At 70.5% G+C, this 44,740-nt stretch carries 49 protein-coding genes and 1 tRNA gene; 3 read left to right on the top strand and 47 right to left on the bottom strand.

All coding sequences use genetic code 11. The features are described 5' to 3' along the window. The coding region (locus LG943_RS16075) for a flagellar basal body-associated FliL family protein (RefSeq protein ID WP_270073093.1) at positions 1-1,174 on the top strand (1,174 nt) is incomplete at its 5' end. A gap of 168 nt (positions 1,175-1,342) precedes the next feature. Here the strand turns inward: LG943_RS16075 and truA are convergent. The 46 genes from truA to LG943_RS15845 all read right to left on the bottom strand — a co-directional run bounded on the left by truA (position 1,343) and on the right by LG943_RS15845 (position 41,407). Continuing rightward, entirely contained in the window at positions 1,343-2,230 is an 888-nt protein-coding gene (truA, locus tag LG943_RS16070) for a tRNA pseudouridine(38-40) synthase TruA (protein WP_270073092.1), read from the bottom strand. A gap of 147 nt (positions 2,231-2,377) precedes the next feature. Continuing rightward, on the bottom strand, positions 2,378-2,953 hold the full coding sequence (rplQ, locus tag LG943_RS16065; protein ID WP_270073091.1) for a 50S ribosomal protein L17: 576 nt from the start codon (positions 2,951-2,953) through the stop codon (positions 2,378-2,380). A gap of 104 nt (positions 2,954-3,057) precedes the next feature. Further along, positions 3,058-4,077, bottom strand: coding sequence for a DNA-directed RNA polymerase subunit alpha (locus LG943_RS16060; protein ID WP_270073090.1), 1,020 nt, complete (start codon positions 4,075-4,077; stop codon positions 3,058-3,060). A gap of 139 nt (positions 4,078-4,216) precedes the next feature. Further along, positions 4,217-4,621, bottom strand: a complete 405-nt coding sequence (gene rpsK, locus LG943_RS16055) for a 30S ribosomal protein S11 (RefSeq protein WP_179767690.1) — start codon at positions 4,619-4,621, stop codon at positions 4,217-4,219. A 96-nt stretch (positions 4,622-4,717) separates the two neighbouring features. Continuing rightward, on the bottom strand, positions 4,718-5,098 hold the full coding sequence (gene rpsM / locus LG943_RS16050) for a 30S ribosomal protein S13 (RefSeq protein ID WP_270073089.1): 381 nt from the start codon (positions 5,096-5,098) through the stop codon (positions 4,718-4,720). A gap of 262 nt (positions 5,099-5,360) precedes the next feature. Further along, positions 5,361-5,474: a 50S ribosomal protein L36 gene (gene rpmJ, locus LG943_RS16045; RefSeq protein WP_017537997.1), complete on the bottom strand. Its 114-nt coding sequence runs from the start codon at positions 5,472-5,474 to the stop codon at positions 5,361-5,363. Positions 5,475-5,543: 69 nt separating this feature from the next. Then, positions 5,544-5,765 (bottom strand): translation initiation factor IF-1, encoded by a 222-nt coding sequence (gene infA, locus LG943_RS16040; protein WP_017593374.1) that lies wholly within the window; start codon positions 5,763-5,765, stop codon positions 5,544-5,546. Positions 5,766-6,064: 299 nt separating this feature from the next. Next, the gene (locus tag LG943_RS16035) at positions 6,065-6,520 is read right to left on the bottom strand and encodes a DUF1707 domain-containing protein (RefSeq protein WP_270073088.1); all 456 of its coding nucleotides are present in this window, start codon (positions 6,518-6,520) and stop codon (positions 6,065-6,067) included. Between the two features lie 185 nt (positions 6,521-6,705). Further along, the gene (map, locus tag LG943_RS16030) at positions 6,706-7,530 is read right to left on the bottom strand and encodes a type I methionyl aminopeptidase (protein ID WP_270073087.1); all 825 of its coding nucleotides are present in this window, start codon (positions 7,528-7,530) and stop codon (positions 6,706-6,708) included. Continuing rightward, positions 7,530-8,180, bottom strand: a complete 651-nt coding sequence (locus LG943_RS16025) for an adenylate kinase (RefSeq protein WP_270073086.1) — start codon at positions 8,178-8,180, stop codon at positions 7,530-7,532. The genes map and LG943_RS16025 overlap by 1 nt, the downstream gene beginning before the upstream one ends. Beyond that, positions 8,180-9,493, bottom strand: a complete 1,314-nt coding sequence (secY, locus tag LG943_RS16020) for a preprotein translocase subunit SecY (protein ID WP_270073085.1) — start codon at positions 9,491-9,493, stop codon at positions 8,180-8,182. The genes LG943_RS16025 and secY overlap by 1 nt, the downstream gene beginning before the upstream one ends. Positions 9,494-9,825: 332 nt before the next feature. Continuing rightward, the gene (gene rplO, locus LG943_RS16015; RefSeq protein ID WP_270073084.1) at positions 9,826-10,290 is read right to left on the bottom strand and encodes a 50S ribosomal protein L15; all 465 of its coding nucleotides are present in this window, start codon (positions 10,288-10,290) and stop codon (positions 9,826-9,828) included. Then, complete coding sequence (gene rpmD / locus LG943_RS16010; RefSeq protein ID WP_270073083.1) at positions 10,287-10,475, bottom strand: 50S ribosomal protein L30; 189 nt, start codon at positions 10,473-10,475, stop codon at positions 10,287-10,289. The genes rplO and rpmD overlap by 4 nt, the downstream gene beginning before the upstream one ends. Before the next feature lie 2 nt (positions 10,476-10,477). Beyond that, positions 10,478-11,080, bottom strand: coding sequence for a 30S ribosomal protein S5 (gene rpsE / locus LG943_RS16005; RefSeq protein WP_179767698.1), 603 nt, complete (start codon positions 11,078-11,080; stop codon positions 10,478-10,480). Between the two features lie 47 nt (positions 11,081-11,127). Further along, positions 11,128-11,514 (bottom strand): 50S ribosomal protein L18, encoded by a 387-nt coding sequence (rplR, locus tag LG943_RS16000; RefSeq protein ID WP_270073082.1) that lies wholly within the window; start codon positions 11,512-11,514, stop codon positions 11,128-11,130. 2 nt (positions 11,515-11,516) lie between these two features. Next, on the bottom strand, positions 11,517-12,053 hold the full coding sequence (gene rplF, locus LG943_RS15995) for a 50S ribosomal protein L6 (protein ID WP_270073081.1): 537 nt from the start codon (positions 12,051-12,053) through the stop codon (positions 11,517-11,519). Positions 12,054-12,069: 16 nt separating this feature from the next. Next, positions 12,070-12,468, bottom strand: a complete 399-nt coding sequence (rpsH, locus tag LG943_RS15990; protein WP_179767700.1) for a 30S ribosomal protein S8 — start codon at positions 12,466-12,468, stop codon at positions 12,070-12,072. 308 nt (positions 12,469-12,776) lie between these two features. Continuing rightward, positions 12,777-12,962: a type Z 30S ribosomal protein S14 gene (locus tag LG943_RS15985; RefSeq protein WP_270073080.1), complete on the bottom strand. Its 186-nt coding sequence runs from the start codon at positions 12,960-12,962 to the stop codon at positions 12,777-12,779. 9 nt (positions 12,963-12,971) lie between these two features. Next, positions 12,972-13,547 carry a 50S ribosomal protein L5 gene (rplE, locus tag LG943_RS15980; RefSeq protein ID WP_270073079.1) on the bottom strand — a complete coding sequence of 192 codons (576 nt, stop codon included), beginning with the start codon at positions 13,545-13,547 and terminating at the stop codon, positions 12,972-12,974. Then, the gene (gene rplX, locus LG943_RS15975; RefSeq protein ID WP_270073078.1) at positions 13,547-13,852 is read right to left on the bottom strand and encodes a 50S ribosomal protein L24; all 306 of its coding nucleotides are present in this window, start codon (positions 13,850-13,852) and stop codon (positions 13,547-13,549) included. The genes rplE and rplX overlap by 1 nt, the downstream gene beginning before the upstream one ends. Positions 13,853-13,855: 3 nt before the next feature. Continuing rightward, positions 13,856-14,224, bottom strand: coding sequence for a 50S ribosomal protein L14 (gene rplN / locus LG943_RS15970; RefSeq protein ID WP_017621547.1), 369 nt, complete (start codon positions 14,222-14,224; stop codon positions 13,856-13,858). A 101-nt stretch (positions 14,225-14,325) separates the two neighbouring features. Then, positions 14,326-14,601: a 30S ribosomal protein S17 gene (rpsQ, locus tag LG943_RS15965; protein WP_179767704.1), complete on the bottom strand. Its 276-nt coding sequence runs from the start codon at positions 14,599-14,601 to the stop codon at positions 14,326-14,328. After that, a complete protein-coding gene (gene rpmC, locus LG943_RS15960; RefSeq protein ID WP_270073077.1) occupies positions 14,598-14,852 on the bottom strand; it encodes a 50S ribosomal protein L29 in 255 nt (84 codons plus the stop codon). The genes rpsQ and rpmC overlap by 4 nt, the downstream gene beginning before the upstream one ends. Then, positions 14,852-15,268 carry a 50S ribosomal protein L16 gene (gene rplP / locus LG943_RS15955; RefSeq protein WP_270073076.1) on the bottom strand — a complete coding sequence of 139 codons (417 nt, stop codon included), beginning with the start codon at positions 15,266-15,268 and terminating at the stop codon, positions 14,852-14,854. The genes rpmC and rplP overlap by 1 nt, the downstream gene beginning before the upstream one ends. A gap of 2 nt (positions 15,269-15,270) precedes the next feature. Continuing rightward, positions 15,271-16,110 (bottom strand): 30S ribosomal protein S3, encoded by an 840-nt coding sequence (gene rpsC, locus LG943_RS15950; RefSeq protein WP_270073075.1) that lies wholly within the window; start codon positions 16,108-16,110, stop codon positions 15,271-15,273. Next, positions 16,110-16,493, bottom strand: coding sequence for a 50S ribosomal protein L22 (rplV, locus tag LG943_RS15945; RefSeq protein ID WP_270073074.1), 384 nt, complete (start codon positions 16,491-16,493; stop codon positions 16,110-16,112). The genes rpsC and rplV overlap by 1 nt, the downstream gene beginning before the upstream one ends. 74 nt (positions 16,494-16,567) lie before the next feature. Then, positions 16,568-16,846 carry a 30S ribosomal protein S19 gene (gene rpsS / locus LG943_RS15940; RefSeq protein ID WP_270073073.1) on the bottom strand — a complete coding sequence of 93 codons (279 nt, stop codon included), beginning with the start codon at positions 16,844-16,846 and terminating at the stop codon, positions 16,568-16,570. 12 nt (positions 16,847-16,858) lie between these two features. After that, positions 16,859-17,692: a 50S ribosomal protein L2 gene (gene rplB, locus LG943_RS15935; RefSeq protein WP_179767709.1), complete on the bottom strand. Its 834-nt coding sequence runs from the start codon at positions 17,690-17,692 to the stop codon at positions 16,859-16,861. A 76-nt stretch (positions 17,693-17,768) separates the two neighbouring features. After that, positions 17,769-18,059, bottom strand: a complete 291-nt coding sequence (gene rplW, locus LG943_RS15930) for a 50S ribosomal protein L23 (RefSeq protein ID WP_270073072.1) — start codon at positions 18,057-18,059, stop codon at positions 17,769-17,771. Next, positions 18,056-18,730: a 50S ribosomal protein L4 gene (gene rplD, locus LG943_RS15925; RefSeq protein WP_179767711.1), complete on the bottom strand. Its 675-nt coding sequence runs from the start codon at positions 18,728-18,730 to the stop codon at positions 18,056-18,058. The genes rplW and rplD overlap by 4 nt, the downstream gene beginning before the upstream one ends. A 2-nt stretch (positions 18,731-18,732) precedes the next feature. Beyond that, a complete protein-coding gene (gene rplC, locus LG943_RS15920) occupies positions 18,733-19,383 on the bottom strand; it encodes a 50S ribosomal protein L3 (RefSeq protein WP_270073071.1) in 651 nt (216 codons plus the stop codon). Between the two features lie 13 nt (positions 19,384-19,396). Then, positions 19,397-19,705 (bottom strand): 30S ribosomal protein S10, encoded by a 309-nt coding sequence (rpsJ, locus tag LG943_RS15915; RefSeq protein ID WP_017621536.1) that lies wholly within the window; start codon positions 19,703-19,705, stop codon positions 19,397-19,399. Between the two features lie 251 nt (positions 19,706-19,956). Beyond that, positions 19,957-21,150: an elongation factor Tu gene (gene tuf, locus LG943_RS15910; RefSeq protein ID WP_270073070.1), complete on the bottom strand. Its 1,194-nt coding sequence runs from the start codon at positions 21,148-21,150 to the stop codon at positions 19,957-19,959. Between the two features lie 52 nt (positions 21,151-21,202). Beyond that, a complete protein-coding gene (fusA, locus tag LG943_RS15905) occupies positions 21,203-23,317 on the bottom strand; it encodes an elongation factor G (RefSeq protein WP_270073069.1) in 2,115 nt (704 codons plus the stop codon). 46 nt (positions 23,318-23,363) lie between these two features. Beyond that, on the bottom strand, positions 23,364-23,834 hold the full coding sequence (rpsG, locus tag LG943_RS15900; RefSeq protein ID WP_270073068.1) for a 30S ribosomal protein S7: 471 nt from the start codon (positions 23,832-23,834) through the stop codon (positions 23,364-23,366). Positions 23,835-23,836: 2 nt separating this feature from the next. Further along, positions 23,837-24,208, bottom strand: coding sequence for a 30S ribosomal protein S12 (gene rpsL / locus LG943_RS15895; protein WP_017538026.1), 372 nt, complete (start codon positions 24,206-24,208; stop codon positions 23,837-23,839). Positions 24,209-24,771: 563 nt separating this feature from the next. Then, on the bottom strand, positions 24,772-28,767 hold the full coding sequence (locus LG943_RS15890; protein ID WP_270073067.1) for a hypothetical protein: 3,996 nt from the start codon (positions 28,765-28,767) through the stop codon (positions 24,772-24,774). A 184-nt stretch (positions 28,768-28,951) separates the two neighbouring features. After that, a complete protein-coding gene (locus LG943_RS15885; RefSeq protein WP_270073066.1) occupies positions 28,952-32,827 on the bottom strand; it encodes a DNA-directed RNA polymerase subunit beta' in 3,876 nt (1,291 codons plus the stop codon). A gap of 34 nt (positions 32,828-32,861) precedes the next feature. Continuing rightward, the gene (gene rpoB, locus LG943_RS15880) at positions 32,862-36,329 is read right to left on the bottom strand and encodes a DNA-directed RNA polymerase subunit beta (protein WP_270073065.1); all 3,468 of its coding nucleotides are present in this window, start codon (positions 36,327-36,329) and stop codon (positions 32,862-32,864) included. 810 nt (positions 36,330-37,139) lie between these two features. After that, positions 37,140-37,532, bottom strand: a complete 393-nt coding sequence (gene rplL / locus LG943_RS15875; RefSeq protein ID WP_270073064.1) for a 50S ribosomal protein L7/L12 — start codon at positions 37,530-37,532, stop codon at positions 37,140-37,142. Positions 37,533-37,631: 99 nt separating this feature from the next. Continuing rightward, a complete protein-coding gene (gene rplJ, locus LG943_RS15870; protein ID WP_270073063.1) occupies positions 37,632-38,156 on the bottom strand; it encodes a 50S ribosomal protein L10 in 525 nt (174 codons plus the stop codon). 384 nt (positions 38,157-38,540) lie between these two features. Continuing rightward, on the bottom strand, positions 38,541-39,242 hold the full coding sequence (gene rplA / locus LG943_RS15865) for a 50S ribosomal protein L1 (RefSeq protein ID WP_270073062.1): 702 nt from the start codon (positions 39,240-39,242) through the stop codon (positions 38,541-38,543). Positions 39,243-39,336: 94 nt separating this feature from the next. Beyond that, complete coding sequence (gene rplK, locus LG943_RS15860; RefSeq protein ID WP_270073061.1) at positions 39,337-39,765, bottom strand: 50S ribosomal protein L11; 429 nt, start codon at positions 39,763-39,765, stop codon at positions 39,337-39,339. Between the two features lie 272 nt (positions 39,766-40,037). Next, the gene (gene nusG, locus LG943_RS15855) at positions 40,038-40,865 is read right to left on the bottom strand and encodes a transcription termination/antitermination protein NusG (protein WP_270073060.1); all 828 of its coding nucleotides are present in this window, start codon (positions 40,863-40,865) and stop codon (positions 40,038-40,040) included. Between the two features lie 120 nt (positions 40,866-40,985). Beyond that, on the bottom strand, positions 40,986-41,252 hold the full coding sequence (gene secE / locus LG943_RS15850) for a preprotein translocase subunit SecE (protein WP_179767724.1): 267 nt from the start codon (positions 41,250-41,252) through the stop codon (positions 40,986-40,988). 82 nt (positions 41,253-41,334) lie between these two features. Next, a tRNA-Trp gene (locus LG943_RS15845) sits at positions 41,335-41,407 on the bottom strand. Positions 41,408-41,614: 207 nt separating this feature from the next. On the opposite strand from LG943_RS15845, the gene LG943_RS15840 reads away from it, so the two are divergent. Further along, positions 41,615-42,823 (top strand): pyridoxal phosphate-dependent aminotransferase, encoded by a 1,209-nt coding sequence (locus LG943_RS15840; RefSeq protein WP_270073059.1) that lies wholly within the window; start codon positions 41,615-41,617, stop codon positions 42,821-42,823. A gap of 201 nt (positions 42,824-43,024) precedes the next feature. After that, positions 43,025-44,113 carry an adenosine deaminase gene (locus LG943_RS15835; protein ID WP_270073058.1) on the top strand — a complete coding sequence of 363 codons (1,089 nt, stop codon included), beginning with the start codon at positions 43,025-43,027 and terminating at the stop codon, positions 44,111-44,113. 28 nt (positions 44,114-44,141) lie between these two features. Here LG943_RS15835 and LG943_RS15830 read toward each other — a convergent pair whose 3' ends face one another. Beyond that, positions 44,142-44,732, bottom strand: a complete 591-nt coding sequence (locus LG943_RS15830) for a TMEM165/GDT1 family protein (protein WP_270073057.1) — start codon at positions 44,730-44,732, stop codon at positions 44,142-44,144. Positions 44,733-44,740: the final 8 nt, after the last annotated feature.

The raw sequence follows: 44,740 nt of genomic DNA, 5'->3' as shown, positions 1-44,740 counted from the left end.
CGGCCCCGCCGGCGTGCCGCCGCACGGCCCGCACCCGGGCGGGCCGGTCCCGGCCGCGCTGCCGGCGGGCCTGCCCGCCGCGCCCGGCCCCCAGGCCGGACCCGGGCCGCAGGCGCCGCCCCAGCCGCCGCCCGGCACCGCACCCGGCATGGGCGCCCCCGGCGGTCCCCGCACGCCCACCGGCGGCGCCGAGGGCATGGGCGCCGGCCCCTACGGCCAGCCCCACCCGCCGACCGGGCACCCGGGGCCGCCGCCCAACCCCAACCAGCCGCTCCAGGGCCGCGTCGTCGCGCCGGGCACCCCCACGCCCCCCGACGTGGAGGAGGCGCCCCTGTTCCCGGCGGACGCGGGCGCCCAGACGCAGCACATCGGCGCCGTCGCCGACGAGGACGCCACCCAGGCCATCAACCGGGTGGAGGACGACTTCGGCGGGCGCCCGATGTTCCGCGACGAGGCGCCCCCGCGCCGCAAGAGCGGCCCCAGCACCGCCGAGATCGACCTGTCGGCCATCGGCGACGACGATGACGACGACTACGGCGGCCGCTCCCGCCTGCCGCGCACGCTGCTGATGGCCGCCGGATTCCTGGTGCTGCTGCTCATCGCCGGCGGCGGCGCGTTCTTCCTGGCCACCGGCGGCCTCGGCGGCTCCGGCGGCCCGGCGGCCGAGGCCCCCGACACCCCGGCCACCCTGGAGACCGGGGACCTGTTCCCCAACTCCGTCGATGTCGCGGGCGAGCCCTACACGCTGAGCGTCACCGACGACACCGACGCGTGCGACACCGCCGCCCACGGCGACTACGGCGCGGTCCTCACCGACAACAACTGCCAGCAGGTCGTGCGGGCCACCTACGTCAACGAGGACCAGACCACGGCCGTCACGGTGGGCATCGCCGCGATGGGCAGCCCCGACGAGGCCCAGACCGCCCAGGACGCCCAGGACCTCGAAACCACCCAGTGGTTCGCCGGTCTCCAGGGCGAGGAGGGCAGCGGAGCCGAGCGCATGGACATCGCCGGCGGCCACGGGGCAGGCGCCCGCTGGGGCCCCTACCTGCTGTTCTCACTGGCGGCGGGCAGCGACGGCCGGGTGAACGACAGCCGCGCCGACCAGATGGCCGAGGTCAGCGAGGGCTTCCTGGAGATCCCGCTGGAGTCCCTGGGCGAGCAGAGCGGCTGAGCGGGCGCGGGCCGCCCCCTCGGCGGCGGCCCGCCGCGCACACACCCGTGCCCCGGCGCCGCATCGGCGCCGGGGCACGGGTGTGTCCGGGGACGGGTGCGCGGGGGCACCCGGGCACGCGGGCGCCGCCGTATGCGGGGCGCCCTGGGGCGCCCACTCCGGCGCGGATCAGACCTCCGGCGCCGAGGACAGGGTGCGGATGCGGCGGGTGGCCCTGGCCCGCGCCGCCAACTGCTCGGGCGGCGGATATGCGACCTCCTCCAGGGTGAGCCCGTGCGGCGGGATCACGTGCACCCCGGAGTCGCGCACCCCGGCCGCCAGCACCCGGCCCGGCCAGTCCGGCTCCCGGCGGCCCTCGCCCACCGCCAGCAGCGCACCCACCAGCGCCCGCACCATGTTGTGGCAGAACGCGTCGGCCTGGACGGTCGCGGTGTAGAGGTGGTCGCCCTCCACCGCCCAGTGCAGCCGCAGCAGCTCGCGCACGGTCGTGGCGCCCTCGCGCCGGCGGCAGTAGGCGGCGAAGTCGTGCTCGCCCGTCAGCGCGGCGGCGGCCTCGTTCATGCGGTCCACGTCCAGCGGCCGCCGGTTCCACAGCACGTCGCGCCGGCGCAGCGGGTCCACGCCGCCGGGAGCGTCGCTGACGCGGTAGGCGTAGCGGCGGAACAGCGGCGAGAACCGGGCGTCGAAGCCCTCCGGCGCGGGCGCCACCGACCGCACCCGCACGTCGGGCGGCAGCACGCCCGCCAGGCGGCGCAGCAGCCGGTCGCCCTCGGCCGCCCACACGGCCGCCGGGACGTCCAGGTGGGCCACCTGGCCGCGCGCGTGCACGCCCGCGTCGGTGCGGCCCGCCACGGTCAGCCGGGGGGCCGCCAGCCGCAGGACGCGCGCCAGGGCGGCCTCCAGCTCGCCCTGGACGGTGCGGCGCCCCGGCTGCTCGGCCCAGCCGGAGAAGTCCGTGCCGTCGTAGGCGAGGTCCAGCCGCAGCCGCACCGGCGCGGCCCCGCCGCCTTCGCCGCCTTCGCCTCCTGCGCCGTTCACCGCCGTGTCCGCGTCCATCCCCGCCTCCGCAGCCCCGTGCCCCGATGTGTCCCCCAACGCGAGGTGCCCGGCCCCACCGGGACCGGGCACCTCGGGCGCGCGCCGGCGCGGCGGCCCAGCGGCCGGCCGCACCATCCGCGCGCCTCGCGCCGCGCGGGCGGCGCGCTACTTCTTCTCGCCGGAGTCCTCGTCCTTGGCGTCGGTGGACTCCTGCGCCTCGGCCGGAGCCTCGGCGGTGTCGTCGGCCGCGGCCGTGGCCTCCTCGGCCCCCTGGGCCTGCTCCTGGGCCGGGACCTCCTGCTCGGCGGTCTCAGAGGTGGCGGCGGTGGTCTGCTCGCCCTCCTCCTCGGCCGCGCGGCGGGTGGCGGCAGGCGGGGTGGCCGGACCGGCCTCGACCAGCTCGATCACGGCCATGGGCGCGTTGTCGCCCTTGCGCGGACCGATCTTGGTGATGCGGGTGTAGCCGCCGGGCCGGTTCTCGTAGCGCGGGCCGATCTCAGTGAACAGCTCGTGCACGACCGCCTTGTCGGTGATCTTGGTCAGCACCAGGCGGCGGGCGTGCAGGTCGCCGCGCTTGCCGAGGGTGATCAGCTTCTCGGCGTAGGGGCGCAGGCGCTTGGCCTTGGCCTCGGTGGTCTTGATGCGGCCGTGCTGGAACAGCGAGGTCGCCAGGTTCGCCAGCATGAGCCGTTCGTGTGCCGGCCCGGCACCCAGACGGGGCCCCTTCGTTGGCGTGGGCATGGTGGTTCTCCTAGTGGTGCGGTCCCCCGCCGCGTCTTCTCATCCGCGGCGGAGGGCCTTGGGCGACGAAGGCGGTCTCCCGGCCTTCTGAGGTCTGCAAGCTTCTAGTACTGCTCGGTCTCGACGAAGGCGTCGTCTTCCTCGTCGGAGCCGTACGAGTCGGCCGCGCTGCTGGGGTCGAACCCGGGCGGGGAGTCCTTGAGGGACAGGCCCATGTCGATCAGCTTCTGCTTGACCTCTTCGATGGACTTCGCGCCGAAGTTGCGGATGTCCAGCAGGTCCTGCTCGGAGCGGGCCACCAGTTCGCCGACGCTGTGGATGCCCTCGCGCTTGAGGCAGTTGTAGGACCGCACCGTGAGGTTGAGGTCCTCGATCGGCAGCGCGAGGTCGGCGGCCAGGGCGGCGTCCGTCGGGGACGGACCCATGTCGATGCCCTCGGCGTCGACGTTCAGCTCCCGGGCCAGGCCGAACAGCTCGACCAGCGTCTTACCCGCACTGGCGACGGCGTCGCGCGGGCGGATGCTCGGCTTGGTCTCGATGTCCACGATGAGCCGGTCGAAGTCGGTGCGCTGCTCCACACGCGTGGCCTCGACCTTGTAGGTGACACGCAGCACCGGCGAGTAGATCGAGTCGATCGGGATGCGGCCGATCTCCTGCCCCGGCTGCTTGTTCTGCGTCGCCGAGACGTAGCCGCGGCCGCGCTCGACCGTCAGCTCCATCTCCAGCTTGCCCTTGCCGTTGAGGGTGGCGATGTGGAGGTCGGGGTTGTGCACCTCTACGCCCGCCGGCGGCGCGATGTCGGCGGCGGTGACCACCCCAGGACCCTGCTTGCGCAGGTACATCAGCACCGGCTCGTCGTGCTCGGAGCTGACGACCAGGCCCTTGAGGTTGAGGATGAGCTCGGTGACGTCTTCCTTGACACCCGGCACGGTGGTGAACTCGTGCTCGACGCCCTCGATGCGGATGCTGGTGACCGCCGCCCCCGGGATGGAGGACAGCAGCGTGCGCCGCAGCGAGTTGCCGATGGTGTACCCGAAGCCCGGCTCCAGCGGTTCGATCACGAACTTGGACCGGAACTCGCCGAGGCTCTCCTCGGACAGCGTGGGACGCTGAGCGATCAACATGGTCGGTGTTTCCTTTCCCCGGGCCGCCCGCTATATGACGGCCACTGGACGGGTCCCGCGGCCGCGGGACCCCGTGTCACCCGCCCGCGCCCTCCCCGCCGAAGCGGGGAGGGCGGCGCGGCGAACGGCGACGCGCCGGTCAGACCCGGCGGCGCTTCGGCGGACGGCAGCCGTTGTGCGGAACCGGCGTGACGTCCTGGATCGAGCCGACCTCGAGGCCGGTGGCGGTGAGCGAGCGGATCGCGGTCTCGCGGCCCGAGCCCGGGCCCTTCACGAAGACGTCGACCTTGCGCACCCCGTGCTCCTGGGCGCGGCGCGCGGCGGCCTCGGCGGCCATCTGCGCGGCGAACGGGGTGGACTTGCGCGAGCCCTTGAACCCGACCTGCCCGGAACTCGCCCACGAGATCACCGCGCCCGTGGGGTCGGTGATGCTCACGATCGTGTTGTTGAACGTGCTCTTGATGTGAGCGTGCCCGTGGGCGATGTTCTTCTTTTCCTTGCGGCGCACCTTGCGCGCTGCGCCCTGACGGCCCTTAGGCGGCATACCTGAAAACTCCCCAGATCATCGGTCCGTTGGCGGAAACCGGGCGGCGGGCGGCGTGCGCGTAGGGGCAGCGGCCGCCCCGCCCGGACCGGACTACTACTTCTTGCCGACCTTCTTCTTGCCGGCCACGGTCTTCTTCTTGCCCTTGCGGGTGCGCGCGTTGGTCTGCGTGCGCTGCCCGTGCACCGGGAGCCCGCGGCGGTGGCGGATGCCCTGGTAGCAGCCGATCTCCATCTTGCGGCGGATGTCGGCCTGGACCTCGCGCCGGAGGTCGCCCTCGACCTGGTAGTTGCCGTCGATCCAGTCGCGGAGGCGGACCAGCTCGTCCTCGCTCAGCTCGTGGACGCGGGTCTGGGGGTTCACCCCGGTGTTCTTCAGGGTCTCGACGGCGCGGGTGCGGCCGATCCCGTAGACGTAGGTAAGAGCGATCTCCACCCGCTTGTCGCGGGGGAGGTCGACGCCGGCGATGCGTGCCATATGGGCGAACTCCTCACATATCTGCGGAGGTGGTTCCCGTCCCATTGCCCTCTCGTCGCCCAATCGACGAGGCCCCGGCCTCCGACCGGGGGTTCTCCCCTCGCGCGGTCGTCCGCGGCGAGGAAAGCGGGACAGGATCTTCGCGGTTTGCCGCCGCAGCGGGCCCGAACGGGCGTGCGGCATATTCGTGCACCGGCGCGGGCGCCGGCTCACTTCAACTCACAGCGTGCAAGAACGTGCGCAGCGAGGGGCGTGCGGTCTGCTAGCCCTGGCGCTGCTTGTGGCGCGGGTCCGAGCAGATGACCATGATCCGGCCGTGGCGGCGGATCACTCGGCACTTCGCGCAGATCTTCTTGACGCTCGGCTTGACCTTCATGGTGGCTCCGAACTCATGGGACTCGTCCGGCCCCGTGGCCGCCGGCGCGCGACCGGCGACGGCGGCGGACTACTTGTAGCGGTAAACGATGCGCCCGCGAGTGAGGTCGTACGGACTCAGCTCCACGACGACGCGGTCGTCGGGAAGGATGCGGATGTAGTGCATCCGCATCTTGCCGCTGATGTGGGCAAGGACCTTGTGCCCGTTGTCGAGCTCCACTCGGAACATAGCGTTGGGTAGGGACTCGATAACGGAGCCCTCGATCTCGATGGCGCCGTCTTTCTTAGCCATATCCTCCACCGGACCACCCCGCGCGCGGCGCGGGGGGAACATACGTAATGACCCGGGCAGGCCGCCCGGGATCTGCTGAAGACAGGTGAACTGCTAACACTGAGAAATCAGGTCAACTGCAACAGCATACGCGCGGAGACCGCACGGACGCGAACGACGGCAGACCGACCCAACAGCCCGAGTGTGGGCCAACCCAGTCTACCCGCTCGCCCGTGTGCTGCCGACACGCCCGGACGCGGGCGCGGGGGGCGCCCCAGGCGGGCGCGTGAGCGCGAGCGGGACGCGCGCGGAGGCGGCGGCTAGGCGCGCCCGCCCGACTCCCCCCGGTCGGTGGCCATGAGAGCCACGGTGATGAACGCCAGCACGATCCCCCACGGCCCCAGGACCCACAGGAACCAGGGGTAGCCGTCGGTCGTGCCGGTGGCGAAGAGGATCAGCCAGATCATGAAGCACAGGGCGTTGACCGCCGCCCACAGCGCCCACGGGATGGCCAGCGCGGGGTCGCGCAGCACGCCCCCCGCGCCCAGCGGCGCGGGCGCCGGCGGGTCGACCGGGAGGTCGGCGAGGTCGTGCTCGGGGAGGTCCTCGGTGAGCGGGACCAGGTCGCCCAGGACGCGGGCCTTGTAGGCGCGCTCCAGCCGGGTGCTGAACTCGTCGCTGTCGAGCCGCCCCTGGGCGAAGTGCTCCTGGAGCAGCTTGGCGACGCGGTCGCGGTCGGCGTCCGAGGCCCGGACTTCGGGCGAGGACTCGGACATCGCGCACCTTCCTTACCGGAGTGGCAGAAGACTCCTATGTCCGAACGCGGGGCGGACCCGCGCCCGCGCCCCCTATCGTAGGCCACTCCGCCCGCCCGCGGACCGGTTCACCGGCCCGCGGGGACCGGGCCCCCGCCCCACCGCCGGCCCCGCCGCCGCACCCGGCGGCCGGGCGCCGGCGCCGGCTAGAAGCCGGGGTCGGGCCAGCCCAGCTCGGCGATGCGCGCGCGGTTGTCCTCGCGGGCGGTCAGCACCAGCGGGCCCTCGGCCGTGACGGCCACCGAGTGCTCGAAGTGCGCCGAGCGGGCGCCGTCGCGGGTCACCACCGTCCAGCCGTCCTCCAACTGGACCACGTGCCGGGTGCCGGCGTTGGCCATGGGCTCGATGGCCAGGCACATGCCCTCGACCAGCTCGATGCCCTTGCCGCGCCGCCCGTAGTTGAGCACGTGCGGGTCCATGTGCATCTCGGTGCCGATGCCGTGGCCGCCGTACTCCTGCACGTTGCCGAAGCGCCCGCGCGAGCGCAGGTAGCCGTCGACGGCGGCGCCGATGTCACCCAGCCGGTTGCCCGGCCGCAGCTCGGCGATCCCCCGCCACATGGACTCCTCGCACGCCTCCAGCAACCGGACGTCCTCGGGGCGGGGCTCGCCGACCGCCACCGTGATGGCGGAGTCGCCGTGCCAGCCGTCGAGGATCGCGCCGCAGTCGATGGAGATCAGGTCGCCCTCGGCCAGCACCTTGTCGGCGCGCGGGATGCCGTGGACGACCTCCTCGTTCACCGACGCGCAGATGGAGCCGGTGAACCCGTGGTAGCCCTTGAACGACGGCACCGCGCCGGCGCCCCGGATGGATTCCTCGGCGATGGCGTCGAGGTCCAGCGTGCTGACGCCGGGCCGCACCGCCGCCCGCAGCCGGTCCAGGGTGTCGGCCACGACCCGGCCCGCCGCCCGCATCTTCGCGATCTCGGCGGGGGTCTTGAGCTGCACCCCGGGTTCGGATCTGCGGAACATCAGGAGCCGTTCCGCAGGGCCGCCTTGGCGCGCGCGGTGACCTCGTCGACGGAGCCGGTGGCCTCGATGGTCACCAGGATGCCCTCGTTGGCGTAGAAGGACACCAGCGGCTCGGTCTGCTCGTGGTAGACGTCCAGGCGGTGCCGGACGACCTCCTCGCGGTCGTCCTCGCGCTGGAACAGCTCGCCCCCGCAGACGTCGCACACGTCCTCGGTCGCCGGCGGGTCGTAGACCACGTGCTGCACGTTGTTGCAGGCGCGGCACGACCGGCGGCCCGACAGCCGCTTGACGATCTCCTCCTCGTCGACCTTCAACTCCAGGACGGCGTCGAGCCGCTCCCCCAGGTCGTCGAGGATCTTGTTGAGGGTCTCGGCCTGGGCGACGTTGCGCGGGAAGCCGTCGAGCAGGAATCCGCCCTGGGCGTCCTCCTGGGCCAGGCGGTCGCGGACCATCGCGTTGGTGACCTCGTCGGGGACGAGGTCGCCGCGGTCCATGTAGGCCTTGGCCTGCTTACCTAGTTCGGTGCCACCGCTCACGTTGGCACGGAAGATGTCGCCTGTGGACACCTTCGGGATGGACAATTCGGACGCCAGGATCTGGGCCTGGGTGCCTTTACCGGCACCCGGAGGACCCACCAATACGGCACGCACTATCGCAAGAAACCTTCGTAGTTCCGCTGCTGGAGATGGCTCTCGATCTGTTTCACCGTGTCCAGCCCGACACCGACCATGATCAGGATGCTCGTCCCGCCGAACGGGAAGTTCTGCATCGCGCCGGAGGCTCCGAGCGCGACCATCGGCAGGAGGGCGATCACCGCCAGGTACAGCGATCCGGGAGTCGTCAGCCGGGTCAACACGTGGTCGAGGTACTCGGCGGTCGGACGCCCGGGTCGGATACCCGGGATGAACCCACCGTACTTCTTCATGTTGTCGGCGACTTCAGCGGGGTTGAACGTGATGGACACGTAGAAGAACGCGAACCCGATGATCAGCAGGAAGAACGTGGCCATGTACACGGGGTGCGTGGCGGTCACGAAGTAGGTGTTGAGGAACTCCACGACCGGGTTGGCGGACTCCGGGCCGATCAGTCCCACCGCCAACTGCGGGAGGTACAGCAGCGATGTCGCGAAGATCACCGGGATGATGCCGGCCTGGTTGACCTTCAGCGGGATGTAGGTGGAGGTGCCGCCGTACATGCGCTTGCCCACCATGCGCTTGGCGTACTGCACCGGGATGCGGCGCTGGGCCTGCTCGATGAACACCACGCCGGTGATGAGCACCAGGCCGGCGACGCAGATCAGGGCGAAGACCCAGGTCTCCTGCTCCTGGAAGATGGTGGTCATGCCCGAGGGGAAGCCCGCCACGACCGTGGTGAAGATCAGCAGCGACATGCCGTTGCCCACGCCGCGCTCGGTGATCAGCTCGCCGAACCACATGATCACGCCGGTGCCGGCGGTCATCACGACCACGATGGTGACCAGGGTCAGCGGGTCCTGGTTGGGCATGTAGCTGCTGACCGGGATCTGCCCCTGGAAGAGCTGCCCGGTGCGCGCCATGGCCACGATGCTGGACGCCTGGAGCACCGCCAGCGCCAGAGTGAGGTAGCGCGTGTACTGGGTGATCTTGCCCTGCCCGGCCTGGCCCTCCTTCTTGAGGGCCTCCAGCCGGGGGATCACCACCGTCAGCAGGTTGATGATGATGCTCGCGGTGATGTAGGGCATGATGCCCAGCGCGAACACCGCCAACTGGAACAGCGCGCCGCCGCTGAAGACGTTCAGCAGCGTGAAGACCCCGGTGGTGTCTTGCGCCTGCACCGCCTCAAGCTGCTCCCTGATGGCCGCCGAGTTGATGCCCGGGGCCGGGATGACCGCGCCCAGCCGGAAGATGGTCAGGATGAACAGCGTAAACAGCAGCTTGTTACGCAGGTCAGGCGTGCGGAACGCACGGACGAACGCACCTAGCACGTCTCCTCCTGCGAGGTTTCGGCGGCGGAACCGGTTCCAGACATCGCGGCCGATCCTGAATCGTCGTAGATCGTCAGCCCGGGGCACCGCCCCGGCGCTGTGGGGTCGTCGGTCAAGCAGTATCGCACTGTAACAGCCAATCGCAGGGGGATGCGGTTGCCCGAGGTGACTGCGGGTGACCCGCGGTGTCCGGACCGTGTCCGGGCGACGGCGCCTCAGGCGTGGTACCGAACCTACCTCAACCCCCGGCCCAACGCGCGGGGGCGCCCGCCGGTTCCCACCCGAAGGGCGGGCCGGCGAGCGCCCGGACGCGCGCGGAGGGAGCCGACTCCCTACCGCTCGGTGACGCTGCCACCGGCGGCGGTGATCTTCTCCTTGGCGGAGGCGGAGAACGCGTCCGCGGTGACCTGGACGGCAACCGAGATCTCGCCCTCGCCCAGCACCTTGACGGGCTGGTTCTTGCGGACCGCGCCCTTGGCGACCAGGGACTCGACGGTGACCTCGCCGCCCTCGGGGAACAGCTCCGTCAGCTTGTCCAGGTTCACCACCTGGTAGGTGGTCTTGAACCGGGCGTTGCTGAAGCCCTTGAGCTTGGGGATCCGCCGGATCAGGGGCATCTGGCCGCCCTCGAAGCCGAACGGCACCGTGGAGCGGGCCTTGGTGCCCTTGGTGCCGCGGCCCGCGGTCTTGCCCTTGGACGCCTCGCCGCGACCCTTGCGGGTCTTGGCCTTGTTGGAGCCCGGAGCCGGCCGCAGGTGGTGCAGCTTCAGCGGCTCGTCGGGCGTGTAGTCGCTCATTCGTCGACCTCCTCGACGCTCACGAGGTGCGCGACGACGCTGATCTGCCCGCGGACCGAGGGGCTGTCCTCACGCACCACGGAGGAGCCGATCTTCCGCAGTCCCAGCGACCGCAGGCTGTCGCGCTGCTTCTGCTTCCCGCCGATCTTCGACCGGACCTGGGTGATCTTCAGCTTGTTCGCCATGCTCAGGCACCCGCCTTCGCCTCGGCGCGGGCGCGCAGCATCGCGGCCGGGGCCACGTCCTCGATGGGCAGACCGCGGCGGGCCGCGATCTCCTCGGGCTGGTTGAGGTCCTTGAGCGCCGCGACCGTGGCGTGCACGATGTTGAGCGGGTTGGAGGACCCCAGCGACTTGCTCAGCACGTCGTGGATGCCGGCGCACTCCAGCACGGCGCGCACCGGACCGCCGGCGATAACACCGGTACCGGGCGCGGCCGGGCGCAGCAGCACCACGCCGGCGGCCTCCTCGCCCTGGACCCGGTGGGTGATCGTGCCCTGGATGCGGGGGACGCGGAAGAAGTTCTTCTTCGCCTCCTCGACACCCTTGGCGATGGCGGCGGGGACCTCTTTGGCCTTCCCGTAGCCGACACCGACCATGCCGTTGCCGTCGCCGACGACCACCAGGGCGGTGAAGCTGAAGCGCCGACCACCCTTGACGACCTTGGCGACCCGGTTGATGGTCACGACCTTCTCGATGTAGGAGACACCCTTGTCTGCGGCGCCGCCGCGGCGATCGTCACGGCGGTCACGCCGCTCGCCACCGGCGCCGCGCCGCGGAGCTGCAGCCATCAGTGGTTCCTCTTCCCGTTGGTGAAAATGCTTGCGACCGGGCTCATCTAGAACTCCAGCCCGCCGGCGCGCGCGCCGTCGGCCAGCGCGGCGACGCGGCCGTGGTACTGGTAGCCGCCGCGGTCGAAGACGACCGCCGAGATGTCGGCGGCCTTCGCGCGCTCCGCCAGGAGCTCGCCGACCTTGCGGGACTTCTCGGTCTTGGTGCCCTCGCTGTCGCGGATGTCGCTGTCCAGCGTGGAGGCCGCCACCAGCGTGTGGTGGCGGGTGTCGTCGATGATCTGGGCGACCATGTGCTTGGAGGAGCGGAACACCACCAGGCGCGGACGCTCCGGGGTGCCCGAGACCTTCTTGCGGACCCGGAGGTGGCGGCGCGCACGGGAGGCCGCGCGCTTGGCCGTCCCCCTGCGGACCAGCGTCGTGCTCTTACCCATGACTACTTACCAGCCTTTCCGGCCTTGCGGCGGATGAACTCGCCCTGGTAGCGAACGCCCTTGCCCTTGTACGGGTCGGGCTTGCGCAGGTTGCGAATGTTCGCGGCGACCTGACCCACGAGCTGCTTGTCGATGCCCTCGACGTGCAGCAGGGTCGGCTTCTCGACGCGGAAGGTGATGCCCTCCGGCGGCTCGATCACCACGGGGTGGCTGTAGCCGAGCGAGAACTCCAGGTTGGAGCCCCGGGCCTGGACGCGGTAACCCACACCGTGGATCTCCAGCGTCTTGCTGTAGCCCTTGGAAACACCCTCGATCTGGTTGGCGATCAGGGCGCGGGTAAGGCCGTGCAGCGAGCGGTTGTCCGGCTTGTCGTCGGGCCGCTGGACGCGGATGACGCCGTCCTCCAGCTCGACGGTGATGGGCTCGGCGACCGTGTTCTTCAGTTCGCCCTTGGGACCCTTGACCCTGACGTCCTGCCCGTCGATGGTGACCTCGACGCCCTTGGGGACCTCGATCGGGAGTCGTCCGATACGCGACATGTCGAAATCCCTCCCTCTACCAGACGTAGGCGAGGACTTCGCCGCCCACGCCGCGCTTTTTGGCCTGCTTGTCGGTCATCAGACCGCCGGACGTCGAGATGATGGCGATACCGAGACCGCCCAGGACGCGCGGAAGGTTGTCCTTCTTCGCGTACACGCGCAGACCGGGCTTGGACACCCGGCGCACGCCCGCGATGGAGCGCTCGCGCGTGGGCCCGTACTTCAGGTCGACGACGAGGTTCTGGCCGACGGCGGCCTCCTCGGTGCGCCAGCCCTGGACGAAGCCCTCCTGCTGGAGGATCTCGGCGATGTGCGCCTTGATCTTGGAATACGGCATGGTCACGGTGTCGTGATATGCCGAATTCGCGTTACGCAGACGCGTCAGCATGTCTGCGATCGGGTCGGTCATCGTCATGGCCGATAGGCCCTTCCTCACCGCGGTTTCCCCAAGGACAGGTCCCTCCCTGCGGACCTGTTCCCGTGCCTCTGGCACGGGTTCCTCTAGGACCTACGGCGTGGTCATGGGCACCTCTCCGGCGCGAGGCCGGCGGGTGCCCTGTCGGTTTTGGTGTGTTCGTTGTGGCGGGGGTGCGGCGCGTGGGAAGACGCGCCGCGAGGTGCCCGTCCACCGCGCTTTGGCGGCGGCCGTGCCATAGGCGGCCGCGCGCGGCACGCCCGGGCCGACGATCAACGCTCGTCGGCCCGTGGGCGTAGGCGAAGGGGCTACCAGCTCGACTTGGCGATACCGGGAAGCTCGCCGCGGTGGGCCATCTCGCGGAAGCAGATGCGGCACAGGCCGAACTTCCGGAAGACGGCGCGCGGGCGCCCGCACCGCGAGCAACGAGTATATCCGCGAACCGCGAACTTGGGCTTCCGGTTCGCCTTGGCGATCAGTGCTTTCTTGGCCATAGGTCTCCCCTAGGACTCCTTGAAGGGGAAACCGAGCCGCTTCAGCAGGCTGCGCCCCTCGTCGTCGTTGGTCGCCGAGGTGACGACCGTGATGTCCATGCCGCGCTGGCGGTCGACCTTGTCGGGGTCGATCTCGTGGAACATGACCTGCTCGGTCAGCCCGAACGTGTAGTTGCCGTTGCCGTCGAACTGCTTCGGCGACAGCCCGCGGAAGTCGCGGATGCGCGGCAGCGCGAGCGACAGCAGCCGGTCGAGGAACTCCCACATGCGGTCGCCGCGCAGCGTGACGCTGGCGCCGATCGGCTGGCCCTCGCGCAGCTTGAACTGCGCGATGGACTTCTTGGCGCGGTTGATGCGCGGCTTCTGACCGGTGATCAGCGACAGGTCGGAGACCGCACCCTGGATCAGCTTGGCGTCGCGCGCGGCGTCGCCAACGCCCATGTTCACCACGATCTTGGTAAGACCGGGGGTCTGCATGACGTTCTTGATCCCGAACTCCTCGCGGATCGCGGCGGCGATCTCGGAGCGGTACTTCTCCTTCAGCCGCGGCACCGGCGGCGCTGCGGTCTCAGTCTGGGCCGTCATCAGATGTCCTTACCGGTACGGCGGGAGATCCGGACCTTGGTGCCGTCTTCGTCGAAGCGGTACCCCACGCGGGTCGGCTTGCCGTCCTCCACGATCGCCACGTTGCTCACGTGGATCGGCGCCTCCTTGGTGACGACCTCGCCCTGCTGGCCGCTCGCCGGATTCGCCCTCTTGTGCTTCTTGATGAGGTTGACGCCCTCGACAACGACACGCTGCTCACGGGGAAGGGCCTTGATGACCTTCCCGGTGGCACCCTTGTCCTTGCCGGCGATGACGACGACCTCGTCGTCCTTCTTGATCTTCATCGCCTAGAGCACCTCCGGCGCTAGCGAGATGATGCGCATGAACTTCTTGTCCCGCAGCTCGCGCCCGACCGGGCCGAAGATGCGGGTGCCGCGGGGGTCCCCACCGTCCTTGATGAGCACGGCGGCGTTCTCATCGAAGCGGATGTAGGAGCCGTCGGGCCGGCGGCGCTCCTTGGAGGTGCGCACGATAACGGCCTTGACGACATCGCCCTTCTTCACGCCCGCGCCGGGAAGGGCGTCCTTCACCGTCGCCACGATGGTGTCGCCGATGCCCGCGTAGCGCCGACCCGAGCCACCGAGGACACGGATGGTCAGGATCTCCTTGGCCCCCGTGTTGTCGGCGACCTTGAGTCGCGACTCCTGCTGAATCACGTCTGCTCCTGATATTCGCGCGCGACCGGACTCCCGGTCCGCGCTGCTAGGTGGTCACACCCCTTGGGCGGCCGATCTCCACCAACCGGCCGCCACAGGGGTTACTTCGCCTTCTCCAGGATCTCCACGACGCGCCAGCGCTTGGTCGCGGACATCGGACGGGTCTCCATCAGGCGGACCCGGTCACCGACGCCGCAGGAGTTCGCCTCGTCGTGGGCCTTGTACTTGGTGGTGCGGCGCAGGACCTTGCCGTAAAGCGCGTGCTTCACACGGTCCTCGACCTCGACAACGACGGTCTTCTCCATCTTGTCGCTGACGACGTAACCTTCGCGCACCTTGCGGTAGTTGCGCCCCGAGCCCTGGGTGGTCTCGCTCATTCGGCTGCTTCCTTCGTCTCCTCAGCCGACTCTCCGGCCAGCGGCATGATCCCCAGCTCGTGCTCGCGCATGACCGTGTAGATCCGAGCGATCTCGCGCTTCACGGTGCGCAGACGGCCGTGGTTGTCAAGCTGCCCGGTGGCGGCCTGGAAGCGGAGGTTGAACAGCTCCTCCTTCGCCTCCTTGAGCTTGCCGACCAGGTCCTCGAGGGACTCGGTCCGCAGCTCCTGGGCGGTCAGGGACTTGGCCATCACGCCTCCACTTCGCGCTTCACGAACTTGCACTTCATGGGAAGCTTGTGCATCGCGCGACGCATGGCTTCCTTTGCGACCGGCTCCGGCACGCCCGACAGCTCGAACATGACGCGGCCGGGCTTGACCGGGGCGACCCACCACTCGGGGGAGCCCTTACCGGAACCCATGCGGGTCTCGGCCGGCTTCTTGGTGATGGGGCGGTCGGGGAAGATGTTGATCCAGACCTTGCCGCCACGCCGGATGTGCCGGGTCATGGCGATACGCGCGGCCTCGATCTGCCGGTTGGTGACGTAGGCGGAGTCCAGCGCCTGGATCCCGTACTCACCGAAGTTGACCTTCGTGCCGCCCTTGGCCCGCCCCTTGAGGCTGGGGTGGTGCTGCTTGCGGTGCTTGACCTTGCGGGGAATCAGCATGGTCAGCTCCCCTCGTTCCCGGAGTTGTCGGCACCCTGGCCCGACTCGGCCGGTGCACCGGACCTGGCCTCCGCCGCCTGGCCCTGGCCGCCGCCCTGCGGGCCGGCCTGGCCGCCGCGACGGCGCCGCTGGGGACGCTCCCGCCGCTGACCGCCGCCGCCGGCACCGCCGGGGGCGCGCTGCGCCGCCTGGGCGGCCTCGCGCTCGGCGCGGGTGGCAGGGGCGTCGCCCTTGTAGATCCACACCTTCACGCCGATGCGGCCGAAGGTGGTGCGGGCCTCGAAGAAGCCGTAGTCGATGTCGGCGCGGAGCGTGTGCAGGGGCACGCGGCCCTCGCGGTAGAACTCCGACCGGGACATCTCGGCACCGCCGAGGCGGCCGCCGCACTGGATGCGGATGCCCTTGGCACCGCTCTTCATCGCACTCTGCATGGCCTTGCGCATGGCCCGCCGGAACGCGACTCGGCTGGACAGCTGCTCGGCCACACCCTGAGCGACGAGCTGGGCGTCGATCTCGGGGTTCTTGACCTCAAGGATGTTGAGCTGGACCTGCTTCTTGTTGGTCAGCTTCTCCAGGTCCGCGCGGATGCGGTCGGCCTCCGAGCCGCGGCGGCCGATGACGATGCCCGGCCGGGCGGTGTGGATGTCGACGCGGACACGCTCACGGGTGCGCTCGATCTCGACCTTGGAGATCCCGGCGCGCTCCATGCCGCGGTTCAGCATCCGGCGGATCGCCACGTCTTCCTTGACGTAGTCCTTGTACAGCTTGTCGGCATACCACCGGGTCTTGTAGTCGGTGGTGACACCGAGTCGGAACCCGTGCGGGTTGACCTTCTGCCCCACTATCGGGTCCTCTCCTTCGTCTTGGACGACGACTTGGACGACGAGGCGGTCTCGCGCGGCTCAACGACCACGGTGATGTGGCTCGTCCGCTTGGTGACCCGGAACGCACGGCCGAAGCCGCGCGGCCGGATGCGCTTCAGGGTCGGACCCTCGTCCACCCAGGCGCCACCGACCACCAGATTCTCGCGGTCCAGCTTGTCGTTGTGCTCGGCATTGGCGATGGCGCTCGCGAGCACCTTGCCCACCGGCTCGCTCGCCGCTTGGGGCGCGAACCGGAGCACCGCCTGTGCCTCGTCAGCGGGCAACCCGCGAATAAGGTCCACCACACGGCGGGCCTTTCGGGGCGTAACACGGACGAACCGTGCCTGTGCCCTCGTTCCCATCGCTTTTCCCTCGCTCACGGAAATCAGCCCCCACTCACCGTGGGGAGATTGGCTTTTACTCCTCATCGCAACCGCTAGCGGCGGCTGCGCCGGTCTTCCTTGACGTGGCTGCGGAAAGTGCGCGTGGGAGCGAACTCGCCGAGCTTGTGACCGACCATGGCCTCGGTGATGAACACCGGGATGTGCGTCTTGCCGTTGTGGACGGCGATCGTGTGGCCGATCATCTCAGGGACGATCATGGACCGGCGCGACCACGTCTTGATGACGTTCTTGGTGCCCTTTTCGTTCTGGTCCTCCACCTTCTTCATGAGGTGGTCGTCGACGAACGGGCCCTTCTTCAGGCTACGTGGCATCGGACGTGCTCCTTACCGCTTCTTCTTGCTACGCCGACGCACGATGAGCCGGTCACTGTCCTTCTTCGGCTTGCGGGTCCGCCCCTCGGGCTTGCCCCACGGGCTGACCGGGTGCCGGCCGCCCGAGCTCTTGCCCTCGCCACCGCCGAGCGGGTGGTCGACCGGGTTCATCGCCACACCGCGGACCGAGGGGCGCTTGCCGCGCCAGCGGTTGCGGCCGGCCTTGCCCCAGTTGATGTTGGACTGCTCGGCGTTGCCGACCTGGCCCACCGTGGCGCGGCAGGTGACGAGCACCTGGCGCATCTCGCCGGAGGGCATGCGCAGCGTGGCGTAGTTGCCCTCCTTGGCCAGCAGTTGGATCTGCGAGCCGGCGGAGCGGCCCAGCTTGGCGCCGCCGCCCGGCTTCAGCTCGACCGCGTGCACGAACGTACCCGTGGGGATGTTGCGCAGCGGGAGGCAGTTGCCGGGCTTGATGTCGGCGCCGGGGCCGTTCTCGATCCGCTGGCCCTGCTGGATGCCGGTCGGGGCGAGGATGTAGCGCTTCTCGCCGTCGACGTAGTGCAGCAGCGCGATCCGCGCGGTCCGGTTCGGGTCGTACTCGATGTGCGCGACCTTGGCGGGGACCCCGTCCTTGTCGTGCCGGCGGAAGTCGATCACCCGGTAGGCCCGCTTGTGGCCGCCGCCCTGGTGGCGGGCGGTGATGCGGCCCTGGCCGTTGCGGCCGCCCTTGGAGTGCAGCGGGCGCACCAGCGACTTCTCCGGGTGGGAGCGCGTGATCTCGACGAAGTCGGCCACGCTGGAGCCGCGGCGACCTGGTGAGGTCGGCTTGTACTTACGAATGCCCATCTTCTTCGCGCATTCCTTTGCGTGTTTCTCTGGCGGTCAGCCCTGCGGGGCACCGCCGCGGGGGCGGTGCGGTGTCCTAGACGCCGAAGATGTCGATCCGGTCGCCCTCGCGCAGGCTGACGATCGCGCGCTTGGTGTCAGGACGCTTGCCGTAGCCGAACCGGGTGCGCTTGCGCTTGCCCTGCCGGTTGACGGTGTTCACGTTGGTGACCTTCACGTCGAAGATCTTCTCCACCGCGATCTTGATCTGCGTCTTGTTGGCCGTGGGCTGCACCAGGAACGTGTACTTGTTCTGGTCCATGAGCCCGTAGCTCTTCTCGGAGATCACCGGCTCGATGATGATGTCCCGAGGGTCGGGGATCCTCACTGGTCCTCCTCCTGAGCCTCCGCGGCCCGGGCGCCGCCCTGGGCGTGGGCCACGAACTCGTCGTAGCCGCGCTCGGTGAAGACGATGTCGTCGGCGCGCAGGACGTCGTAGGTGTTCACCTGGTCGGCGTCGAGGATGTGCACCTCGGGGAGGTTGCGCAGCGCCGTCCGGTTGTGGTGGTCGTCGCGGTCCAGGACCACGAGCACCTTGGTGGACTCGGTGATGCCGCGCAGCGCCTTCAGCGCGGTCTTGGTGCGCTGGCTGGTGACGTCCTCGCCCAGGAACTCGCTGATGATGTGGACGCGGTTGTGGCGGGCGCGGTCGGAGAGCGCGCCGCGCAGGGCCGCGGCCTTCATCTTCTTGGGCGTGCGCTGGCTGTAGTCGCGCGGCTTGGGGCCGTGGACGACGCCGCCGCCGGTGAACTGCGGCGCACGGGTCGAGCCCTGGCGGGCGCGGCCGGTGCCCTTCTGGCGGTACGGCTTCTTGCCGCCGCCTCGGACCTCGCCGCGGGTCTTGGTGGAGTGCGTCCCCTGGCGGGCGGCGGCCTGCTGGCCGTTGACGACCTGGTGCATCAGCGGGATGTTGACCTTCTGGTCGAAGATCGACTCCGGCAGTTCGACGCTGCGGCCGGCCTTGCCCTCGGGGCTCTTCACCTCAACGGTGGTGGCCATGGTTACTTGTCCCCCTTCACGGCGGTGCGGACGAGCACCAGCCCGCCGTTGGGGCCGGGCACGGCGCCCTTGACCAGGATCAGGCCCTTGTCGGCGTCCACGGAGTGGACGGTCAGGTTCTGGACGGTCGTGCGCGCGTTGCCCATGCGCCCGGCCATCCGCAGGCCCTTGAACACGCGGCCGGGCGTGGCGCAGCCGCCGATGGAGCCGGGCGAGCGGTGCTTGCGCTGGGTGCCGTGCGTGGCGCTGAGGCCGCGGAACCCGTGGCGCTTCATGACGCCGGCGTAGCCCTTGCCCTTGCTCTTACCGGTGACGTCGACCAGTTGGCCGGCCTCGAACGTCTCGGCGGTGACCTCCTGGCCGAGCTGGTACTCGGTGGCGTCGGTCGTGCGGACCTCGACGTAGTGGCGGCGCGGGGTCAGATCGTGCTTGCGCAGGTAGTCGCCGAGCGGCTTGTTCACCTTGCGCGGGTTGATCTTCCCGTAGCCGAGCTGGATGGCGGAGTAGCCATCGGTATCGGGAGTGCGGACGCGCGTCACGACGCACGGACCGGCCTTCAGGACAGTCACGGGCACGATCCTGCCCGCGTCGTCGAAGACCTGGGTCATGCCGAGCTTCTCGCCCAGAACTCCCTTGATCTGCTTGGTGGCCATGTCAGTGCGTCCCTTAAAGCTTGATCTCGATGTCGACGCCGGCCGGAAGGTCGAGCCGCATGAGCGAGTCGACGGTCTTCGGCGTCGGGTCGATGATGTCGATCAGCCGCTTGTGCGTGCGCATCTCGAAGTGCTCGCGCGAGTCCTTGTACTTGTGCGGCGAACGGATGACGCAGTAAACGTTCTTCTCCGTCGGCAACGGCACCGGGCCGGCAACGCTCGCGCCAGTACGCGTCACGGTCTCGACGATCTTGCGAGCCGAGCTGTCGATGACCTCATGGTCATAGGCTTTGAGCCGAATGCGGATCTTCTGTCCCGCCATGGTGGCCTTTTCGTCCTTCGCTTAGTGTCCGTAGAGGCGCGGCGCCCGTGAGAGCGGCGCCGAACCCTTCGGGGGCTTGCCCGTGTCTGGCTCTATTCACCTGAGAATCTGCGACAGGGCTGTCCCCTGAGGCGCATCACCGCTACAGAGCCCGATGACGTCGTTCATGTCGGGGGCGGCCGGTCGGTGTGGCGTCCGGCCGCCCCCGGGGGCGGTCCTCGCGTCGCGGGGACCGCCCCCGCACGTTCGTGCTACTTGATGATCTTGGTCACTCGGCCGGCACCGACGGTACGGCCACCCTCGCGGATGGCGAACCGCAGGCCCTCCTCCATGGCGACCGGCTGGATGAGCTGGACGGTCATCTCGGTGTTGTCACCGGGCATGACCATGTCCGTGCCCTCCGGCAGCGTGACGACGCCGGTGACGTCGGTCGTGCGGAAGTAGAACTGCGGCCGGTAGTTGTTGAAGAAGGGCGTGTGGCGGCCACCCTCGTCCTTGGACAGGATGACGACCTGCGCCTCGAACTCGGTGTGCGGGGTGGTGGTGCCCGGCTTGATGACGACCTGGCCGCGCTCGACGTCCTCGCGCTTGGTGCCGCGCAGGAGCAGGCCGACGTTGTCGCCCGCCTGGCCCTGGTCGAGCAGCTTGCGGAACATCTCCACACCGGTGACGGTGGTGGTCTGCTTCTCTTCCTTGATGCCCACGATGTCAACGGTCTCGTTGACGTTGATGACACCGCGCTCGATGCGGCCGGTGACGACCGTGCCGCGGCCGGTGATCGAGAAGACGTCCTCGATCGGCATCAGGAAGGGCTTGTCGATGTCGCGCTCGGGCTCGGGGATGTTCTCGTCCACGGCCTTCATCAGGTCCAGGACGGTCTTGCCCCACTCGGCGTCGCCCTCCATGGCCTTCAGCGCGGAGACGCGGACCACCGGGACGTCGTCGCCGGGGAACTCGTACTCGCTGAGCAGCTCGCGGACCTCAAGCTCGACGAGGTCGAAGATCTCCTCGTCGTCGACCATGTCGGCCTTGTTGAGCGCCACGACGATGTAGGGCACGCCGACCTGGCGGGCCAGGAGCACGTGCTCCTTGGTCTGCGGCATCGGGCCGTCGGTGGCGGCCACGACCAGGATCGCGCCGTCCATCTGGGCCGCACCCGTGATCATGTTCTTCACGTAGTCGGCGTGGCCCGGGCAGTCCACGTGCGCGTAGTGGCGGTGCTCGGTCTCGTACTCGACGTGGGCGACGGAGATGGTGATACCGCGCTCGCGCTCCTCAGGAGCGTTGTCGATGTCCTCGAACGGAGTGAACGGGTTCAGCTCCGGGAACGCGTCGTGCAGAACCTTGGTGATCGCGGCGGTAAGGGTGGTCTTACCGTGGTCGATGTGACCGATGGTGCCGATGTTTACGTGCGGCTTGGTCCGCTCGAACTTGGCCTTCGCCACTGGATTTCTCCTAGACGTACAGGTTTGCTAGCTGACTTGATACGTGTCGCGGTTACTCGCCGCGCGCCTTCGCCACAATCTCTTCTGCGACGTTGGACGGGACCTCCGCGTAGGAGTCGAACACCATCGTGTACGTGGCTCGACCCTGCGTACGGCTGCGCAGGTCACCCACGTAGCCGAACATCTCCGACAGGGGCACCTGGGCCCTGACGACCCGGGTCCCGGAGCGCTCCTCCATGGACTGGATCTGACCGCGCCGGCTGTTCAGGTCGCCGATCACGTCGCCCATGTACTCGTCGGGCGTCGTGACCTCGACCGCCATGACCGGTTCCAGCAGAACCGGCTTGGCCTTGCGTGCCGCCTCCTTGAAGGCCATGGAGCCGGCGACCTTGAAGGCGAGTTCGGAGGAGTCGACGTCGTGGTAGGCGCCGTCCTGCAAGGTGACCTTGATCCCCACGAGAGGGTACCCCGCGAGGACACCGAACTCGGCGGCCTCCTGGCAGCCCGCGTCGACCGAGGGGATGTACTCCCGCGGGATGCGGCCGCCCGAGATGTTGTTGACGAACTCGTAGCCCGCGCTGTCGCCGTCGCCGTCGGCCATGAGCGGCTCGAGGTCGATGATGACCCGGCCGAACTGGCCCTGGCCACCGGTCTGCTTCTTGTGGGTGTAGTCGACCTTCTCGACCTTCTTGCGGATGGTCTCGCGGTAGGCCACCTGCGGACGGCCGATGTTGGCCTCGACCTTGAAGTCGTCGCGCATGCGGTTGACCAGCACCTCAAGGTGCAGCTCGCCCATGCCGGCGATCACCGTCTGGCCGGTCTCCTGGTCGGTGGAGACGCGGAAGGACGGGTCCTCGTCGGCCAGCCGCTGGATCGCGATGCCCAGCTTCTCCTGGTCGCTCTTGGTCTTCGGCTCGATCGCGACCTCGATCACCGGGGCCGGGAAGGTCATCGACTCCAGCACGATGGGCTTGGCGGAGTCGCACAGGGTCTCGCCCGTGGTGGTGTCCTTCAGGCCCATGACGGCGACGATGTCGCCGGCGCCGACGCGCGCGATCTCCTCGCGCTTGTTGGCGTGCATGCGGTAGATCTTGCCGATGCGCTCCTTGCGGCCCTTCACGCTGTTCAGCACCTGCGTGCCGGCCTCCAGCACACCGGAGTAGACGCGCACGTAGGTGAGCTTGCCCAGGTGGGGGTCGCTCATGATCTTGAAGACCAGGGCCGACAGCGGCTCCTCCTCGCTTGGGGAGCGGGTGAGGACGGTCTGCTCGGTCTCGTCCTTGGGGTCGTGGCCCTGGATGGCCTCGACGTCCACGGGAGCCGGGAGGTAGGCGACGACCGCGTCCAGCAGCGGCTGGATGCCCTTGTTCTTGAACGCGGTACCGCACAGCACCGGGATGGCGGTGCCGGCGATGGTGGCGCGCCGGATGGCGGGGACGATCTGCTCCACGGTGGGCTCGACGCCCTCCAGGTAGAGCTCCATCATCTCGTCGTCGGCCTCGGCCAGCGTCTCGATCAGCTTGTCGTGCGCCTCGCGAGCGGCCTCGATGTGGCTGTCGGGGATGTCGACGGTGTCGTACATCTCACCCAGAGCGGCTTCCTCGCTCCAGACCAGAGCCTTCATGCGGACCAGGTCGATGACGCCCTTGAAGTCCGACTCAGCGCCGATGGGAAGCTGAATCGGCATCGGGTTGGTGTTGAGGCGGTCGGTGAACATGTCGACGCAGCGCTGGAACTCGGCGCCGATCTTGTCCATCTTGTTGACGAAGCAGATCCGCGGGACACCGTAGCGGTCGGCCTGGCGCCACACCTGCTCCGACTGGGGCTCGACGCCCTCCTTGGCGTCGAACACCGCGACCGCACCGTCGAGCACACGCAGCGACCGCTCGACCTCGACCGTGAAGTCGACGTGGCCGGGCGTGTCGATGATGTTGATGGTGTGGTCGTCCCAGTGGGTGGTGGTCGCCGCGGAGGTGATCGTGATCCCCCGCTCCTGCTCCTCCTTCATCCAGTCCATGGTGGCCGCGCCGTCATGGACCTCGCCCAGCTTGTAGTTCACGCCGGTGTAGAAGAGGATGCGCTCGGTGGTCGTGGTCTTACCCGCGTCGATGTGCGCCATGATCCCGATGTTGCGGACCTTGGCAAGGTCAAGAGCAGTGGTAGCCATGAGGGCTCGTCTTCTCTCGGTCTCTCGTATCGATTTGCCGCGGGGATTACCAGCGGTAGTGGGCGAAAGCCTTGTTGGACTCCGCCATCTTGTGGGTGTCCTCGCGACGCTTGACGCTGGCGCCCAGGCCGTTGCTGGCGTCGACCAGCTCGTTCATGAGGCGCTCGGTCATGGTCTTCTCGCGGCGCTGCCGCGAGTAGCTCACGATCCAGCGAAGAGCGAGGGTGGTGCTGCGGGACGAACGGACCTCGACCGGCACCTGGTAGGTGGCGCCACCGACGCGGCGGCTGCGCACCTCCAGGGCGGGCTTCACGTTGTCCAGCGCACGCTTGAGCACCACGAGGGGGTCCTGGCCGGTCTTCTCGCGGGCGCCCTCAAGGGCGTCGTAGACGATCCCCTGGGCCTTGGACCGCTTGCCGTTCAGCAGCACCTTGTTGATGAGCGCCGTGACGAGCGGGGATCCGTAGACGGGGTCCGTGATGAGCGGGCGCTTCGGCGCCGGGCCCTTGCGCGGCATTCTTACTTCTCCTTCTTCGCGCCGTAGCGGCTGCGCGCCTGCTTGCGGTTGCGCACACCCTGGGTGTCGAGCGAGCCGCGGACGATCCGGTAGCGGACGCCCGGCAGGTCCTTAACACGGCCGCCGCGCACGAGCACGATGGAGTGCTCCTGGAGGTTGTGGCCGATGCCGGGGATGTAGGCCGTGACCTCGATCCCGCTGCTCAGCTTCACACGGGCGACCTTGCGCAGCGCGGAGTTCGGCTTCTTGGGCGTAGTCGTGTAGACACGCGTGCACACACCACGACGCTGCGGACTCCCCTTCAGCGCCGGGGTCTTGTTCTTCGCGACCTTGTCCTGTCGGCCCTTGCGGACTAGCTGCTGGATGGTGGGCACCGCGTCTCCGTGTCTTTCTCGTGACCTACGCCGGTTCTGTTAGCCGATGTGTCGCTTTGACCTGCTTGGCTTCCCGTCCTCCCCTACCCCCGCAGTCGGGCGTGTCGCGCTCTACCCGATGCATGGCGGAAACGAGCAAACCCGACCCTGCGGTCGATTTGTCTGGGAGGAGGTGTCACGCGCAGCGTTCTGCCTTGGCGTCCAAGCCGGTTGAATACGCGCACGTGCTGACCCGTCGACTCACGGGCACGAAGTTAGAGAGTACCGAAGGCTGAGTAACGGGTCAAAACGGCGACCGCTACCCTCGGTACCCGGCTCCGAAGCCTCATGCTGTCGTAGGTCTCTGTCCATTGTACGGGCTTCGCCGAGTGCTCGCGCGGTGATTACCGTCCGGCCTGTTCCCGGTGATCACGCGCCCGGGGGCGCGGCGGGCACGACGAGGCGCGAGGGGGGCGCGGGGGGCGCGGCAGCACGGTGCCCGGCGCGGAGACTCCGCGCCGGGCACCGTGGGTGACCGCTGAGGTCCGGTCGACGGCCTCGGGCCTCTCTAAAGGGGCCGCGCGTCAGGACAGCACCGTGGTCCCCACGAACACCACCGCCTCGACGAGGAACAGCCCGATGCCCACCCACGCGGTGATCGTGCCGCCGCGCACCAGGTTCAGGCCCTCCAGTTCACCGTTGGAGCGCTGGATGGCGCGCCGGGCGCGCGGCCCGGTGACCAGCGCCGCGATGGCGGTGAACAGGCCGATCACCGGCACCAGGCCGATGATGCCCAGCCACAGCGTGGTGGCGGCGCCCGGAGCGGTCTCGGGCCAGTAGTCGATGTTGTCGTAGCCGGGGTAGGCGTCGCCGGCCGCCGCGCCGGGCGGGCGGTCGTCGAAGCCGGGGAAGTCGTCGGCCACCGGGTCGCGCCCGGAGCGGCCCCGGCGCGCCGGGGGCTCGGCCCCGCGCCCGGGGCGGTCGTCGCCGTAGTCGTCCCGCTCGCCGTACTCGTCGCGCTGCCCGCCGTACTCGCCGGGCTGCCCGTACCCGCCCTGCCCGGCGTGGTCGCCGTAGTCGCCGTGCTCCCCGTGTTCGCGGGAGTAGGGCTCCTGGTGGCGCGTGCCGTAGGGGTCGTCGGAGGAGTCGCGCGGGCCGCCGGGTTCGGGCCGCTCGCGGGGGTCGCCGTAGGGGGTGTCGGCGTAGCCCTGCCGCGCCGGTGCCCCGTACTCGCCGCCGTCGCGGTGGCCCTGGGGGTACTCCGCGCCGCCGTCGAGGTAGGGCGAGGGCGCCTCGGGCTCGCGCCGCCACGGGTCGGCGGACTCGGCGCGGCCGTAGTCGGACTCCGGCCCGCCGGGGTAGCCGCCCGAGGGGAACGCCTGGGTGCGGTGGTCCGGGGCGCCCAGCGGGTCGCCGCCCGACTGGCCGTAGGGCGCGCCGAAGCGGTCGCCGCCGGGGGCACCGGGGGCGCCGGGGGCACCGTGCTCCCGGTCGTAGCCGCCGCCCGGCTCGGCGCCGTAGCCCCGGTCGCGGTGGGCGGCGGGGTCCTCGGCGGCCCAGGGGGCGCCGCGGTCGTCGCCGAGCGGGTCGCGCCGCGCGTCGTCGCGCAGGTCGGGCCCCAGTTCGTCGGAGACGGCGGGCATGGCCTGGGTGCTGGGGCCGCCCTCGTCGGCGGGCCGGTGCTCGCGCTCGGCCCAACCCCGGGCGCCGGGCTGTTCCTCGCCCGGCCGCTCGCCGTAGCGGGACTCCCGCAGGTCGGGGCCGAGCTCGTCGGCGATCGCCGGCATGGCCTGGGTGCCCGGCCCGGGGTCCTCGCCCCAGCCGGTGTCGGCCGGGCGGGGGTCGTCACCGTGCGCCGGGGACTCGGGGCCGTCCGAGCGCGCCCGCGCCTGCTGGGCGGCGATGGCGGCGAGCGGGTCGTCGCCGAGGTCGGTGACGGGCGTGCCCGACCAGGAGCCGGCGTCGGGGCGGTCGCCGCCGGTGTCGCCACCCGAGCGGAACATCTGGGTGGTGTGCTCGGGCGAGCCGTCGCGGCGCTTGCGCTGCGCCTCGGCCGCCGCCTGGCGGATGCTCTCGGGCAGGCGCTCGTCGTCGCGGCTGAACGCCCAGGTGTTGCCACTGCCGGTGCCCAGGTCGCCGCCCAGGCCGGAGTCGGCGCGCGCGGGGTCGTCGGCGCGCCGGTCGGCTCCCGGGTCGCCGGCGGCGGGGCCGTCGGCGGGGGCGCCGGAGGGGCGGTAGCCCGGCGCGGGAGCGCCGGAATCGTCGTCGGTGGGGATCCGCGAGGAGTAGGGGCGCGACAGTTCGTCGTCGTAGCCGTCGCCGGAGTCGCGCTCGGCGCCGCCGGAGGGCGCACCGGGGTCGGCCGCCGACCGGGCGCCGGTCGCCCACGCGCCGGTGCCCCACTCCGAGGTGCGGCCGTAGTCCTCACCCAGCGGGTCGCCGGACTCCCGCCGCTCCCGCCAGGGCTCGCGGCCCAGCGGGTCGTCGCCGGGGTCGGACGCCGGGCGGGCGCCGGTGTCCCAGGACGCGGCGGAGCGCTCGGCGGCGCCGGACTCCGAGGAGCGGGCGCGGTCGCCGAGGGGGTCGCCCGACTCCGGCGAGCGGGAAGAACGCTCGCCGAAGGGGTCGCCGGACTCGGGCCGGTGCTCGCGCCGGTACGGGTCGTCGCCGAAGCCGCGCTCGGCGCCGCCGGAGGGCGCGCCGAGGTCGGCCGCCGACCGCGCACCGGTCTCCCACGCGCCCGCGCCACGCTCGGTGCGGCCGTAGTCCTCACCCAGCGGATCGGCGGAGTCCCGCCGCTCCCGCCGGGGGTCGTCGGCGAGCGGGTCGCCGCCGCGCCAGGGCGCGCCGGCGGCGGGGTCGGCCGCGTCCGAGGGCGCGCCGAAGTCGGCGCGCGGCCGGCTCCAGCGGTCGGCGGGGTCGTCGGCCCCGGGGCGCGCGAGCGGGTCGCCGCCGTAGGCGGGCCGCTCGCCTGCGTCGGCGCCGTAGGCCGGGCGTTCGCCCGGGGCGCCGGCGGGGTCGCTCAGCGGGTCGCCGTAGGCCGGGGTGTCGGCGCGGAGGCCGCGCTCGGCGCCCCGCTCCGCCTCGGCCGACCGCCGCCGGGAGTCGTCGGCGAACCCGCCCAGGGGGTCGCCACCGTAGGACGGGCGTTCGCCGGCTTCAGCGCCGTAGGACGGACCCTCGCCGGCCTCGCCACCGTAGGACGGACGCTCACCGGCGTCGGCACTGTACGGCGAACGCTCCCCCTGATCACCGCCGTAGGGGCGTTCCCTGGCTTCAGCGCCGTAGGACGGGCGCTCACCGAGGTCAGCGCCATAGGACGGGCGCTCCCCAGCGTCGCCGCCGAAGGCGGGGCGCTCGCCGGGGGCTCCGGTGGCGTCGGCCGCCGCAGGCGGGGTGTGGGGCGAGCCGGGACGGGAGTCCCAGGGGGCGGGGCCGTCGGCGGGCCGGCCGCCGGAGGCCGCCAGGGGGTCGCCGGCCGAGGGCTGGGCAGGGCCGGGCCACTCGCGCGGGGGGGACGCGGGCTCGGTGCGCTCGCCGAAGGCGGGCCGCTCACCGGCGGGTTCGGGGCCGGCGCCGAACGGGGACCGCTCGGCGCCCGCGCCCGGTTCGGCGCGCTCGCCGGCGCCCGGGCGGTCGGCGGGCACACCCGGTGCCGGGCGGTCGCCGAAGGGCGGCCGCTCGGTGTCGGCGGCCGGGGTGTCCCAGGGACGCGGCTCGGCCGCGCCCGAGGGGGAGTCCCACGGACGGGGGTCGGTCTCGCCGGGCGCGGGCAGGCCGGTGCTCGCGAAGGGCGCGGTGTCGGGGCCGTCGGCGGCGGGCCGCCGGTCGGAAGGCCGGCCGGGGCCGGGCTCGCCGACGGAGCCGTCGCGGCCCGGCCACAGCGACTCAGCCGGGCCGCCCGGCGCCTGGTCCGCCCCGCCGCGCACGGTCGAGCCGAAGCCGGGGTAGCCCCCGGTGCCGCCGCCCAGCGCGCTCAGCGGGGAGCCGGGGTCGCCCGGCCGCTCGCCGCCCGGGCGCGGGTAGCCGCCCGTGGGGCCGCCGGGCACGCCGGAGTCGGCACCCGCCGCACCCGGAGCCGGGGCGCCCGGCCGGGGCGCGCCCTCGCCCGGAGCGCCCGCGGCGGCCTGGCCGCCGGTGCCGAGGTCGTAGCCGGCCTCGGCGGGGCCGGGCCGGTCGGCCGGCTGCGCCGGAGCGGCGTAGGGCCGGATCGGCGACGGCTGATCGCCGGTCGGCGGGCCGGGCGGGGCCGGCGGCGCGCCACCGAGGTCGCCCAGCGCCGAAGGGTAGGGCTCCGCCATGCCGGGGCGCTCGCCTCTCAGGCCCGGGTACCCCCCGGTGCTGGGGAAGGTCGGGCGGGGCCGCTCGGGCTCGACCGGTGCCCCCGGCTCCTGGCGGGGCGCCTCGGGCGCGGGCGCGCCGGGCGCACCCGGTGCGCCGCGCTCGGCGTCGTCGCCGCCGTCGGCGTTGTCGCTAAAGGTCTCCTGGTACTGCGCCTGCGACCGGTGGCGGTCGCCGCTCGGCCGGAACCACGATTCCGTGTTCCCCTGCCGGGCGCCGTGTTCGTCGTCGGACGGCACGTACCGCTGTCCCCCGTTGTCCGTCACTGTCTTCGATCTCCCGACCGCGCGTGCGCGCTGATGTCTCCATCCGCATACGAGTATGCCGAGGGTGAAAGACGAACGGCGGCAGTCCACTCCAAAAGGGAGTGGACCACCGCCGCTGCTTCGTCAAGCAATCGATGTCACCGATTGACTCTTCAGGTCACCTGTTGTAGGGACCGAAGTCGTACTCCTCCAGCGGGACGGCCTCGCCCGACCCCTGGCCGAAGGTGTACTCGCTGGGCTCCTCGTAGCCAGCGACCGAGTACATGGACGCCTTGGCCTCCTCGGTCGGCTCCACCCGGATGTTGCGGTACTGCGGCATGCCGGTACCGGCGGGGATGAGCTTACCGATGATGACGTTCTCCTTAAGACCGACCAGGGGGTCGCTCTTGCCGTGGATCGCGTTCTCGGTGAGGACCCGGGTGGTCTCCTGGAAGGAGGCCGCCGACAGCCACGACTCCGTGGCGAGCGACGCCTTGGTGATACCGAGCAGCACCGGGCGGCCGGCCGCCGGCTGGCCGCCTTCGGCCACCACGCGGCGGTTGATGGCCTCGAACTTGGGCCGCTCGACCATCTCGCCGGGCAGCAGCTCGGTGTCGCCGGACTCCAGGATGTTCACCCGCTTGAGCATCTGCCGCACGATGATCTCGATGTGCTTGTCGTGGATCGAGACACCCTGCGACTTGTAGACCTCCTGCACCTCCGACACCAGGTGCTGCTGCACGGCCCGCGGGCCCTGGATGCGCAGCACCTCGTGCGGGTTGATGGCGCCCTGGATCAGCTGCTGGCCGACCTTGACGTGGTCGCCCTCGCCCACGAGGAGCTGGGCCCGCATGGGGACCGGGTAGGCGATCTCGTCGGAGCCGTCGTCGGGCACCAGAATGATCTTGCGGCTCTTCTCGGTGTCCTCGATGCGGATCCGGCCGTCCAGCTCGCTGATGGGGGCCACACCCTTGGGGATGCGGGCCTCGAACAGCTCGGTCACACGCGGCAGGCCGTGGGTGATGTCCTGGCCGGCCGAACCGCCCATGTGGAAGGTCCGCATGGTTAGCTGGGTGCCGGGCTCACCAATGGACTGCGCCGCGATGATGCCGATGGCCTCGCCGACGTCCACCGGCTTGCCGGTGGCCATGGAGCGGCCGTAGCAGGTGCTGCACACGCCGATCTTGGCCTCGCAGGTGAGCGAGCTGCGCACGCGCACCCGCTCCACCCCGTTGGCGACCAGCTTGTCGATGATCGACTCGGAGGTGTCGGTGAGCGCCGGGACGACGACCTTGCCGTCGACCACGACGTCCTCGGCGATGGTACGGCCGAAGCCGGTGTTCTCGACGTTGTGCTTGCGCACCACCACGCCGGCGGCGTTCTTCTCGCCGATCTCGTGCCACAGCGAGCGGTCGGTGCCGCAGTCGATCTCGCGGACGATGACGTCCTGGGCGACGTCGACCAGGCGCCGGGTGAGGTACCCGGAGTCGGCCGTGCGCAGCGCGGTGTCGGCCAGGCCCTTGCGCTGGCCGTGCGTGGAGATGAAGTACTCCAGCACGGACAGGCCCTCGCGGTAGGAGGACTTGATGGGCCGCGGGATGGTCTCGCCCTTGGTGTTGGAGACCAGGCCGCGGATACCGGCGATCTGGCGGACCTGCATGGGGTTGCCTCGGGCACCGGAGTTCACCATCATCCACACCGGGTTGTCGGCGGGAGCGTTGTCCTCCATGTCCTTGGCGACCTCGTTGGTCGCCTTGGTCCAGATCTCCGTGAGCTCCTGGCGGCGCTCGTCGTCGGTGATCAGACCGCGGTCGTACTCGCGCTGGATCTTGTCGGCCTGCCGCTCGTAGCCCTCCAAAATCTCCTCCTTGCGCGGCGGCGCGAGGACGTCGGAGATGCCGATGGTCAGCCCGGACCGGGTGGCCCAGTGGTACCCGGCGTCCTTGAGGGCGTCGAGGGTGGAGGCGACGTGCACCTTGGGGTAGTTCTCGGCCAGCTCGTTGACCAGGGCCGACACCTGCTTCTTGCCGACCTGGTAGTTGACGAACGGGTAGTCCGAGGGCGTGGTCTCGTTGAAGAGGTACCGGCCCAGGGTGGTCTCCAGCACGTAGGGCTGGCCGGGCTCGTGGCCCTCGTCCCAGACCCAGTCGCGCGGCGGCGGGACGTCGCCCTCCACGCGCAGCTTGATCTTGGCCTGAAGGTCGAGTTCGCCCAGGTCGTAGGCCATGATGGCCTCGGCCGGGGTGCGGTAGGCCCGGCCCTCGCCCTTCGCGCCCTCCTTGAGGGTGGTCAGGTAGTACAGGCCGATGATCATGTCCTGGGTGGGCATGGTCACGGGCTTGCCGTCGGAGGGCTTGAGGATGTTGTTGGTGGCCAGCATCAGCAGCCGCGCCTCGGCCTGGGCCTCGGCGGACAGCGGCAGGTGCACGGCCATCTGGTCGCCGTCGAAGTCGGCGTTGAAGGCGGTGCAGACCAGCGGGTGGATCTGGATGGCCTTGCCCTCGACCAACTGCGGCTCGAACGCCTGGATGCCCAGCCGGTGCAGGGTCGGCGCGCGGTTCAGCAGCACCGGGTGCTCGGTGATGACCTCTTCGAGGACGTCCCACACCACGGGGCGGGACCGCTCCACCATCCGCTTGGCGCTCTTGATGTTCTGCGCGTGGTTCAGGTCGACCAGGCGCTTCATCACGAACGGCTTGAACAGCTCCAGCGCCATCTGCTTGGGCAGGCCGCACTGGTGCAGCTTGAGCTGCGGGCCGACCACGATGACCGAACGGCCGGAGTAGTCGACGCGCTTGCCCAGCAGGTTCTGCCGGAACCGGCCCTGCTTGCCCTTGAGCATGTCCGAGAGGGACTTCAGCGGGCGGTTGCCCGGCCCGGTGACCGGGCGGCCGCGGCGGCCGTTGTCGAACAGCGCGTCGACGGCCTCCTGGAGCATCCGCTTCTCGTTGTTGACGATGATCTCGGGCGCGCCGAGGTCCAGCAGCCGCTTGAGGCGGTTGTTGCGGTTGATGACCCGGCGGTAGAGGTCGTTCAGGTCGGAGGTGGCGAACCGGCCGCCGTCGAGCTGCACCATGGGGCGCAGGTCCGGCGGGATGACCGGGATGCAGTCCAGCACCATGCCCATGGGGCTGTTGCGGGTGTTGAGGAACGCCGAGACCACCTTGAGCCGCTTGAGGGCGCGGGCCTTCTTCTGGCCCTTACCGCTGCGGATGGTCTCGCGCAGCCGCTCGGCCTCGGCGTCGAGGTCGAAGTTGGCCAGGCGCTCCTGGATGGCCTGGGCGCCCATGCCGCCGCGGAAGTACTTGCCGAAGCGGTCCCGCATCTCGCGGTAGAGCATCTCGTCGCCCTCGAGGTCCTGGACCTTGAGGTTCTTGAACCGGGTCCAGACCTCTTCGAGGCGGTCGATCTCGCGCTGCACGCGGTCGCGGATCTGCCGCATCTCGCGCTCGGCGGACTCGCGCACCTTGCGGCGGGCGTCGCCCTTGGCGCCCTGCTCCTCCAGCTCTGCGAGGTCGGCCTCGAGCTTCTTGTGGCGCTCCTCCACGGCGGAGTCGCGGCGCTGCTCCAGGTGCTGGCGCTCCACGGAGATGCGGGCCTCCAGGGACTGGAGGTCGCGCTCGCGGGCCTCGGTGTCGACCCAGGTGACCATGTACGCGGCGAAGTAGATGATCTTTTCCAGATCCTTCGGCGCGAGGTCCAGCAGGTAGCCCAGGCGGCTGGGCACACCCTTGAAGTACCAGATGTGGGTCACCGGGGCGGCGAGCTCGATGTGGCCCATGCGCTCACGCCGGACCTTGGCCCGGGTGACCTCGACACCGCAGCGCTCGCAGATGATGCCCTTGAAGCGGACCCGCTTGTACTTACCGCAGTAGCACTCCCAGTCGCGGGTGGGGCCGAAGATCTTCTCGCAGAAGAGCCCGTCCTTTTCCGGCTTGAGGGTGCGGTAGTTGATGGTCTCCGGCTTCTTGACCTCGCCGTGGGACCACTGGCGGATGTCGTCAGCGGTCGCGAGGCCAATTCGCAGCTCGTCGAAGAAGTTGACGTCGAGCACTTAATTCGTCCCCTGCTCTTGAAGATCGCGGAAGTTAGACCTCTTCGACACTGCTCGGCTCGCGCCGCCCCAGGTCGATTCCCAGCTCTTCTGCCGCACGGAAGACGTCCTCGTCCGTATCCCGCATCTCGATGGACATACCGTCACTGGACAGCACCTCCACATTCAGACAGAGCGACTGCATCTCCTTGATGAGCACCTTGAAGGATTCGGGGATGCCCGGTTCGGGGATGTTCTCGCCCTTGACGATCGCCTCGTAGACCTTCACCCGGCCGAGCACGTCGTCGGACTTGATGGTGAGCAGCTCCTGGAGGGCGTAGGCGGCGCCGTAGGCCTCCAGCGCCCACACCTCCATCTCGCCGAAGCGCTGCCCGCCGAACTGCGCCTTTCCACCCAGCGGCTGCTGGGTGATCATCGAGTACGGGCCGGTGGAGCGCGCGTGGATCTTGTCGTCCACGAGGTGGTGGAGCTTGAGGAAGTAGGTGTAGCCGACCGCGATCGGCTCGGCGAACGGCTCGCCGGTGCGGCCGTCGAACAGCCGCGCCTTGCCGAACTCGTTCACCAGCCGGGTGCCGTCCTCGGTGGGCAGGCTGGAGGCCAGCAGACCGCCGATCTCGTCCTCGCGCAGGCCGTCGAACACCGGGGTGGCGACCTTGGTGCCCGGCGGGATGTCGGCGGCGCCGATCTCGCGCATGGCCTGCTTCCATGGCTCGTCGTCGCCTTCGACCCGCCACCCGTTCTGGGCCAGCCAGCCCAGGTGGATCTCCAGGATCTGCCCGACGTTCATGCGGCCGGGCACGCCCAGCGGGTTCAGCACGATGTCGACGGGGGTGCCGTCCTCCATGAACGGCATGTCCTCCTGCGGCAGGATCTTGGCGATGACGCCCTTGTTGCCGTGGCGGCCGGCGAGCTTGTCGCCGTCGGTGATCTTGCGCTTCTGCGCGACGTAGACGCGCACCAGCTCGTTGACACCGGGCGGCAGCTCGTCGCCGTCCTCGCGGCTGAAGACGCGCACGCCGATGACCTTGCCGGACTCGCCGTGGGGCACCTTCAGCGAGGTGTCGCGGACCTCGCGCGCCTTCTCGCCGAAGATGGCGCGCAGCAGCCGCTCCTCGGGGGTCAGCTCGGTCTCGCCCTTGGGCGTGACCTTGCCGACCAGGATGTCGCCGTCGATGACCTCGGCGCCGATGCGGATGATGCCGCGGTCGTCGAGGTCGGCCAGGACCTCCTCGCTGACGTTGGGGATCTCGCGGGTGATCTCCTCGGGGCCCAGCTTGGTGTCGCGGGCGTCGACCTCGTGCTCCTCGATGTGGATCGAGGAGAGGACGTCGTCCTGGACCAGCCGCTGGGACAGCACGATGGCGTCCTCGTAGTTGTGGCCCTCCCACGACATGTAGGCCACGAGCAGGTTCTTGCCCAGCGACATCTCGCCCTTGTCGGTGGAGGGGCCGTCGGCGAGGACCTGGTTCTCCTCGACGCGCTGGCCCTCGTCGACGATGGGGCGCTGGTTGAAGCAGGTGCCCTGGTTGCTGCGGCGGAACTTGCCCAGCCGGTAGGTCTTGCGGGTGCCGTCGTCGGCCATCACGGTGATGTAGTCGCCGGTGACGTCCTCGACCACGCCGGCCTTCTCGGCGAGGATGACGTCGCCGGCGTCGGTGGCCGCGCGGTACTCCATGCCGGTGCCCACCAGCGGGGCCTCGGCGCGCAGCAGCGGCACCGCCTGGCGCTGCATGTTGGAGCCCATGAGGGCGCGGTTGGCGTCGTCGTGCTCCAGGAACGGGATCATGGCCGTGGCCACCGACACCATCTGGCGCGGCGAGACGTCCATGTACTCGACCTCGGCCGCGGCGACGGCCTCGAACTCCCCGCCCTTGCGGCGGACCAGCACCCGGGACTCGGTGAAGACGCCGTCAGGACCGACAGGCGTGTTCGCCTGGGCGATGACGAAGCGGTCCTCCTCGTCGGCGGTGAGGTAGACGACCTCGTCGGTGATGCGACCGTCGACCACCTTGCGGTAGGGGGTCTCGATGAAGCCGAAGGAGTTGACGCGGGCGTAGCCGGCCAGCGAGCCGATCAGGCCGATGTTGGGGCCCTCAGGGGTCTCGATGGGGCACATGCGGCCGTAGTGCGACGGGTGGACGTCGCGGACCTCGAACCCGGCGCGCTCGCGGGACAGACCGCCCGGACCCAGCGCCGAGAGGCGGCGCTTGTTGGTCAGGCCCGCCAGCGGGTTGGTCTGGTCCATGAACTGCGACATCTGGCTGGTGCCGAAGAACTCCTTGATGGAGGCGACGACCGGCCGGATGTTGATCAAAGTCTGCGGCGTGATGGCCTCGACGTCCTGGGTGGTCATGCGCTCGCGGACCACGCGCTCCATGCGCGCCAGGCCCAGGCGCACCTGGTTCTGGATCAGCTCGCCCACGGTCCGCACGCGGCGGTTGCCGAAGTGGTCGATGTCGTCGGTCTCGATCGGCCGCGAGCCCAGGGGGGTCTGCAACTCGGTCTCGCCGGCGTGCAGGCGCACCAGGTAGTCGATCGTGGCGACGATGTCGTCCTCGGTCAGCGTGCCCTGGGTGAACTCCGCCTCAAGCCCGAGCTTCTTGTTGATCTTGTAGCGGCCGACCTTGGCGAGGTCGTAGCGCTTGGGGTTGAAGTAGAGGTTCTCCAGCAGCGCCTGCGCGGACTCCTTGGTCGGCGGCTCGCCGGGGCGCAGCTTGCGGTAGATGTCCAGCAGCGCGTCGTCGGTGCCGGCGGTGGGGTCCTTCTCAAGGGTGTTGCGGATGGACTCGTAGGCGCCGAAGCGCTCCAGGATCTGGTCGGTGGTCCAGCCCAGCGCCTTGAGCAGGACGGTGACGCCCTGCTTGCGCTTGCGGTCGATGCGGACGCCGACGAAGTCGCGCTTGTCGACCTCGAACTCCAGCCACGCCCCGCGCGAGGGGATGACCTTGCAGCCGTAGAGGTCCTTGTCAGAGGTCTTGTCGACCTGGCGGTCGAAGTACACACCCGGGGAACGCACAAGCTGCGACACCACGACGCGCTCGGTGCCGTTGACGATGAACGTGCCCTTGACGGTCATGAGCGGGAAGTCGCCCATGAAGACCGTCTGGCTCTTGATCTCACCGGTGTCGTTGTTGATGAACTCCGCCGTGACGAACATCGGGGCGGAGTAGGTCATGTCCTTGTCCTTGCACTCCTCTTCGGAGTACTTGGGCGGCTCGAACCGGTGGTCGCGGAACGAGAGCGACATCGTGCCGGAGAAGTCCTCGATGGGACTGATCTCCTCGAAGATCTCCTCGAGACCGGACTGCTCCGGAACGTCCTTGCGGCCGGCGTTACGAGCCGCCTCGACTCGGGCCCGCCACTTCTCGTTGCCGAGCAGCCAGTCGAACGACTCGGTCTGCAAGGCCAGAAGGTTGGGGACTTCGAGTGGTTCCTGAATGCGGGCGAAGGAAACGCGGTTCGGACCAAGGGCGTTAGCGGAGGCGTTGCGCGAGGCTGCCAACAGGGGTCCTTCCGAAGGCTTGTGGCGGTTGATGCGCGCGCACGCCGGACGATCCGTCACTGTCAGGTCGAAGTCCCGCCGACGTGGGATCGGTCGGGTCTCGTGTGAGACGTACGGTGGGGTCCGGAAAAGCCGAGATACCTCGGAATCCGGACACGGAGCACGGACACCGGCACACGGATCGTCAATGGGCAGCGCAAAAGGGCAGTGTAGCCGAATACTACACCGCTGTCCAACCACAGGCCCCCGAGTCAGTCACGACACCACGCAGCATCGCCCCAACGGCCGGATCCGTCAAGCCCGAGCCCGGGGCAGCGGGCCATTCCAGCGCCGTGAGAGGTCCCACAGCCGAAACGGGGTGTGAGAGCCCCGACAAGCGGGAAAGTATCTTCGACCCGCAGGGTGTCGCGATGCGCTCCTTCACCGGGGTTCCGCGCTCCCCACGCCCGTGTGCCGACGCCCCGCCGATCCGCCCCGCGCCTCGTGCGCCGCCCCGGCGGCCCCGCCCGCCGCCGCGGCCCCCGGCCGCTCCCCCACTCTCGCACGGCCCCCGCGCGCCCGCGCAGCGGCCACGCCGCCCGGCCCGTCCCCCGCGCCGGCCGACTCCGGGCGCACCGCCTCCGCCGAGGAGCAGACGGCCCGTAAGGCGCCGGCGGCCCGGCTCGGCCCGCGGAACCCCGGACCCGACCGAACGCGGCCGGACACGGCCGGACGCCGCCGGACATGACGGAGGGCGGCCATCCGCGCGGGATGGCCGCCCTCCGGAGTCGGCGACCTGGCCGGGCCGCGCACGCGGCCCGAAGAGGGAACCTACTTCAGGGTGACGGTGGCGCCGGCGCCCTCAAGGGTGTCCTTGGCCTTCTCCGCGGTCTCCTTGTTGACGCCCTCCAGCAGCGGCTTGGGGGCGTTGTCGACCAGGTCCTTGGCCTCCTTGAGGCCCAGGCTGGTGAGGCTGCGGACCTCCTTGATGACCTGGATCTTCTTGTCGCCGGCGGCCTCGAGGATGACGTCGAACTCGTCCTTCTCCGGCTCCTCCTCGCCACCGGCGGCGCCACCGCCGGCGGCGGGGGCGGCCACCATCGCGGCCGGGGCGGCGGCGGTGACGTCGAACTTGCTCTCGAACTCCTTGACGAACTCGGACAGCTCGAGAAGGGTCATCTCCTCGAAGGCGCTGAGGAGCTCTTCGGTGCTGAGCTTCGCCATGATCGCGATCTCTCTTTCTCTTCCGGAACGTGCGCCGGGCGGCGCCGTACCGAGCATGGGGACACCGGCGCGGGCACGCCGGCGGGGTCAGGTGTGTTCCTAGCCCTCTTCGGCGCGCTTGTCGGCCAGCGCCTGAGCGAGCCGCACGGCCTTGGACGGCAGTGCCTGGAACAGCGCGGCGGCCTGGCCCTGCTTGGCCTTCAGCGCACCGGCCAGCTTCGCGAGGAGAACCTCGCGGGACTCAAGGTCGGCCAGTTGGGTGATCTGCTCGGGGCTCATCGCACGGCCGTCGATGACACCGCCCTTGATCACCAGGGGCGCGTTCGCCTTCGAGAAGTCACGCAGGCCCTTGGCGGCCTCGACCACGTCCCCGCGGACGAAGGCGATGGCCGAGGGGCCCTCGAACAGGTCCATGACCTGGTCGTCCAGACCGGCCTCGGTGGCCGCGATCTTGCTCAGCGTGTTCTTGACGATGCGGAAGCGCGCGTTCTGGCCGAGGCTGCGGCGCAGTTCGGTGATCTGCGCGACGCTGAGCCCCCGGTATTCGGTCAGCACGGCGCCCTGAGAGCTCTCGAACTCCTCCTTGAGCTCGGCGACCGCGGCGACCTTGTCCGGCCTCGCCATGGGACTCCTTCCAACTGTGATCGCCGGTCGCGAAGGCCGAGGCGAATGGAAGGGCACGAGGCAGCAAAAAAGCCCCGGCGCAGGGCACGGGGCGCTGACGGGCCGCACCGCCAACGGCGGATCGGCCATCACGACTTCGCACACCTGCGCGGGCCGCCCATTCGCATGGGTCCTTCGGCCACCCTTCGGGTGGCGACCGGCGGTCTTCGGCGTCTCCCATCGTAACCGATGAACAGTACCCGCGCGAACGGCGGCGGAAACGCCCCGGCGCACCGGTGCCCCCGCCGGCCCCGCGCGTCCCAGAGGCCCCGAAACGGCCGCGGCGCCCCGGATCCGAGCGGATCCGGGGCGCCGGGCGCGGGCGTTCGCGTCAGCCGACCGCCGTCAGGCGGCGACGGGCCGGGTGACGTTGGGGTCGACCGGGATGCCGGGGCCCATCGTGGTGGTCAGGGTGGCCTTCTTGATGTAGCGGCCCTTGGCGGCGGACGGCTTGAGGCGCAGCACCTCGTCCAGCGCGGCGCTGTAGTTCTCGACCAACTGGGCCTCGGAGAACGACAGCTTGCCGATGATGAAGTGCAGGTTGCCGTGCCGGTCGACACGGAACTCGATCTTGCCGCCCTTGATCTCGGTCACGGCCTTGGCGACGTCGGGGGTGACGGTGCCGGTCTTGGGGTTGGGCATGAGGCCGCGCGGGCCCAGGACCCGGCCCAGGCGGCCGACCTTGCCCATGAGGTCGGGGGTGGCCACGACCGCGTCGAAGTCCAGGAAGCCCTTCTGGATCTCCTCGACCAGGTCGTCGTCGCCGACGAAGTCGGCGCCCGCCTCGCGCGCCTGCTCGGCACGCTCACCGGTGGCGAAGACCAGGACCCGGGCGGTCTTGCCGGTGCCGTGCGGCAGGTTCACGGTGCCGCGGACCATCTGGTCGGCCTTGCGGGGGTCGACACCCAGCCGCAGGGCGACCTCGACGGTCGCGTCGAACTTCACGACGCTGGTCTCCTTGGCGAGCTTGACGGCCTCGACGGGCGCGTAGAGCTTGCTGCGGTCGACCAGGTCGCTGGCCTTGCGGTAGTTCTTACTGCGCTGCACGTACTTCTCCTGACGAGAGCTGTGGTGGGGGCCAGCGCGCGGCCCTTCCACGGTTGACTCGGATGGCTGCGACGGCCGCCGGGCGGCCGGCGGACTACTTGACCTCGATGCCCATCGAGCGGGCGGTGCCGGCGACGATCTTTGCGGCGGCCTCGATGTCGTCGGTGTTGAGGTCGGGCAGCTTGGTCTGCGCGATCTCGCGGACCTGGTCCATGGTCACCGTGCCGGCCACCTGGCGGCTGGGGTCGGTGCTGCCCTTGTCCAGGCCGGCGGCCTTGAGGATCAGCTTGGGCGCCGGCGGCGTCTTGGTGACGAAGCTGAAGGAGCGGTCCTCGAAGATGGTGATCTCGACGGGGATGACGCTTCCGCGCTGGGACTCCGTGGCGGCGTTGTACTGCTTGCAGAAGTCCATGATGTTGACGCCGTGCGGACCGAGGGCGGTACCCACGGGCGGCGCCGGGGTCGCCTGGCCGGCGGGGAGCTGCACCTTGACCAGGGCGGCGATCTTCTTCTTCGGAGGCATATCGGGTCCTTTGCCTGATCTGCTGTGTGTGCTGGATCCCGGTGTGGGTGCCAGGGGCGCACCGAAACAGGGCGGTGCGCGCGGCGTCCGCGCCGAGGCGGGCCACACCCGCGCCGGGATCCGCGCACAGGCGTGGGGGGCGCCCCGGGTGCCGGGGCGCGACGGGTCGGCTCCGCGAACGGGCCAACCCGTCAAGTCTACGCGCCGCCACGGGGCGGCGGGTCGGCCCCGGCCGCCGGGCGGGCGGCGGGGCCGGCGGCGCCGCGTGGGCGCTAGATCTTGGAGACCTGGTTGAACGCCAGCTCGACCGGGGTCTCGCGGCCGAAGATCGAAACCAGCACCTTGAGCTTCTGGGTGTCGGGGTTGATCTCGCTGACCGTGGCGGGCAGCGTGGCGAACGGGCCCTCCATGACGGTGACGGACTCGCCGACCTCGTAGGCGACGTCGGAGCGGGCCTCGGCCTTCTCCTTGCGCTCCTGCTCGGGCAGCTCCTCGGGCTCGGGCGCAAGCAGGCCGGCGACCTCCTGGAGGCTCAGCGGGGCGGGCCGGTTGGACAGCCCCACGAACCCGGTGACCCCGGGGGTGTTGCGGATGGCGGCCCAGGACTCGTCGGTCAGCTCCATGCGCACCAGCACGTAGCCGGGCAGGACCTTCTCGGTGACCTGCTGCCGCTTGCCGCTCTTGACCTCGGTGACCTCCTGGGTGGGCACCTCGACCTGGAAGATGTACTCCTCCATGTTGAGCGACTGGGTGCGGCTCTCGACGTTGGCCTTCACGCGGTTCTCGTAACCGGCGTAGGTGTGCACGACGTACCAGTCGCCGGGAAGCAGCAGCAGTTCCTGCTTGAACTCCTCGACGGGGTCGACGCGCGGCGCCTCCTCGGCCTCGGCGTCGGCGGCGTCGCCCTCGGGCTCGCCGCCCTCGGCGGGCTCGGCCTCGGGACCGGCCGCGGGCTTGTCGCCCTCGGCGGCCTCGGCCTGGGCGAGCTCGGGCTCCTCGGCGGACTCCGCGTACTCGGCGCGCCGGCCGGCGTCATCCTCCGACGACTGATCCAGCTCCTCGTCGGGGAGGTCGCCAGGGGTCAGTGGGGACTCGGACACGGCTGCTCTTTCTCTCGTCGGTTACGCGCTGCAAGGCGCGGCAGGATGCCGCGCCGAGGCAGGTTACTGCCAGCTTACGGGCTCGGTGGACGAGCCGGGACCAGGCGAGGGGCCGCGCCGCTACTGCGGGGCGCCCGCCGCGGGGTCCGGGCTGAACTGGCCGTAGAGCCAGGTGACGGCCTCACCGAAGCCGAAGTCCAGCAGCGAGACGTAACCGACCATGATGAGGACGAACACGATGACGACGATCGTGTAGGTGATCAGCTCGCGGCGCGTGGGCCAGCGGACCTTGCGGAGTTCGCCGACGACCTCCTTGGTGAAGGTCACCGGACCCGTGCGACGCTTGCGCTCCTTCTCGGGCTTTGCGTCGGCGTCAGTCTGTGTCACCTGAGGTCCTTAGGAGTCGGTTCGGCTGACCTGCTTCCGGCGGAAACTGCCTCGATCTGAAGGTGAGACCCAGTTGTCCTTGCAGGGCAGGAGGGACTCGAACCCCCAACCGCCGGTTTTGGAGACCGGTGCTCTACCAATTGAGCCACTGCCCTTCGCGGGTACCGCGTTGGTTACCCCACCTTAGCCGCAGACCGCGACCGCGCGCACCGCACAGCGAGCCGGTGCCGCGATTGGGGTCCAGACCATCGGCTGGACGAGTCTATGCCCTATCGCGGCCCCGGACCAACCCGAAAAAACCGGGGGCGCCGCCCGCCGCCCGCGCGGATAAGGAGTGGCGCCCTCGTGCAAGCATGGGGAACATGACTGACCGACCTCGTATCTCCGCACGTATCGGCGGCATCTCCGAGTCGGCGACCCTCGCCGTCGACGCCAAGGCCAAGGCCATGAAGGCGGCGGGGCGCCCCGTGATCGGCTTCGGCGCCGGGGAGCCCGACTTCCCCACGCCCGACTACATCGTCGAGGCGGCGGTGAAGGCCGCCCGCGAGCCCCGCTTCCACCGCTACACGCCCGCCGGCGGACTGCCGGAGCTGAAGGAGGCGCTGGCGGCCAAGACGCTGCGCGACTCCGGCTACCGCGTGGAGCCCGCCCAGATCCTGGTCACCAACGGCGGCAAGCAGGCGATCTACGAGACCTTCGCCACACTGCTGGACCCGGGTGACGAGGTCATCGTCATCGCCCCGTACTGGACCACCTACCCGGAGTCCATCAAGCTGGCCGGCGGGGTGCCGCGCTACGTGGTCACCGACGAGTCCACCGGCTACCTGGCCTCGGTCGCCGACCTGGAGGCGGCGCGCACCGAGCGCACCAAGCTGCTGGTGTTCGTCTCGCCGTCCAACCCCACGGGCGCGGTCTACACCCCCGAGCAGGTCCGCGAGGTCGGCCGGTGGGCCGCCGAGCACGGCCTGTGGGTGCTCACCGACGAGATCTACGAGCACCTGGTCTACGGCGAGGCGCGGTTCAGCTCGCTGCCGGTGGAGGTGCCCGAGATCGCCGACCGCACGGTGATCGTCAACGGCGTCGCCAAGACCTACGCCATGACCGGCTGGCGCGTGGGATGGATCGTGGGCCCCAAGGACGTCGTCAAGGCGGCCGGCAACCTCCAGTCGCACGCCACCTCCAACGTCGCCAACGTGTCGCAGGCGGCGGCGCTGGCGGCGGTCTCGGGCGACCTGGCGGCCGTGGCCGAGATGCGCGCCGCCTTCGACCGGCGCCGGCAGACCATCGTGCGCATGCTCAACGAGATCCCCGGCGTGCTGTGCCCCGAGCCCCAGGGCGCGTTCTACGCCTACCCCTCGGTCAAGGACCTGCTGGGCCGGGAGATCCGCGGCCGCCGCCCGCAGACCTCCGCCGAGCTGGCCGATCTGATCCTGGAGCAGGCCGAGGTGGCGGTGGTGCCCGGCGAGGCGTTCGGCACCCCCGGCTACTTGCGGCTGTCCTACGCGCTGGGCGACTCCGACCTCGCCGAGGGCGTGGGCCGCATCCACAAGCTGATCACCGAGGCCGAGTAGCGCGCGGCGGCCGACCGCCGCCGCTGCCGCCAGGCGGCATCTTCGCACCCCCAGGGGCGCCCGGACCGGGCGCCCCTTCGGCGTCGTGGGGGCCGCGCCGCGCGCGCCGGCGGGCGCCCGGGGATCGCCGCGTGCCCCGCGCCACAAGGGTTTTCGGGGGAGGTCCGGGCGGCGCGGGGGCAGGTGAGGCACCCTTGGGACATGGAACGTCCGATATCCCGTCTGCCCAAGGCCCACCTGCACCTGCACTTCACGGGTTCCATGCGGCATCCCACCCTGGTCGACCTCGCCGAGAGCACCGGGACGCACCTGCCCAACGCGCTGGTCACCGACTGGCCGCCGCGGCTGAGAGCCACCGACGAGCGGGGGTGGTTCCGCTTCCAGCGGCTCTACGACATCGCCCGCTCGGTGCTGCGCACCCCGGAGAGCATCCACCGGCTGGTGCGCGAGGCGGCCGAGGACGACCGCGCGGCGGGCGCCGGCTGGACGGAGATCCAGGTGGACCCCAGCGGCTACGCCGGCCACTTCGACGGCCTGACCGCCACCCTGGAGCTGGTCCTGGACGCCGTGCGCGCGGCCGAGCGCGCCACCGGACTGCGCATGGGCGTGATGGTCGCGGCCAACCGCACCCGCCACCCCATGGACGCCCGCGCGCTGGCGCGGCTGGCCGCCCAGTTCGCGGGTCGTGGCGTGGTGTCCTTCGGGCTGAGCAACGACGAGCGGCGCGGCCGCGCGCTGGAGTTCGAGGGCGCGTTCCGGATCGCCCGGCGGGCCGGGCTGCTGTCCACCCCGCACGGCGGCGAACTCCAGGGGCCGCGCAGCGTGCGCGAGTGCCTGGACGAGCTGGCCGCCGACCGCGTGGGCCACGGCGTGCGGGCGGTGGAGGACCCCTACCTGGTGGAGCGGATCGCCACCCAGGGCGTGACGCTGGAGGTGTGCCCCACCTCCAACGTGGGTCTGGGGGTGGTGGACCGCCTGGAGCAGGTGCCGCTGCGCCGGCTGTTCGACGCGGGCGCGCCGATCGCGCTGGGCACCGACGACCCCCTGCTGTTCGGGCCGCGCCTGGCCGAGCAGTACCGGATCGCGCGCGAGGTGTTCGGGTTCACCGACCCCGAGCTGGCGGAGCTGGCGCGGATGTCGATCCGCGGGTCGGGCGCGCCGGACTGGCTGAAGAAGGAGCTGCTGGGCGGCGTGGACGCGTGGCTGGCGGCCCCGCCCGAGGACGCCGGCGGCACGGGCGGCTGCGGCGGGGCGGACGAGGCCGGCGGGGGCGGCGCGGCGCCGGCCTGAGCGGGCGCCGCGCGCGGGGCGGCCCGGATCAGCCGGTCACCGCGAGCACGCCCTGGACCAGCATGGCGCCGCCGGCCAGGAAGAACAGCACGGCCGCGCCGATCTTGATGGCGCGCTCGGGCAGCCGCTTGCCCACCACGGCCGCCAGCGCGATGGCGAGCGCGTCGGCGGCGACCATCCCGGCCGTCGAGCCGATCCACACCGGCAGCCAGTCGTACTGGGTGCCCACGGTGATGGTGGCGAGCATGGTCTTGTCGCCCAGTTCGGCCACGAAGAACACCGCCGCCACGGTGATCAGCCCGGAGCGGATGCGCCGGGAGGCGGCGCGCGCCTCGTCCTTGTCGGTCAGCTCGTCGCCGATGAGGGTCCATACGCCGAACACGACGAACGCGACGCCCGCGATGAGGGTCAGCCAGTCGGTGGGCAGGGCCAGGCCGAGCACCTCGGCGATGAACACGCTGAGGCCGTGCACGGCGAAGGTGGCGATGGTGATGCCGAGGAGGACGGTGGCGGCGCGGTAGCGGCTCGCCAGCGACATCGCGACGAGTTGGGTCTTGTCCCCCATTTCGGCGATGAATACGGCGGCGGCGCTGATCGCGGCGGCGGAAAGGAATCCCATGGGGTCTC

Source organism: Streptomonospora mangrovi (assembly GCF_027604915.1).
In the GTDB taxonomy this organism is placed as follows: domain Bacteria; phylum Actinomycetota; class Actinomycetes; order Streptosporangiales; family Streptosporangiaceae; genus Streptomonospora; species Streptomonospora mangrovi.
The sequence above is the reverse complement of the archived record's forward strand: the minus strand, read 5'-3'. Positions and strand labels throughout refer to the sequence as shown.

What these genes read in the sequence shown, in the direction of transcription:
- truA (WP_270073092.1), bottom strand. Translation starts at nt 2,230, where the DNA reads ATGGACGCGGACACGGCGGTGAACGGCGCAGGAGGCGAAGGCGGCGAA.
- rplQ (WP_270073091.1), bottom strand. Translation starts at nt 2,953, where the DNA reads ATGCCCACGCCAACGAAGGGGCCCCGTCTGGGTGCCGGGCCGGCACAC.
- LG943_RS16060 (WP_270073090.1), bottom strand. Translation starts at nt 4,077, where the DNA reads ATGTTGATCGCTCAGCGTCCCACGCTGTCCGAGGAGAGCCTCGGCGAG.
- rpsK (WP_179767690.1), bottom strand. Translation starts at nt 4,621, where the DNA reads ATGCCGCCTAAGGGCCGTCAGGGCGCAGCGCGCAAGGTGCGCCGCAAG.
- rpsM (WP_270073089.1), bottom strand. Translation starts at nt 5,098, where the DNA reads ATGGCACGCATCGCCGGCGTCGACCTCCCCCGCGACAAGCGGGTGGAG.
- rpmJ (WP_017537997.1), bottom strand. Translation starts at nt 5,474, where the DNA reads ATGAAGGTCAAGCCGAGCGTCAAGAAGATCTGCGCGAAGTGCCGAGTG.
- infA (WP_017593374.1), bottom strand. Translation starts at nt 5,765, where the DNA reads ATGGCTAAGAAAGACGGCGCCATCGAGATCGAGGGCTCCGTTATCGAG.
- LG943_RS16035 (WP_270073088.1), bottom strand. Translation starts at nt 6,520, where the DNA reads ATGTCCGAGTCCTCGCCCGAAGTCCGGGCCTCGGACGCCGACCGCGAC.
- map (WP_270073087.1), bottom strand. Translation starts at nt 7,530, where the DNA reads ATGTTCCGCAGATCCGAACCCGGGGTGCAGCTCAAGACCCCCGCCGAG.
- rplO (WP_270073084.1), bottom strand. Translation starts at nt 10,290, where the DNA reads ATGAGCGACTACACGCCCGACGAGCCGCTGAAGCTGCACCACCTGCGG.
- rpmD (WP_270073083.1), bottom strand. Translation starts at nt 10,475, where the DNA reads ATGGCGAACAAGCTGAAGATCACCCAGGTCCGGTCGAAGATCGGCGGG.
- rpsE (WP_179767698.1), bottom strand. Translation starts at nt 11,080, where the DNA reads ATGGCTGCAGCTCCGCGGCGCGGCGCCGGTGGCGAGCGGCGTGACCGC.
- rplR (WP_270073082.1), bottom strand. Translation starts at nt 11,514, where the DNA reads ATGGGTAAGAGCACGACGCTGGTCCGCAGGGGGACGGCCAAGCGCGCG.
- rplF (WP_270073081.1), bottom strand. Translation starts at nt 12,053, where the DNA reads ATGTCGCGTATCGGACGACTCCCGATCGAGGTCCCCAAGGGCGTCGAG.
- rpsH (WP_179767700.1), bottom strand. Translation starts at nt 12,468, where the DNA reads ATGACGATGACCGACCCGATCGCAGACATGCTGACGCGTCTGCGTAAC.
- LG943_RS15985 (WP_270073080.1), bottom strand. Translation starts at nt 12,962, where the DNA reads ATGGCCAAGAAAGCACTGATCGCCAAGGCGAACCGGAAGCCCAAGTTC.
- rplE (WP_270073079.1), bottom strand. Translation starts at nt 13,547, where the DNA reads ATGACGGCCCAGACTGAGACCGCAGCGCCGCCGGTGCCGCGGCTGAAG.
- rplX (WP_270073078.1), bottom strand. Translation starts at nt 13,852, where the DNA reads ATGAAGATCAAGAAGGACGACGAGGTCGTCGTCATCGCCGGCAAGGAC.
- rpsQ (WP_179767704.1), bottom strand. Translation starts at nt 14,601, where the DNA reads ATGAGCGAGACCACCCAGGGCTCGGGGCGCAACTACCGCAAGGTGCGC.
- rpmC (WP_270073077.1), bottom strand. Translation starts at nt 14,852, where the DNA reads ATGGCCAAGTCCCTGACCGCCCAGGAGCTGCGGACCGAGTCCCTCGAG.
- rplP (WP_270073076.1), bottom strand. Translation starts at nt 15,268, where the DNA reads ATGCTGATTCCCCGCAAGGTCAAGCACCGCAAGCAGCACCACCCCAGC.
- rplV (WP_270073074.1), bottom strand. Translation starts at nt 16,493, where the DNA reads ATGGGAACGAGGGCACAGGCACGGTTCGTCCGTGTTACGCCCCGAAAG.
- rpsS (WP_270073073.1), bottom strand. Translation starts at nt 16,846, where the DNA reads ATGCCACGTAGCCTGAAGAAGGGCCCGTTCGTCGACGACCACCTCATG.
- rplB (WP_179767709.1), bottom strand. Translation starts at nt 17,692, where the DNA reads ATGGGCATTCGTAAGTACAAGCCGACCTCACCAGGTCGCCGCGGCTCC.
- rplD (WP_179767711.1), bottom strand. Translation starts at nt 18,730, where the DNA reads ATGGCCACCACCGTTGAGGTGAAGAGCCCCGAGGGCAAGGCCGGCCGC.
- rplC (WP_270073071.1), bottom strand. Translation starts at nt 19,383, where the DNA reads ATGGCCACCAAGCAGATCAAGGGAGTTCTGGGCGAGAAGCTCGGCATG.
- rpsJ (WP_017621536.1), bottom strand. Translation starts at nt 19,705, where the DNA reads ATGGCGGGACAGAAGATCCGCATTCGGCTCAAAGCCTATGACCATGAG.
- fusA (WP_270073069.1), bottom strand. Translation starts at nt 23,317, where the DNA reads ATGGCTACCACTGCTCTTGACCTTGCCAAGGTCCGCAACATCGGGATC.
- rpsG (WP_270073068.1), bottom strand. Translation starts at nt 23,834, where the DNA reads ATGCCGCGCAAGGGCCCGGCGCCGAAGCGCCCGCTCATCACGGACCCC.
- rplL (WP_270073064.1), bottom strand. Translation starts at nt 37,532, where the DNA reads ATGGCGAAGCTCAGCACCGAAGAGCTCCTCAGCGCCTTCGAGGAGATG.
- rplJ (WP_270073063.1), bottom strand. Translation starts at nt 38,156, where the DNA reads ATGGCGAGGCCGGACAAGGTCGCCGCGGTCGCCGAGCTCAAGGAGGAG.
- rplK (WP_270073061.1), bottom strand. Translation starts at nt 39,765, where the DNA reads ATGCCTCCGAAGAAGAAGATCGCCGCCCTGGTCAAGGTGCAGCTCCCC.
- LG943_RS15840 (WP_270073059.1), top strand. Translation starts at nt 41,615, where the DNA reads ATGACTGACCGACCTCGTATCTCCGCACGTATCGGCGGCATCTCCGAG.
- LG943_RS15835 (WP_270073058.1), top strand. Translation starts at nt 43,025, where the DNA reads ATGGAACGTCCGATATCCCGTCTGCCCAAGGCCCACCTGCACCTGCAC.
- LG943_RS15830 (WP_270073057.1), bottom strand. Translation starts at nt 44,732, where the DNA reads ATGGGATTCCTTTCCGCCGCCGCGATCAGCGCCGCCGCCGTATTCATC.